Genomic DNA, 57,671 nt, shown 5'->3' with positions numbered 1-57,671 from the left:
AAATGTCAGGTTCCACGATGGAATGGTCGTCAAGGTCTTTAATCAGGTCTTTGAACAATAGCGGTCCTTATCAATGGTGTTGGGCGAAAATTCGTTTAAATTCGGCTATCTATAGTTTAAACCACAGCAAATTAAGCCAAAATTCGCTTTTTGTGTGGATATGGACGATCATCAGTCTATGTCAGACTTATATGGCTCGACCTCATCCACGCCCGCCAAGTTAAAAACCCGTCTCCAGCATATACGAATCTCGCCCAGAGAATCGTTACGTATTCGTTCCTTGGTCGATCACATGCAATATGCTGACCCGTTGGGACATGCACAGTCTCTGGGCATAGGCCCGGCTGTCTGGCCCTTGTTTGGCCTGGTATGGCCGTCCAGCATCCAGCTGGCGCGCAAACTGAAAAACCGCCCCATTCGTGCGGATGAAAGCATTCTGGAACTGGGCTGCGGATTGGGCCTGACCAGTCTGGTGATGCATAAACGTGGCGCGCAAATCCACGCCAGCGATTGCCATCCCATGGTGCCGCATTTCCTGAAGCTGAATCAGGCTTTGAATGGCTTGTCCGATCTGCCGTATGTCCATGCCCAGTGGGGGGAGCAATCTTGCCCTGATTTATTGGCTTCTTTGGGGCTGAAACCCGCCCGGCAGCGTTATGACCTGATCGTGGGCAGTGACCTGTTGTATGAAGGGAATACGCCCGCCCAATTAGCCCAACTGGTAGACCAGCGCGCGAAGAAACAGGCCGAAGTCTGGGTGGTAGACCCGGACCGGGGGCATCGCAACAAATTTACTCAGGAAATGTCGCGCTACGGTTTTGAGCTGGTACGACAGGTCTGCTTGCGCGATCGTCCCATTTTGATGCCCGAAGGCAAGGAGGTGTCTTACAAGGGGCGCTGCTTGCAGTATCAGCGCAGTTAGAAAAAACACATCACCCCAGGTGTTTTTACCTGAGGGGCTGGAGTCGGTAAGCGCTGGCAAAAGCCCCACACAAATCGGACACGGGACCGATTTGTGTGGGGCTTTTCTATATTCAAACAGGTTTGCTTGAGGCCGGCTGCTTTCTCAGGGATTCGGCGGCGCAAAAGGCGAGGGCGCTGATGGCCGTGGCGGTCGTTGCGGATAAGCCGAGGTCCCGAAGTTCGAGCCCATGCGATTGCTGCTTGTTGCCGGATTGACCAAACCCATTGCATTCGGGCCTTTCTGGATGATGGCTTCAGACCCTATTCCTGGCGCCCCGGGTGTTGGGCCTGCTTTGGGCTGCATTTGCTGGCTCAAGCAATCGTAGGACAGGGCCGCCTGTCCATCCACTACTACACTGACACAGCCGGGAGACACATCGGACGGGGGCCTTTTTGCGCCTTCAATCTGCGCGTTTTCCTGTGCCATGCTGCCTGCCTGAACCAAAAACAATAAGAAGAAAAGGAGAGGGCGCATAGGGTGGTGCCAATAAAAAGAAGTCACACCATAACGGCGTTCGGGTTCCACACACCCTAGCGCAAGCTTTCTCTTTTCTGGGTGAAGTTTTCATGACAAAGGCGGCGTATTTTGCCGCTGTCATGGGGGCAGGCACATCGCGCCGTTGGGGACGAGTCCGCTTGGTTGGCCCCCGCCGCCCAGAAAGAATTATGAAGTTTTTGTTACAAACGAAAGTTTTCGATTTCTGCTGCGTCTAGATGTCAACGAGTCGCGCGGCGTGTCGTCCCAGCAGGGGCACACCGAAACAGCGCTCATCAGATTGAGGATCGGAAGCATCGTGATGCCAGCAGAAATTTCAGGGCGCAACGTCCGTTTGTCCGGGTGGAGGGGCCACCCCTTTTGTGCTGCGCCAGTGATGGCGCTGGCTTTGTTGCTGCCTCATAGTGCCTTTGCGCAGGCTCAGGGCAAGGTCAACATCAATGAATACATTGTGCGTGGCAATACCGTGCTGGATGCCCGCAGCATTGAAAAAGCGGTCTACCCCTTTTTAGGCCCCGAACGCAGCCTTGAGGATATTGAAAAAGCGCGCGACGCCTTGCAGGAAGTCTATAACGCGCAGGGCTATCAGTCGGTTTACGTGGACTTGCCCGAGCAGGCGGTGGCCGATGGCGTGGTGTTTTTCCAGGTCACGGAAACCAAGGTAGGCCGTGTGCGCGTGGTCGGTGCTGAACACTATTCGCCGCTGGCCATTCGTGACGGCGTGCCGTCCTTGCAAGAAGGTCAGGTGCCGGATTTCAGCAAGGCGCAGGCGGAACTGGCGGAGCTCAATCGCGGCGCCAGTCGTCAGGTCATGCCGATGGTGAAAGAGGGGCGTGTGCCCGGCACCATGGACGTGGATCTGCGCGTTGACGACAAAAGCCCCTGGAGTGCCAGTGTGGGCTTGAACAATGATTACAGCGCCGACACCAGCAAGCTGCGCGGCATGGTCACTCTTGGCCACGACAATCTTTGGCAAAGCGGCCATACCTTCTCCCTGACCTACTTCACAGCTCCGCGTGATATGCAGGATGCCAAGGTCTGGTCGGCGGCCTACACCATGCCTTTGTCCCCGCGCTGGAGCCTGGCGTTCTCTGGCTACAAGTCTGACAGCGACGTCTCGACTGTTGGCGGTACCAATGTGCTGGGCAAGGGCCAGTCTTACGGCATTCATGCCACCTACACCTTTCCGCAGTCCGGCTCCTGGTATCACACCGCCTCGATTGGCATGGACTACAAGGATTTTGAAGAGCAAACCCGTTTTGGTGAGACCAGTGACCGCGTGCCGCTGACGTATCTGCCCTTCACGTTGGCCTACAACGGCTACCGCTATACCGAAGACTCGCAAACCAGTGTCGGCCTGACCTTGACGGGCGCCAGCCGCAGCCTGTTTGGCCTGAACAGCGAGTGGGAAGAGTTCGACTACAAGCGCTGGATGGCCAGCCCCAGTTTCATGGTGTTCAAGGGCGATCTGAACCACACCGAAACTTTTGCCAAAGACTGGCAGGCCTATGGCCGAGTGGGCTTTCAGATTGGTTCAGGTGCTCTGGTTTCCAACGAACAGTTTTCGGCCGGTGGCGCGACCAGCGTGCGCGGTTATCTGGCCGCTGAGCGCAGTGCAGACGATGGCTGGATGGCCAGCGTCGAACTGCGCACCCCCTCGCTGGCCCGCTGGATTGGCCCCTCGGTTAACGAGTGGCGCTTCTACGCCTTCAGCGACGTTGCGCGTTTGCGCTTGCGTGACCCCTTGCCTGAGCAGGAGTCCAGCTTTCATCTGGCCAGTGTGGGCATCGGTACGCGTCTGCAAATGTTTGACTGGCTGTCCCTGCATGCCGACTGGGCTTATCCCCTGACGCAAGGCGTCAACACCGAACGACACGATCCGCGTGTGCACTTCAGCCTGCGCGCCTCCTTCTGACCCCCTTAGCCAGAACAATCTGCCTGATTTTGTTCCCGGAGTAATTCGATCATGAAACGCCTTCTTCTTTTGATGCTTGCCATGATGGTGGGCTGGCTGCCCGCCGTGGCGCAGGCCTGGTGGCAGCCTGACTGGCAGTACCGCAAGCAAATCTCTGTTGATACTACGCCTGAAGGCGCGGCCATCAGCGAAAACGTAGGTCGCACCCCCTTGCTGGTGCGTCTGCATACTGGCAATTTTTCCTTTGATGGCACCAATGAAAATGGCTCGGACCTGCGCTTTGTGTCCGGTGATGATCAGACCGTGCTGAACCACCAGATCGAGAGCTTTGACCCCTTGATGGGCATGGCGCTGATCTGGGTGGATATTCCTGAGGTGATGGCCAGCCAGAAGCAGGATATCTGGATGTACTACGGCAACGAGAAAGCCCCGGTGGCTTCCAATGGCCAGATTACCTTCGATCCCAACTACACCCTGGTCTATCATTTTGATGGCGCTGCTGGTGCACCTTCGCGTGACAGTACGGCGTACACCAACCACGCTCAAACAGCCCCAGCGGGCGTGATTGACGGCGTGTCCGGACGTGCCGCCCAGTTTGTGGGTACAGCGCCCTTGATGCTGCCTGCCAGTCCTTCCCTGGCCGTGCCAGCAACCGGTGCTTTTTCGTTCAGCGCCTGGGTGCGTGCAGATCAGCCCCAAGGCCAGCAATTGGTCTATGCCCGTCGTGATGGTGCCAACAGCTTTCTGATCGGTCTGGACCAGGGCGTGCCCTTTGTTGAGATCAATGGCCAACGCAGTCCTGCCGGTGCCCCCTTGTCGCCCAGCACCTGGCAGCACCTGGCCGTGACAGCCGATGGCAGCCAAGTGATTCTGTACGTCCAGGGCCGTGCCACGGCTTCCCTGAATGCCAGCCTGCCACCACTGAACACGGTTGCCGCTTTGGGTGGTGATGTCCCCGGCACCTTGCTGGCCGCGCCTGCTCCTGTGGCGGCTGAAGTAGCTGACGGGGCCACGCCCGGTGTCGCTGCCTCTGCCGGTGCCGAGGCCACAGCGCCTGTCGCCGCTCCAGTCGCTAACTATGCTCCCTTTGTTGGCGCGATCGACGAGCTGCGCTTGTCCAAGATTGCTCGACCTGCTGCCCTGATCTACGCCGATGCCCTGGCACAAGGAGCCGAGTCTCGCCTGATTGCGTACGGTGCGGATGAAGAGCAGTCCGGCTTCGGTTTTGGTGCTCTGGGCTTTCTGTTGAAAGCTGTCCCGATGGACGCCTGGATTGTGATCGCTGTGCTGGTCTTCATGATGTTCCAGTCCTGGGTCATCATGTACCGCAAGAGCCGTCAGGTGGGCCGTGTGCAAGAAGCCAACCGTCAGTTCCGTGCTGCATTTGGTGAGTCCGGCGGCAAGCTGGATGCGGTACAGACCGACGCCAAGGCCGAACAGAACTTTGCCCATTCCTCTTTGTGGCGTCTGTACCGCATGGGGGTGAAAGAGCTGCACAACCGTCAGGCCCAGGGCATGAAGGCCTTGTCTCCCAACACCATCGAAGCCATCCGCGCTTCCATGGACGGTGTTCGCACACAAGAAAATCAGGCACTGGGTGCACGTCTGGGCATTTTGTCCAACGCGATTGCCGGTGGCCCTTACATCGGTCTGCTTGGCACGGTGCTGGGGATCATGGTGGTGTTCCTGGGAACCGCGATGGCGGGTGATGTGAACATCAATGCAATTGCTCCCGGTATGGCTGCTGCCTTGCTGGCGACTGCAATGGGTCTGTTCGTCGCGATTCCGGCCCTGTTTGGCTACAACCGCCTGATTGGCCGCAATAAAGACGTCAGCGCGGATATGCGTGTGTTTGTGGACGAGTTTGTGACTCGCCTGGCTGAAATTCATGGCCAGAACAGCGCGCCCGGCAAAACCAAACACGACAAGCATGAGGCGGCATTGGCTCAAGGCGCTGACCTTGATCTGGCCAATACCCAGGCTGCTGGCTCGGCATAAGGAACGGACATGGCAGCCCTACGAGACGACGATGATGACGGCGCAGCCGTTGACGGCATCAACATTACCCCGCTGGTTGATGTGCTGATGGTGGTGCTGGTCATGTTCATCCTGACCGCCACCGCACAAATTTCCGGCATTCAGGTGAATTTGCCCAAGGCCAGTTCCACCGTGTCCCTGGTTCAACCCAAAACCAAAGCCATCTCCGTGAACGAAGCGGGCCAGGTGTTTCTGGATGCCTATCCGGTGACCCTGCCCGAGCTGGAAGACCGCTTGCGTACCGAGAAAGCCCTGAACCCGGATTTCCCGGTCATTGTGCGCGGCGACAGCATTGTGCAGTACCAGAAAGTGGTGGAAGTGCTGGATGTGTTGCGGCGCTTGGAACTGTCCCAGGTCGGTCTGGTGACCGGCAAACCTCAGTAAGTTAATTGGTGTTCTAACGATGTTGCCAAACTCATCCAAACCGCAAGCCAACCAACGCGCACGCTGGCGTCGGCTGGCCATCAGGGGGCTGGTTGTGGTGCTGGTGGCGCTGCTGGGCTGGTGGGTCTGGAAATGGGCCAACGACATGGCAGGGATCAAGCGCCAGGTGCCCAAAGAGCCCATGTTGATTCCTTTGCCGCCACCGCCTCCTCCGCCGCCCGAACCCGAGCCGCCACCGGAGCCTGAAGAGCCCAAAGAAGAGGAAGTGGTCGAGCCGGAGCCTGAACCCGAGCCTACGCCGGTTGAAGAGCCCCAACCGCAGGATGAAGCGCCACCTACGCCATCGGACGATTTGTCAGACCCGATGCAGATGGACAGCGACGCCCAGGCCGGTACTGACAGTTTCAACATCAGTGCCGGACAGGGACGAGGCATGGGCGGCAGTGGCGGTGGCCGTGCAGGCAATGCCACCTATAGCCAGTACTTGGCCTATGCGCTGCAAAAAATCCTGCGTGAGGACAGCCGCACCCGCAACTTGGTCTACCGCGTTCAGGTGCAGTTGTGGTTGACCGAAGACGGGTCCATTACCCGTGTCGCCCTGGCGCAGTCCTCGGGCGATACCGAGATTGATGAGGCCTTGGTAGCTGCCTTGCGTGAAGTCGGGCGCTTGAGCGAGCGGCCACCGGCGTCGGTAAGCATGCCTATCCGAGCCCAGGTAACGGGTCGTAGGCCCAGTTGATTGTCTGCCTTTTTTGACCGAATGATTTGGAGTGCGCTTTTCATGAAAACCCATCCTAGTCGGCTGGCTTGCGCGGTGGCGCTGGCCTTGACCTGCACCGCTGGCCCTGTGCTGGCTCAGGCGCCATCCCAGAACGCCACCGTTAACCTGATTCGTCTGCTGGTGCAGCAAGGCGTCTTGCCCCAGGCTCAGGCCGATGCCCTGGTGGCTCAGGCCGAGGCGGAAGCGGCCCAGGCTCGTAAAGCCGATATTGGTGCAGCAGGTGCCGCCCAGGCCCGGCCAGGTGATGTGCGTGTCACGTACATCCCGGAGACGGTGCGTGAGCAGATCCGCGAAGAAGTGAAGAATGAAGTGATGTCGCAAGCCAAGGCCGAGAACTGGGCCCAGCCCAACACCTTCCCGGACTGGGTGTCGCGCATCACGGTTGAAGGCGATGTACGCGTGCGTAACGAGTCGCGCCTGATGGATGGCGCGAACAGTAACGAGTTGATCAACTTTGCGAAGTGGAACGACAACGGCCCCATTCCTACCGTGGTCGAAAACAAGCCCTATGGTTTGAAGATTCCTTATCTGAACAGTCGCCAGGACCGCCGCAACCTGTGGCGTATCCGTGCTCGTCTGGGTGTGAAAGCGACGCTGTCCGAGCGTTGGGAGGCCGGTATCCGCCTGGCCACGGGCAGCGATGACAATCCGGTGTCCACTTCCGATACGTTGGGCAACGGCATGGGCAAGAAGCACCTGTGGCTGGATCAGGCCTACTTGTCTTACCGTCCTGCCGATTGGGCCACCATTGTGGCGGGCCGTGCCTCCAGCCCCTTTGATTCCACGGATCTGCTGTGGTCGTCTGACTTGAATGTCGATGGGATTTCTGCTGCCTTCAAGCACGCGATGTCGGATCGTCCAGTGACCGTCTTTGGCAATCTGGGTGCCTATGCGCTGGAATACGCCAACACGCCATGGGATCGCAACAGCCTGTCCGAAGGCTCCAGCGAAAACAAATGGCTGCTGGGTGCGCAGATCGGTGCCGAATGGAAGATCAACCAGCGCAACAATCTGCGCGGCAGCGTAGCGTACTACCACTTTGACAATATCGCCGGCCAGCGCTCCAGCGCGTGTACTTTGTACTCGTCCAGCGATGTGTGTGACACAGACTGGTCGCGTCCGGCCTTCATGCAAAAGGGCAATACCGTCTTCCTCTTGCGTGACATCCGTCAGTGGTCGGCAGATCCCAAGAACTGGAACGAATGGCAATACGTGGGCCTGGCCTCCAAGTTCAACTTGCTGGACGTGAACATGCGCTGGGATACCGAAGTCATGAATGGCTTGAACCTGCGTTTGGCCGGTAATTACGTGCGTAACCTGGCTTACGACAGCAACAAGATGGCGGATCGTGCTGGTGGTCTGCACAACATCGCCTCCAACGGTACTTACGATGCCTCCGGTAACCCGACTGGTATCGAAAGCGGCGGCAATGCCTGGATGGTTCAAGCGACCTTGGGCAGCAGCCTGGGCTTGAAGGACAAGGGTGATTGGCTGGCTTTTGCGGGCTACAAGTACATCGAACCGGATGCCATGCCCGATGGCTATAACGATTCTTCCTTCCACTTGGGTGGCACCAATGCACGTGGCTACTTCCTGGGTGCAGGTTATGCCTTCGAGAAGAACGTAACCGGCCATCTGCGCTGGAGCAGCTCCAAGGAAGTCTATGGCGCACCGCTGTCTATCGACATCATCCAGCTTGAACTTAACGCCAGGTTCTAAGCCATGAAGATATTGAACTCATCCTGGAAGCCGTGTGTGCAGCCAAGTGGGCGCAAGCCTTTTCTCATGACGCTGGGCGCGCTGCTGCTGGCGGGCCTGGGCCAATGGGCTGGCCCAGCCATGGCACAAAAATCGGATATGGAGGAGCGGCTGCGCACGCAGTTGCGCTCCAGCACGCAGCAATTGCAGCAGTTGCAAAGCCAGCAAGCGCAGTTGACGGCCGCTAAGACGGCTGCAGAAACCGAACGTGATGCGGCCCGCAAGGAGGTCGAGCAACTGAAGGCCCGTTTGGACAAGGCCAGCAAGCAGGCGCAAAGCTTGCAAGACGAGCAGGAGGGCATCAAGACCTCTGCGCGTCAGCAAGTGGCGGCAGCGCAATCGCAATTAGGCCGTGCGCGTAACGAGTTTGAAACCTTGCAGGTGCAAGCTCGTGCCACTGAAACGCAGCGTGCCAGCCTGGCGTCCAGTCTGGCCCAGCGCGAAGAGGAACTGGGACTGTGCACGGCAAAAAACAAGGAATTGTATGCAGCCGGGAAAGAAATCCTGGCGGCGTATGAGCAGTTCAGCACGGGCGACTTGCTCAAGATCCGACAACCGCTGGCCGGCTCTGCACGCGTGAAGTTCGACGAGCACGCGCAGGCGCTGGGCGACAAGCTTTACGACGGCCTGTACACGCCCGGTGCCACGTCGTCGGAACAGCCGCCTGTCGCGCCCTGAGCCTTATTGATTGATACCCACAAGGAATATGTATGACTGACTCCCAAACCATCCAATCCGTCTCCTTGAAGCAATTGCAGGAGTTGTTGCAACAGATGGGCTATCGCGTGACCGAGTCCGAGCAGGCTGGGAATCGCCAGCTCTTGTCGGCTTCGCAAGGCATTGGTTTTGCGCTGCGCCTGGGTAATCCTGCGCATGAGGCGGACCAGGCACTGGATTACACCTTGAGCTGCGCTTTGCGCGTTCAAGGCGAGATGCCTGCCGGTATCGAATCGGCCTGGAATATTGGCAAGCGTTTTGCTCGCCTAGCGGTACAAGGCGAGTTTCTGGTGCTGGAAATGGACGTTATCGTGGCCGGTGGCGTTGCACCAAGCTACCTGCAAGCTACCGCTGAATTGTGGGACCGCTTGTTGCAGGAATTCCTGCTGTTTTTGCGTCAGCATGCGGCGGCCAATAATGAAGCCCAGAGTGCCGACAAGGGTGAAGCGGTTACTGTTCAGCCAGAAGTAGCCCAAGAGACTACTGCGCCTGTCGACGCTGAACAAACTGAAGCGGCACAAGCTTGAATCAGGTGAGCACGATGACACACCCCAAATTTCTGCTGCAAAGTGTGCTGGCTCTGAGCCTGTCGGCCCTGTTGGTGGGTTGTGGGAAAAATGGCGATGCTCAAGCCCAGCAGCCGCAAGCTGCCGGGCAACAAAGCAGCGCTCCGGCATCGACGGCAAAAAGCAGTGCTGCGACGCCGGCGGTCGCCACGCTGGGACAGGTGGTGGTCAGCCAGGACGAGCTACAGCAGTTCCTGCAGGTTTTGCCCGCAGCCCAGCGTGAAGCCATGCGTAATGATCGCGTGGTGCTGGAGCAGTGGCTGCGCAGCCGCTTGGCCGAGAAAGCCGTGGTAGAGCAGGCCAAGGCTCAGGAATGGGACAAGAAGGCCGAAATACGCAGTGCCATTGAAGAAGCGCAGAATCAGGTGATCCTGCGCAGCTATCTGCAATCCGTGTCTGAACCTGCAGCGGATTACCCGTCCGAGCAGGATCTGCAAACGGCTTATCAGGCCAATCAGGATCAGTTCCAGTTGCCGGCCATGTATCGCTTGAGCCAGATCTTTTTAAGCGTGCCGGACAAGGACGAACAGGCTTTGGCGCAAGCGAAGAAACGGGCCGATGCCTGGGTCAAGCAAATGCGCGAAGGCAAGGCGGATTTTGCGGCGCTGGCCAAAGAGCATTCGGACGAGAAAATCAGTGCCGAGCGGGGTGGCGACAATGGCTTTTTACCGATTAGCCAGTTGGTGCCAGCCATGCGTGCCACGGTTGCCAAGCTGGAACCGGGCCAGCTGAGTGATCCGATTGTGCAGGCCGATGGTGTGCATATTCTGCAGTTGACTGATCTGCGCCCGGCTAGCGTGCGTTCGCTGGAGGAAGTGAAGCCGGCGCTACGTGATGCCTTGCGTCGTCAGCGACAGCAGGAAGCAACGCAGGCCTATGTGGCTGGCATGCTGGATGCCGATACGGTAAGCGTGGATGGCAAGGTGTTGAGTCAGTTGTTGCAGCAGACCCCATAGTCTTGAACCCTGGGGGTGATGCTGGCTGTTTGTACCGGGAAAAATGTTGCAGGCAGCAGGCAGCAGGCAGCAGGCAGCAGGCAGCAGGCCCAGGGGCAGGGCGGGTGAAGGAGAATGGCATGCGATTGTGGCGGATCAGCAGTACGCATTGGGAAAAGCAGCATGAAGCCACGCCGTGGTTCAGTGCCAAAACTTCTTCTATCGCCATCTACCATGCCTCCCCTCTGGCGGCAGTGTGCGCGTATTTATTGCGCCACTGCCTGCCTCATCCAGACCTGATCCCCAGCCACCAGGCCCTGCACTCAGTCGGTGTCAGCCAGAATTTGATACGCCGTGCGCAGGTCTCGCGCCACTGGCATTTCAACCTGAAAGAAACGCGCGACCTGACCTTGCGCTGGCGCTTGCTGGCTGATCGGCCTGTGCTGTGTGTGCCTGCCTTGAACGGGGCGAATCAATATTTGATTGATACCCGCTCGCCGCTGATTTCCTTGATTCATCTGTACCGCCAGGATGCTCAGGCGCTGGAGCGCAGCCTGGAACAGATGCGTGAACACCTGCAGGGCGCTACGCCCTGGCTGGTGCTGCGCTAAGGTGGCTTGGCACGTAAAGCGGGCGGGAACTGTCACTATGTTGTCATTGGGGACTTCTACAATCGCCTCGCCTCACCCCTTTTCGTTTCACTGTCCGACGCCGCGGCTAGACCTATTAACGTGCGCATGACCATGACTCAGGTGGCGATCAGTGTGGCGGTGTTACTCGGCGCTTTCTTGTTATTTGCCTGTGCAAGTCTCGCAGTTGCCCGGTCTGATGCTGACACCCTGCTAAATTCTTCCGAACGTTTGTCTTTCGACATTGCGGCTCAGCCTTTGGCTCAGGCCCTGAAAGCGTATGGTCAACGTTCTGATCTCTCTGTGCTGCTGGACGGTGCCGATCCGCAGCGACCCATGCCAGCCGTGCGCGGCGAAATGACGCGCAAGCAAGCCTTGTCCTCCTTGCTGCATGGTTCGGGTTTGCAAGCCTATTACGTGGATAACCGCTCGATTGTGATCCGCTTGCCCGATAGCAGGCCGGGCAAAGTGGCCACCGGCCAGCGCCCCTTGAATCTGAATCACATCTCGGGCGTGCGTGATGGCGCCCATGATTACAGTGCCTATGTCACCCGAGTCCAGCAGACTGTGCGTAATGCCTTGTGCCGATCGCCCCAGACCCGTCCCGGCGTGTACCGGCTGGCCATGCAGCTGTGGCTGAACCCGCAGGGGCAGGTGGAACGCGTGCACCTGTTGGGCTCGACCGGGCAGGCCAGCCGCGATCAGGCGATCAGTCAGGTGCTGGACTCACTGGCAATGGGCGTGGCCCCGGATGCCAGTCTGCCGCAACCCTTGGTCCTGTTGCTGGCCCCCGTTTCGGGCCATGTGCGTGACGACTGCCCTGTGCAGGCCGGGAAGTAGATCATGTCCGAAGCTCTGCGTAGTCGTTTGCGCCAAAGTCTGATCGCCCGTTACACGCATTTGCGTCGGCGGCTGGAGCGCACGATAGGTTCGCGTGAAGATGCGGCGGATGCCTTGCAGGAAACCTGGATACGGATAGGGGGGGTAGGCAACGGAGTATCGGTGAACAATGACGAAGCCTACTTGCTGCGCATGGCCACCCATATCGCCATTGATTCCTACAAACAGCGCAACAGCTTGTTGACTGCCATGGATCTGGACGCCTTGAGCCATATTGCCGATGACACCTACGATACCCAGCGTTGTGCCTGGGCGCGCATCACGACGGCGCAATTGCTGGCTGTGCTGCAGGACATGCCGATTCGTCAGCGCACGATTTTGATGGCTTCGCGGGTGGATGGTCTGACCTATGCCCAGATCGCCAAACAGTACAATATTTCGGTTTCCCTGGTGAACAAGGAAATGATGCGCGCGCTGGACTATTTGCGACTGCGTTGCGCGGAACAATTCAATGATGCTGTGGGTGTCAGCGTCTCCGACAGCCTTACCGACGCTTAAGTTTTGCCCCATGAGTCCTTCTTCCTCCTTCCCGTCTGACGCCGTGCGTACCCAAGCCAATCAATGGTGGGTGCGGCTGCATTCGGGCAGTGCCCGGCAGTCCGATGCGCAGAGCTTTCAGCAATGGCTGGAGCAAAGTCCCGAACATCGTGTGGCCTGGCAGGAGCTGACGGTAACGATGGACACGGTAACGCCGGGTTTGCAGGCCGCCAGAGACTTGTTGCCGGAATGGAAAGCTCCCGCTGCCCCACCCGTATTTACGGCCCGGCGCGCCTTCATGGGGGGAGCTTTTGCAGCCTCGGCCCTGGCGGTGGTGGGAGTGGTACATCCGCCCTGGGGCTTGTGGCCATCGTTCACGGAACTGACAGCGGATTTTCGAACAGGGGTGGGCGAGCAGCGTGAGATTCAACTGGGGCAGGCCGTTGCCATTCAGATGAACACGCAAACTTGCATCAACCGTCGTGATACTGCCCAGGGGGCAGGCATTGAGCTTGTTGAAGGTGAAGTCGAAATCCGGGTGCTGGATGGAGCGGCCAGCCACCTCCACGTTCAGGCTGGGCCAGGGCGCATGCAAGCGCAACAGGCGCAGTTCAACGTGCGCTACACGGGGAAGAACGTAACGGTGACCTGCCTGCAAGGGCAGGTCCAGGTGCAGGCGAATCAAACCGTCACTTTGCAGGCGGGCCAGCAAACGGTTTACGACTATGAGCGCATCCACGCGGTGCAGCGCCCTAACCTGGACCAGGTCAGTTCCTGGCGACGTGGTTATCTGGCTTTTGAAGGTCAGCCTCTGGCCGATGTAGTGGAAGAATTGAACCGCTATCGGCCCGGAAAAATCGTGATTTACAGCGATAGTTTGAAGAGCCGCCCGGTGTACTTGAGCTTGTCCATCAGCGATATGGATTTGGCCCTGGATATGCTGCGCGCCATGTCCGGCATACGGGTGCAAGAGTTGGCGGGTGGTATTGCTCTGGTAAGGCAGGCGTAGTTACATAAAGTAACAAAATAGGCATGATTGATTTCTCGCCAGAACCAGTCTTGTAGATATGGATACGAAATCCCTCCAGTCTTAAGCCGGGAAACTCAAGCAATGTCGCCACGCCTACGCAGTTTGTCTTCCAAGTCATCTGATCCTAGAAACCCTGTCGACAGAGCTTCTCGCGACAAGACCCGAAATCGCCTGACGCCGGTGGCCCGAGCCATAGCGACCTTGCTGCTTACAGGGGGGGTAAGTGCGCAGGCTTATGCGCAAACCCAGCCCGTATCAGGCGCGTGGTTCGCGTCGCGGGGAGCGGTAGAGCGCAATGTCTCCGGCGCACAAGGTGGAATGGTTGATCCGGGCAATGGCCTTTTGAACTCGGCGGCACGCCAACATGCCGAAGCACGTCAGCAATTGGCCCGTTCGGTCGAGAACCTGGGTCGTACCGCCAGTGCGATTGCTGCTCAGCAAGCTGCACAAAAAGCCGCGCGCGAGGCTGCTGCCAAAGAAGCCGGTGTGCCAGACGGTTATGTGCAAGGCGGGGTGTGGGATCGTGATGCTGCAGGCAATCTGCACGTCTGGACCGGCGCAGAGCGTCCGGTGTACACACAAGACAATGGTCAGCACACCGTTGCCATCAAGCAGACCGAAAGCAAAGCCGTACTGAATTGGGAAAGCTTTAACGTGGGCCGCAACACCACGGTGCAGTTCCAGCAAAAAGCGTCCGATGCGGTGTTGAACCGTGTTGTGGGGGCAGAGACCGCCCCGAGCCAGATTCAAGGCGCCATCAAGGGTGATGGCACCGTGATGGTGGTGAACCAGAACGGGGTGGTGTTCAGTGGCACGTCTCAAGTGAACGTGCGCAATCTGGTGACAGCCGCCGCCAAGATCACGGACCAGCAATTCAAGGAAGGTTTGTATGGCAAGGATGCCAACACGGCGTCCTTCACTAATGCGCAAGGCAAGATCGAGATACACGCCGGTGCACGTATCGGCACACACGCATCCGAGACCGTGAACCAGGGCGGGGGCTATGTGCTCTTGCTGGGGCAGGAAGTGCACAATGCAGGCAGTATCTCGACCCCGGGCGGGCAGGCTGCCTTGGCCGCTGGCGAGAACTTCATCATCCGCAAGGGGATGGGGACAGAGGAAAACGTCAATTCCACCACCCGTGGCAACACGGTGGTAGCTCAGGCAGGGGCATCCGACAAGGCGGGCCTGGTTCGCAATACGGGCGTGATTCAAGCCGCAACGGGCGACATCACCTTGGCCGGGCGCACGATCAGCCAGGACGGCGTGCTGGTGGCCAGCACCTCGGTTCACAACCGAGGCACGATTCATCTGCAGAACAACAAGACGGATGCTCAATCCAGCGTGACCTTGGGCAAGGATAGCGTCACAGCCATTGTGCTGGACGAAAGCGCTGCTACCGCCCTGGATGTGCAACGCGAAGCTCTGATCAAGGAATCGGACAAGGAAGGCGACGGCCTGCGTCATCGCCGTGATCAGTCGCTGGTACAGATTGCCAGCGGTGGCGATGTGGTTTTCGACGCCGACAGCCTTACGCTGGCGACGGGTGGTCAGGTCTTTGTGGACGCGGCCAGGAACAGCGAGGTACGTCAGGACGCCGTGATTGATGTGTCCGGCCATGTGGGTGTTCGCGTGGCGATGGAAGCCAACAACCTGATGATCAACATTCAGGGTAATGAGCAACGCGATGCTCCGGTCAACCGCGAGGGCGACAATCTGCGCAGCAGCGATGTCTGGCTGGATCGCCGCAACCTGGTGTTTGTTCCTGCTGGCACCAATGGCTATGAAAAGGACCGTTGGTACACCGCGGGCGGGCTACTGGAAGTGGGTGGTTATCTGGGGGTCGCCAGCCACGGTATCGGCGAGTGGGCCGCCCAGGGCGGCACCGTGCAGTTCAGCGGTGCCAGCGTGGTGACGCGCCCCGGTTCCTTGGTCAACTTGTCGGGCGGCACGCTGGATGTACAAAGCGGTTATCTGCGTCAAAGCTGGCTGCGGGGTGTGGATGGCCGTCTATACACGGTCGATAGTGCACCGGGCGATTTGCTCTACACCGGCTTGTACAAGGGTTACGAGCAGACCAGTGCGCGCTGGGGTCAAACCCGCAGCTTCTATAACCCGATTCTGGCTCCTACCCAGCGTTACGAAGAAGGCTATACGGTAGGACGTGATGCGGGCCGCCTGGTTATTTCGACCAAGGCGGCGGACCTGCAAGGGCATATCGAATCCGAGGTTTACCAGGGCCCGCGCCAGATTCAGGCACCGGCTCCCAAGCTGGATGGCTATCAGCAGTCACAAACGGCTGTAGCGCGTCGGGCCGAGCTGATTCTGGGTGGCTGGACGCCGGTTTATGACAAGGACACGCAGAATCTGAGCTATAGCCCCAGTGCAGTGGTTGAGCAGATTGTGATTGGCAAGGCTCAGGCGCAAGAGGGGGGGGAGCAGTCCGACGCGACGTCCGGCCCTTCTCGCATCAGCCTGGATTCCGATTGGTTGACGCAAATGGGTCTGGGGGCTCTACGTGCCTATGCCAGCCAAAGTGTGGAAGTCAACGACGCGCTGGAGCTTGCTCTGGGTGGCGAGATCGCGCTGCATGCCAATCAGGTCGATGTGAAGGCTGACCTGACGGCGCGCGGTGGCCGTATTTTGCTGGGTGATATGGTGGATAAATGGACCAGCGCCAGTTTGGGCTGGCAATCCAGCAAGATTGCCGATGTGGCAGCCGGCGCTATTGCTGCCACACGAATTGACTCAGGTGTCACCCTGGATACCAGAGGCTTCTGGAGCAATCAGGAGATGGATAGCCGCGCGATGCGCTATCTGCCGTGGCGTAATGGTGGTGAAATCATTTTGCGCAGCAGCGGTGATGTGACTGTGGCCGAACACGCGCTGCTGGACGTCTCTTCGGCGGCGGCCTATATGGCCGATGGCTCGGTGCTAGGTGGCAAGGGTGGCAATATCACTCTGGCCGCTGATGCGTATATATCCGGCGTATCCGGCATAGGTGGACGACTGGTCTTCGAAGGTGAAATCCGTGGTCATGGTGTGGCTGGTGGTGGCACCTTGCGCTTGCAGACCGGGGAGACTGTCGTGTTGGGTGGCACGGTGCAGGGCAGTGATGGCGTCCTGCAGGCGGGTCAAAGCTCTCTGGCCGATTTGCTGACGACCGAGGCCTTTACCATTGCTGCTGGTGCGATTTTGCCGGTGGATTTCCACTACATGCGTACCCATGCCGCCGCTGGCGAGGTTATTGGCGGGGCGCCCAAGGTTGAGCAGGCCAATCAGTCCAGCTGGATTCATTTGACGACCCCCTGGACCTTGCCCAAGCCAAGCAACGAGAACTCCAGTTATTCGGTTTGGCTGTCCAATGGCCAGCAGTTGCGGGTAGACGGTTATAGCTGGAGCGTGGCGCCAACCTTGCCAGCGGGAACGGTGATCATGGAGATCATGAATCCCGCCGGCTTCCCGACCAACTATGTGGTGCCGGCAGATATCCTGCCTGATGGCATTGCCATTGCGCCATCCCCCGGTGTTTACAAGGCTGGCACGGTCGCTCATGCCGATTTGAGCTATAGCGCAGGCACCTTGCTGCGTGCCGGAACGCGCTTGACGCAGGATGTGGCCGTGGGGACCATGCTGCATCTGGACAGCAGCCTGTTCCAGAAAGGGTTTGCGAATTACGACGTGATAGGCGGTTACGGCGTGGCCGTGGCAGAAGGGGCCAATCTGGCGCTGAACATGCCCGTCATGCAGCTGGATCTGCCCGCTGCACGTCAACTGGCCAATGGTGGGGATCTGAGCCAGGTTGCCTCCCTGTGGTTGCCACCCGAGTTCAGCGAATCGCCCGAAAAAGGCTCGATCAGCCAGCGCGGCGGTGCCGATCTGAGCTTGACGGCAGGTTTTGAGTACAAGCAGCAAGATGTGGACCCCAGTGGCCCCACCCTGTCCGTGGGCAAGGCGGCGCATATTAGCGTAGATGATGGTCGCAACATTATCTTGCAAGGCAGCGGTCAGATTACGGTGGATGGCTCCTTGCGAGCCTCGGGTGGCAAGATCGGTATCTATGGCCTGAGTGCTGGTAGCGAGGACGTGCGCCACCTCAAAGGACACGACGGTTCAATCTGGTTGGGCAGCAATGCCGTGCTGGATGTGTCGGGCAAGGCCATGACGGCTGTCGATACCCAGGGTCAACGCTACGGCAAGGTGCTCAATGGTGGCCGTATCGAAATTGGTAGCAAGTACCAGCAGGCTGCGACGCAGGTCAAGGCTATCGACAGCTTTGTCATTGTGCGCGAAGGCGCGCGCCTGCTGGCATCCGGAGCCGCAGCGACTTTGGACATGCCTGGTCAGGGCGCGCAAACCATCGCTTCCAATGGCGGTGTCATTCATCTGGCCAGCTTCAACGGACTGTATCTGGATGGCGATATGCAGGCCTGGGCCGGTGGTGCCAATGCGGCAGGCGGAACCTTGTCGGCCGCCCTGGAGTCGCCGAACTATGAAATGTCAGGTGGGCCGAGTGATCGCGTGCTGGCACACCGTGAAATGACCTTGGTGCAAGAGCAGCAACTGGAGAATCTGCCGCTTGATCTGCAAGCTGGTCGTGCTGATGCGGGTTTGGTCTACGGCCATGCTCGTTTGGGTGTGGACCGCATTCAGGCGGGGGGCTTTGATAATCTGGCCCTGCTGTCCAACGGCATTTTGTCGATTGAAAACGGTGTGGATCTGCAGATGGGCCAAAGCCTGCATCTGGCCACCCCCAAGATTGCCTTGGCCCCTGGCTCTATGCCCGGTGCTACGGTCAAGCTGGCCGCGCCTCATGTCCGTTTGGCAGGGGCAACGCATCCCACCCGCGACAAGTATGTGACGCCGCTGATTCAGGCTCTGAACAGTAATGAAGGCCGATTGCCCGAGCTGCTGCCAGACTCCTATCTGCGTATCGACGCCAATGTGCTGGACATAGCCAACCAGATCGCCTTCGGTGCATTGGGCCGGTCCTTGCAAAGTGGCAAGGCCGAGGTATCGCGTGCCGGTTTTGATACGGTGGATCTGCGCGCGCAGCACGACCTTCGTTTCTTGAAGCATGCGGTCGGTGATCGTACACAGCTGCTGACCGAAGGGGATCTGGTGCTGGCGGCTGGCCGCATCTATCCGGGAACTGGCGTGACGGCGGAGGTGATTTCCGGCCGTTATATCCAGCGCGATCAGTGGAATAACCCGCTGACACAGTATGACCCGCAGCGCAGCTTGCGTATCGAGCGCATTGGCAGTGGCCCTGTCGCCCAGCCTTATTCTGCCTTGGGTGTCTTGCGCCTGATGTCGGGCAATATTGATCAGGGCGGTGTGTTGCTGGCTCCCTTGGGGCAGTTGGAGTTGGGTGTGGGTGTAGGTGGTGCCTCGCAAGCCCCAACCTCCATGGTGATGCGCCCTGGCAGCATTACCTCGGTCAGTGCCGCGGGTTTGATCATGCCCTACGGCGGGACGGTGGATGGGCTGACCTATAACTATGCAGGTAGCGATGCGCCTTATGTGGGCCTGGGCGGTCTGCTGGGTAATCTCAGCCTGAAAGCCACCAGCGTGGACGTGCAAGAAGGTGCCTTGCTGGATCTGTCGGGTGGTGGAGAACTGACAGGAGCAGGTTTCCTGCCTGGGCGGGGTGGTTCTACGGATGCCCGTCTGCACCCCCTGATTCAGAGCACCAATAACGGCTTCATGCTGCCCGAGCTTTCTGGCAACCCGGTCTATGCCGTCGTGCCAGGTGTACAGCAAGTGGTGGCGCCATTGGCGGCCGACAATGGTGCAGGCGATCCTATGGTGGGACGCCAGATTCATATCGGAGAGGGCGTGCCGGGCCTGGCCGCAGGTACGTATACCTTGCTGCCCTCTACCTACGCCTTGTTGCCTGGTGCTTACCGCGTTGAAATCAGTGGTTCGGGCAGTGCCAGTGCGGCTATGGGTGGCACCATTGCCATGCGTAATGGTTCCTACAATGTGGCCGCCCGTTTGGGGATCGCCAATACCCCTGTCATGGACGCCATGCCCTCGCGCGTGGTGCTGACCTCGGCAGACACCCTGCGCCAGTATTCCCAGTACAACGAAACGTCTTACTCGCAGTTTGGGCTGGACTGGGCCATGCGTGATAGCGTCCCGCGCCCTCAACTGGAGCGAGATGCCCGCCAACTGCAGCTGGAGGCGAACCGTTTGCAGGTGGCGTCCGGTGTTGCCAAGTTTGAACCGGCCCAGAATGGCCGTGGGGGCAATGTGGTGCTGACTGGTCAGCGCATTGAAGTGCTGGCTGATGGGGCAGCGCCGACCGCAGGCTTTGATGGTATGTCGGTAGAGTCCGGTGTGCTCAATCGCCTGGGGGCGGCAGGCATCAGTATCGGGGGTTCACCTACCTCCACGTTTGCCTTGCAAGGTTATGGTTCGACCCGCGATGCCTGGCGTGTCAGTCTGGGCAACACGCGCACAGATGAAATCTATATTCGCGGCGGCGCCGTGCTGGAAGCTGCGCAGGTATTTCTGGTGGTGGGTAATCGTGAAAAGGGCCTGACAGTTGAGCAGGGCGCCACGATCAACACCTTGGGCAAAGGCGCCGCGCCCTGGGACTCCAGCGAAGGCTATGTGTTGCAGCCCGGTCAGAAAGGGGTTCTGGCCTTGAGCAATGGCTGGCTGGATGTCACTGCACCCAGCAACGACGATAGTTGGGGCACGGTAGGGGCGGGCTTTCTGCATATAGGGACTTGTGCCGTCGGTAGCAGTTGTTCGGGTGAAACCCGCTTGTATTCTGAAGGCACGATTACTGCTGCCACCAATAAAACCTTTGAGCTGGATGAGTCGGTGCGCTATGGCACACGCAATCTGGTGCTGGCTATGGGTGGCATCAATGTGGGCGGAGCGCAGGCCCTGTCCGACGCGTCTGCTGCGGGTATCTTGCCCTCCGGTCTGACGCTGAATCAAAGTGTGCTGGAGCGCTTGCTGCGCGGCGATACCCAGATGGGGGCGCCAGCATTGGAGAACCTGGTGTTGACGGCGCGTGACTCCGTCAACTTCTATGGTGATGTCAATTTGAGCACGCTGGACCCGGTGACAGGCAAGTCGGCACTGGAGCGCCTGGTGTTAAGCGCAGCTGCCATTTATGGCTATGGTGACGCAAATAGTGAAGCACGTATCGAAACCGGAATTCTGGTCTGGAACGGAGCCACGACACCGGCGGGCAACATCGTGGAAGGCGGCGCGGGCACGGGGAATGGCCGTCTGGTATTTGATGCTCAGCAGATTGAGTTTGGTTACGGCCCGAAAAGCCAGCCCGATACCGTGGGTATGCACGACCGTCTGGCCTTGGGCTTTAGCAGCGTGAACCTGAATGCTTCCGAGCGCATCACAGCCAATCACAAGGGCAGCTTGTCCGTGTACCACAGTCGTGGTGCCTGGGATGCAGCCAGCAATGGCTGGACCTATCAGGGCGGCAATCTGAACATCAGCACCCCCTTGTTTACCGGACAGGCCGGTTCGGTCAACAACATCCGTGCAGGTGGCAACATTGCGGTGACTCGTCCGCAGGGGAGCAGCACGGTGCAGCCTGATCTGGCCACAGCGGTGCACGCCTTGGGAGCCGAGTTGAGCCTGGATGCTGCCAGGTCCCTGGTCTGGGACAGTGCGGCCTTGCTGCCTAGCGGCAAGCTGAAGCTGTCTGCTCAGGACGATGTGGTTCTGCAAGAGGGTGCGCAACTGGATCTGGCAGGGCGTCCGATCGGCTTCTTTGATGTGAACAAGTACAGCTGGGGTGGCGAGGTTGTGCTGGAGAGTCGCGGCGGCAATGTGATCCAAGCGGCGGAGTCCCTGATTGATGTATCGGCCCAGCACAATCGTGCAGGCAAACTGACGGCCCTGGCCTTGAACGGCTTGGTGGACTTGCGTGGCCGTATGTCGGGAGCTGGAACAGGGTATTACGATGCGGGCGGTACCTTGGTGCCTTTTGCCTCCGGCTTTATTGAGCTGCGTGGACAGCAGATTGCGGACTTTGCGGGACTTAACGCCCGTCTGAATGAAGGATCGGTGTGGGGTGGTCGCAGCTTCCAGCTGCGCCAGGGGGATCTGCTCATTGGCAACGAGCTTAAAGCGCGTGAAATCAATGTCTCCGTGGACAATGGCAGCCTGACGGTCAACGGCACCATTGATGCCAGCGGTGAGCAGGCGGGCAGCATTCGCCTGGCTGCCAAGCGAGGGGTGACCCTGACTGGCAGCGCCGTGCTGGATGCCAGTGCCAGTGTGCTGCGTCGGGACAGTTACGGCCAAGTGATTGAAGCACCTAACCGGGCCATCATTGAAATTGATTCGGGCCAGGGTCGTCTGGTTCTGGCCGATGGCATGCGCATGAATCTGAGTGTGGCTGGTTCCCATGCGAATTACGGCACTGTCGCTCTGAACGCACCGCGCCTGGGTGGCGCGACGGGCAACGATGTCGATATTGATGCACGCGGTGCACTCAACATTACCGGGGCGAGGTCGATTGCCGTCAATGCTTTCCAGCAATACGACGATGCGCAGCTTGGCCTCGATGAAACGGTAGATGGTCGCAGCTACCAGCGTATCGATCAGGACTACTTGCGTCAGAAGCATCTGGATAGTGAAACCTTCATCAACAAGGCTCTGGCGAATCAGGCCTTGATGCAAGGCAAGCTGGCCGGGCTGCGTGCTTATGGTGATCAATTCCACCTGCGCCCTGGTGTGGAGATTGTCAGCAATGCCGCCACGAATCCAGATGGTGATCTGCATGTAGATGGGGATATTGATCTGTCGGGCTACCGCTATGCCAGCGTAAATCCTCATGCTCAGAAAAGCTCGGTATATGGCTCGGGCGAGGCCGGGGCCCTGGTATTGCGCGCCGCTGGAGATCTGACGATTTTTGGCAGTTTGACGGATGGCTTCAATACCTCCGTGCTGGGTGTCACGGCTGATGATGGTGGCTGGGTTCTGCCCGCAGGTCGTATGCCTTTTGGCGGTGATCTCATCATCCCCCATGGCGGCATGGCCACGCTGGACGTGGGGACCCAGTTCGCGGCCGGTCGTACCGTTAACTATGACCTGCCCGTGGAGGGCATGAGCTTGCCACGCGGCACCGTAATCCCCAGCCTGATGAGTCTGGCGCAAGGCCTGTCCTTGCAGGCAGGAACGGTGCTGTCAGCGGCCGTGCTGGATGCGTCCGGGCAAGTGGTTTATGCCGCTGGCACGGTCTTGAAAGAGGCAGTGACACTACAAGCCAATATGCAGTTGGCCGCGGGCTTCCGTTTGCCGGAGGATGCGCAAATGGCGGCTACTCTGTGGCCCAAAGGCGTGCCCTTGCCGGTGCTTATGAAATTGAACCAGCAGGTCGCCTTGAAGAAAGGGGCGTTGGTGCCTTCCGAGACGGACGTGGTATTGCCGGGCGGGGCCGTGATGGTCGATCTTCGTCCTCGAGATGGGGATGACGCGCAAGGTCGCATGCTGGCTCTGGCCCCCATGTTGGCCGCTGGCTCGCAGTCCTGGGATTTGCGTCTGGTTGCCGGGGCGGATACCTCGGCAGCGGATAATCGCTTGACGTTGATTGATACCGAGCGTCGCTTGATGCTGGCGGATACGCACTTTGGCCTTGGCGTGAAATCAACCGAAATTCCAGGAACGGGTAAACCAGCGGTGTATGGCTGGGGAGAGGTCAGCCGCTTTGAAGAGCTGATTGAGTTGCTGGCGGGGGGCTATTGGTTGAGCTTTGTGCCTGTCTCTGGTGAGCAGGTGACACAGGCGCAGATCGAAGAGCTGCAAGCGTACGGCATTATCGGCACCGATATCACTGAACTGAATATTTTTGGCATGGGCGATATGGCCGCCGAGCTCTCGCCCGCTACACCGCCCGAGATGCAAGACGTGAAACAGCCCGCCCGTGAACAACTGTTCAGTGTCCTGCGTACGGGCGTGGGTGATCTGGATCTGGTGTCTGGTGGCGACATCGAGATGAACTCGCTGTATGGGGTCTACACCGCAGGCACGCCGTCGGCATCGATGGGGGCGGCCTATAACCAGGCGCGTGGCAAGTTGTTCGATGGCACGATCTTGCGCGCGGAAGGCAAGCGTTTCGAGTCGCTGGTCGACGGTGGTGCGGACAGCCTGTATCAGGCCTGGTATCCCGAAAAGGGCGGCAATGTGTTGCTGCGTGCTCAAGGCAGTGTGAAGGGGGATCTGGTCGGCAATAACGACGGCAAGAATGATCAGAGCTACACCTTCTACAACACGCGTCAGCAGATTGCTTCTACGGCAGTGGGTAACTGGTTGTGGCGCCAGGGAACGGGTAGTGCAGTGTCAGCCTCGGAAGGGACTCCCAGTGCCTGGTGGGTCAACTTCGGGACATATGTGGCGGGTACCGCAAATGGCGGGTATAGCGAGTACGACACCTGGTTGTTTGCCAACGATCCTTTCCTGGCCGGCTTTACCGGTGTGGGTACTTTGGGTGGTGGCAACTTGACCGTGGAGGCCGGGGCGGATGCCGGCATGTTGAACCAGCGCGGTATTCGCAGCAGCTGGAATCAGCAGACGCATACGCCGCGCAGCCAGGGCTTGCATCTGGTGGTGGGCAGCACAGGCCGAATCACCTCGGGGGGCGAACTGGTACAGACAGGTGGCGGGGACCTGGTCCTGCGCCTGGGTGGCACACTGAACCCGAACCCCGATGTGCGCTTGAACGAGCATGACCTGAACAGCACTTTGGTGAATTTGCGAGGAGCGATTGCTCTGGATGCCGGCGCGGTTGGTGGGGTAAAGCTGGGCTTTGGTGGAACAGATCAAATGGATACGCGTCCTGGCAATATTTATGCCAGCGGCGGAGGGACCGCAACAGGTGGTCCGATTCTGGTCTTGGGTGACTCCGCAGTACGCATGCAAACGCGGGGCGATCTGGTGCTGGGCAGTACGGTAGACCCAGGGCGTACCTTGTCCTTAAGCTCAACGCCTTTCTCCGTAGATGGCCAGCACTATGACGGCAATGGTTGGTCCTGGTTCTCCTTGTGGACACCGGCGACGGCGATTGATTTGTTGAGTGTGGGGGGCAACCTGACGCCCACCACGTCCTGGGATGAGCGCAATGCGTATGAGGATACGCGTTGGGGCGACCCAGGCCGCAACCAGTCCCATAACGCAGATGGTCATTTCTATCCTTCTATCCTGCGTGCGGCGGCCGCTAACGGCAATATTCAGTATGGAGCCAGTGCCAGCGATGCCACTGTACCCAGCAATTCAATATTGCGTTATGGCTTTGGTACGGTACTGGCCCCTTCGCCAATGGGCGAGCAGTTTGTCAACGCAACAGGGCGTGGTGAACTGCAGTTCCTGGCGGGGGGCTCCATTCAGGCGGCCGGCTACGTTTTCTCGGCCTCGGCGGCAGACGCAGCGGCCATGTCCAGCCCCTTCCGTCCTGCCTTTGTAGGCTTGCTATCGCAGACAGGGGGCGGCGAGTACGGCTATAACCCCCGCATAATTCATAACGTGGATGGCGAGGCCGTCAAGCTCAACGACTGGTTCACCGTCAGCAGCAAGGCGATCACTTCGCTGTACGGAGGCCGTCAAAATACAGGTTCCTTGTTTGTGTTTGGTACGCCGGTCAATATCGGTACTGCCGCAGCTCAACGTCAGCCCGCTCGTTACTACGCCGTCAACGGCGACATTGTTGGCTTGCGCGTCGGTCAGGAAGTGTTGTTGGGATACCCACCGGGCTCGCAGGGCTCACGTATGGAAGGCTCGGTTCCTGTGGCGATTCGGGCCGGGCGTGACATTACCGACTCGGGCACACGCCTGGGGCAGAAAGATGCCGTGGCAGGGGCCAAGAGTGCCACTGCGACGACACGCGGTAATTTGATTACCCATGCCTGGGCAGACGATATTTCCATTGTTGAAGCGGGTCGGGACGTGCGTAACAGCAGCTTCTACATCTTGGGGCCAGGTTTGCTGGACGTGTCGGCTGGGCGTCATGTGTATCTGGCTGACAAGGGCGAGATCAAGAGTCTGGGGCCCTTGAGCAGTGCCTTGTCCGATAGTCGTGGTGGCGGCGCCAGTATTTCGGTCTCGGCCGGAATGGGCGAAGGAGCGCATTGGAACGACTTTGCGGCGCGCTATCTGAACCCCGAGAATCAGGCTGATCTGGAGCTGCCGTTTGCAGATCAACAGGGCAAGGCGCTGTACATCTATAGCGGTGGCCTGACGCTGGGGCAATGGCTGCAACGCGAGTTTGGCTACACAGGCGATGAAGCCGGCGCACAAGCCTTCCTGCAGGAGAAGCAGGGAGAGCTGGACCAAGTACGCGATCAGGCCAGGGCTGAAGGCCGCAATGCCTCCAGTCGTCCCTTGGCGCGAGAGTACAAGCTGGAGAGCCAGCTGCACCTGGTCAATTGGTTGAGCACCCGCTTTGGCGACAAGAACGGCCTGGGCCTGCATTTTGATGCGGCCAGTATGGACGCCCGCAGCTTCTTCGAGGCCTTGCCGCCCGAGCAGCAACGCAGCTATCTGCGTAATGTGTACTACGCAGAGCTGAAGGCATCGGGCCGTGAGTACAACGATAGTGACAGCAAGCGCGCAGGCAGCTATTTGCGTGGTCGTGAAGCGATTGCCACCTTGTTCCCCGAACAGGATGCTCAAGGCAAGGCCTTGAGCTACACGGGTGATTTGACGATGTACAGCAGTGCGCTGTATTACGACGCGGATTACGTTAACAACACGACGGGCAAGAGTCGACCCACTCCCAAGCTGGATTACATCACCAAGGCCGAGTGGGAGGCCTTGGGCAGTCCGGGTTACAACGTGTCGTTCTACGACGTGCTGGATGCGGGTATTCACACCAACTTTGGTGGTGACATCAGCATCCTGACTCCCGGCGGGCGTGCCCTGGTGGGGATTGATGGTGGCTTTAACCCTGGTCCGGGATCGGGTGTGATCACGCAAGGGGAAGGGGACATCAACTTCTTCTCGCAAAGCGACATTCTGATGGGACAGAGCCGGGTCTTTACGACCTTTGGCGGCAATATTCTGGCCTGGTCGGCAGCAGGGGACATTAACGCGGGTCGGGGTAGCAAGACCACGGTGGTCTACACGCCGCAACGTCGTGTTTACGATCTGTTTGGCAATGTGGCCTTGTCACCATCAACGCCTAATACCGGTGCAGGTATCGCTACCTTGAACCCGGTTCCCGAGGTCCCGCCAGGTTATATCGATCTGATTGCGCCATTGGGAACGGTGGACGCGGGCGAGGCAGGGATTCGCGTGTCGGGCGACATCAATATCGCCGCCTTGCGTGTGGTCAATGCAGACAATATTCAGGTACAGGGCGAGTCCAAGGGAATTCCGGTGGTGGCGACCGTCAACACAGGCGCCTTGAGTAACGCCAGCGCGACAGCATCGTCGGCCGCATCGGCGGCGCAGGATACGGTCAACCGCGCTCGTGCACAGGCTCGTCAGAATCTGCCTTCGGTCATTACTGTGCAGATTCTGGGATTTGGGGATGCAGGGCAGTCAGGGGGCGGGGCCACATCATCAGGAGCAGGCCCAGCGACTTCCAGGATAGATGCCTCTGCGTATCGCCAAGACAGTACGGTGCAGGTCCTGGGACTGGGCGCCAATCCGCAATCCGCTCTGGATCGGTTGACGCCCGAGGAGCGGCGGCGGATGACACTGTAGCTTGAGCCTGGGAGATCTGATCATGCTGTCCACTTGCCTGCCCTTGCCTACACGCAAGCGTAATGAAGAGTGTGTGACGCCGCAGTATTCACTGTGCTTGTATCTGAAGGTGCACTACGAAGAGCTGCTGCGTCAATTGACCATCCGCCTGCGCTGCCGCGACCGCGCAGCGGATGCCTTGCACGACACCTGGCTGCGTCTGCATGGCAGCCGGGAGATCGGGCCGGTCGCCAACCCCCGCCTGTATTTACTGCGTATGGCCAGCAATCTGGCGATCGATGAATGGCGAGCCGAGTCCGGCAGAGGGACGCTGGTGCCCCTGGAGGAACTGGAAGAGCATCAGCAGATTTCCCCCATGCCGGGGCCAGAGTCCAGCCTGATCGGCCGATCTTTGCTGTCCGTCCTGATCTACGCCATCGAGCTGCTGCCCCGCCAACGTCGCGCCATCTTTCTGGCGGCCCGGCTGGAAGAACAGAGCCTGAGTGTGGTGGCCGAACGCTTCGGCGTCACCACCAGCAAGGCACGCAACGAGCTGCGCCGGGCAGAGGCGCATTGCGAACAGGCCTTGCTTGGAAACTGGACAGAACTGCGGCAGGGGCGCAATTCCTGTCTGAAACCACCACCGACCATGACGGCCGGGTTTGGCTGGATGGCGGAGCCGGTGGGGTTTTGAGGGCGACGGGGGGCTGGAACAGCAAGTATCGAGATTATCGATACTTCCGTTATATCGAGAATCTCGATATTGGCCCAGCAAAGAGGTGTTCGCTTGAGCCATGCGCATATGGGTAATCCAGTTGCTCTGGCTGTTTGATGCGCATCTGGCAAGTAGAAAAACAAAAAGCCCAGTCGTTTGACTGGGCTTTTTGCTTGAATTCCTGGTGGCCTGGGGCGGAATCGAACCACCGACACAAGGATTTTCAATCCTCTGCTCTACCGACTGAGCTACCAGGCCAACGTGTACTGCTCGGTAAAAATAGAACTATACCACGTTTTTTAATTTGTGCGCATAGTACAACAAAAAATTTATGCATCTTTTCGACTTCAAATTTGCCGTACCCCTAGGGGGAGGCCCTTTTCAGCGAAAAGAGGGCTGCATAAAGGAGTGCAATTGTAATCACAAAAGGGCAATTCAAGTAACATTTTTGGCAAAATTGCGGCTTGCGGCGTAAAATCACTTAAATTTCATGCGTTTTGCCTTTGCAAAATTGCCAGTCTTGGTCTTTTCAGGGCTATAGCCTGTACTGCTCATGTCTGTAGATGTTCTAACCTTCGGTCTGAATCATGTGTCCGCGCCCGTTGCCGTGCGCGAGCGCGTTGCGTTTCCGATCGATGTGTTAAAGCCTGCGCTTGATACCTTGCGTGCCACGTTCGGCACCGGTGTCCGTGAAGCAGCCATTCTGTCTACCTGTAATCGTACCGAGATCTACTGTGCGGCCGAGCCCCATGTGGCTGAGCGTCTGCCCGAATGGATGGCAGACTTCAACAGTCTGCGCTCTGCCGAGCTGACCCCCCATCTGTACCGCTACAACCAGAACGAGGCCGTGCGCCATGCGTTCCGTGTTGCCAGCGGTCTGGACTCCATGGTCTTGGGTGAGCCCCAGATTCTGGGTCAGATGAAAGATGCCGTGCGTGCCGCCAACGAGGCCGGCTCGCTGGGCACCTTGTTGCATCAATTGTTCCAGCGCACCTTCTCGGTGGCCAAGGAAGTCCGTACGCAAACCGCTATTGGCGCCCATTCGGTGTCCATGGCTGCCGCGGCTGTCCGTTTGGCCGAGCGTGTGTTTGGTGACCTGAGCCAGGCCAAAGTGCTGTTTATTGGTGCTGGGGAAATGATCGAGCTGTGTGCCACGCACTTTGCGGCAGTGAACCCCTGTAGCATCGTGGTCGCCAACCGTACTCAGGAACGGGCTGAAAGCCTGGCCTCGCGCTTCATGGCCAGCACCATGAAGCTGGCTGATGTGCCTGATCGTCTGGCAGATTTTGACGTGGTGGTGTCCTGTACGGCCAGTACCTTGCCCATTCTGGGTCTGGGTATGGTGGAACGAGCTGTGCGTTCGCGTCGTCACCGCCCTGTGGTCATGGTTGATCTGGCCGTGCCACGCGATATTGAAACCGAAGTAGGTCGCCTGGACGACGTGTACCTGTATACCGTCGATGATCTGGGCCGCTTTGTACAACGGGGTGCCGATGCCCGTCAGGCCGCTGTGGTGCAGGCTGAAGCCATTATTGACACCCAGGTGCAGCATTACATGCACTGGCTGAGTACCCGTGCGATTGTGCCGGCCATTCTGGATGTGCAGCAGTCGGTCGAAAAAGTACGTCAACACGAGCTGGAGCGCGCGCGCCGCATGTTGGCCCGTGGCGATGATCCAGCAGAAGTCATTGAAATGCTGGCGCATGGCCTGACTCAAAAGTACATGCACGGCCCGATGGCTGAATTGACGCGCAGTGAGGGTTCCGAGCGCGAGCAATTGTTGAATCTGCTGCCTCGTCTGTTGCCCTCGACCACCCGTCGACGTTAGCGTTTGGGCTGTTGTCTGTTCACCGACTCTCCTGCGGTGCAGCCCGATAGCTTTGAACTGCGCCCAGACCCTCTGATTTTCCCTTTAGGCTGTTCCCTATGAAAGACTCTATGCGCAGTCGGCTTGAGCAATTGGCTCGCCGTCTGCATGAAGTTGATGCCATGCTTGCCGAGCCTGAAATTGCCAGCAATATGGACGAGTTTCGCAAACTGTCGCGCGAGCGTTCCGAGCTGGACCCTGTTGTAGCAGCCTTCAAAAGCTATGAGGCTGCCGAAGGGGATCTGCAAGCGGCCCAGGACATGATGTCCGACCCTGAATTGAAGGAAATGGGCGAAGAAGAATACAAGTTGGGCAAGGAACGTATCGCTCAACTGGAGGATGAACTGCAAATCCTGCTCCTGCCGCGCGACCCGGACGACACCCGTAACGTGTTCATTGAAATCCGCGCCGGTGCCGGTGGGGACGAAAGCGCTTTGTTTGCCGGGGATTTGCTGCGCATGTACATGCGCTATGCTGAAAACTGCGGCTGGCGTACGGAGATCATGTCTGCCAGCGATTCGGAAGTGGGTGGTTACAAGGAAGTGATCGTTCGAATTGAAGGCCAGGATGTGTACGGGCGTCTGAAGTTCGAGTCCGGTGCGCACCGTGTGCAGCGTGTGCCTGAGACTGAAGCCCAGGGTCGCATCCATACCTCTACGTGTACCGTGGCCGTGTTGCCCGAAGCCGAAGGCCTGGCTGAAATCACCATCAATCCTGCTGATTTGCGTGTGGACACCTTCCGCGCCAGTGGTGCCGGGGGTCAGCACGTGAACAAGACGGACTCTGCCGTTCGTCTGACTCACTTGCCTACAGGTTTGGTGGTGGAGTGTCAGGACGACCGTTCCCAGCACCGTAACCGCGAAAAGGCCTTGCAGGTGCTGGCCGCTCGTCTGAAAGACAAGCAGCAGCGTGAGCAATCTGACAAAGAAGCCGCCGAGCGTAAAAGCCTGGTCGGTACGGGAGACCGCTCCGAGCGCATCCGTACCTACAACTTCCCGCAAGGCCGCATGACGGATCACCGTATCAATCTGACCTTGTACAAGCTGGGCTACATCATGGACGGCGATCTGGACGAGTTGATCAAGGCCTTGCTGTCCGAGCATCAGGCCGGTTTGCTGGCTGATCTGGCGCAGGCGTGAGCATGAACCTATCCGGTGAGCAGGCCGTGTCCTCAATGGCCACGCCTGCCGACTATCCCCGTACCTTGCGAGCCTTGCAGCCGTTAAGTCCCTTGCCGCGCCTGGAGCGCGACATGCTGTGGATGCAGGTGCTGGGCGTCGGTCGTTCCTGGCTGATTGCGCACGACACGGACGAGTTGCCGCTGGACAAGATCCAAGCCTATCAAGCTCTGGAAGCCCGCCGTGTGGCGGGCGAGCCCATGGCGTATATCGTCGGTGTGCGGGAATTCATGGGCCATGAGTTTCTGGTGTCGCCCTCGGTGCTGATTCCTCGCCCGGATACCGAAACCCTGGTTGAGCGTGCCTTGGAGCGTGTGCAGAACATCCAATCTCCCCGCATTCTGGATATGGGCTGTGGCAGCGGCGCCATTGCGGTTTCTCTGGCGCTGGCACGTCCTGATGCCCATGTGGTCGCCAGTGACATCAGCACACTGGTATTGGCGCAGGCGGGCTTAAATGCTCAGCGTTTGTGTGGGAAAGTCGAGTTTTGCCTGGGGAGTTGGTACGATGCCGTGGCAGGCCAGGAACCTTTTGACCTGATCGTGTCCAACCCTCCATACATTGCAGTGGATGATGAACATCTGGCGCAGGGCGATGTGCGGTTCGAGCCGCGTCAGGCACTGACAGATGGCTCTGACGGCTTGACGGATTTGCGTACAATAGTTCAGGGAGCCGGGCCGTATCTGCGTCCTGGTGCTAGTCTTCTCATGGAGCACGGCTGGGATCAGGCCGACCATGTGCAAAATATGCTGCGGCAGGCAGGGTTCAAACAGGTCATCAGTTATGAGGATCTGGCAGGAATCCGGCGGGTCACAGGTGGACAGTGTTAATTCTTTTCTTAAGAGAACATCATGAGTGAAGTTCAAGATTTCATCCGCGAAACCGTAACGGAAAACCCCGTTGTGCTGTTTATGAAGGGCACAGCGCAAGCTCCTCAGTGTGGTTTCTCCGCACGCACCGTGCAGATTCTGCGCGCTGTTGGCCTGAGCCAGGTGGTTGTGGTCAACGTGCTGGACGACGCCGAAGTGCGTCAGGGCATCAAGGACTTCTCCAACTGGCCCACCATCCCCCAGCTGTACATCAAGGGCGAATTCGTCGGCGGTTCGGACATCGTGTCTGAAATGTACGAAAACGGCGAACTGGAAACCATGCTGCGCGAGGCTGGGGCCCTGGAGTGAGCACCAAGCGACGCCTGGTCATAGGCATGACCGGGGCCACCGGGGCGGTCTACACCGTGCGCCTGCTGCAAGTGCTGCAGTCCTGTCCGGATGTGGAAACCCATTTGGTGATCTCGCCCTCCGGGGTGCTGAACATCAAATATGAGCTGGATATCGGCAGGCACGAGATTCAGGCTCTGGCCGATCAGGTGCACAGCTTCCGCGATGTGGGTGCAACCTTGGCCAGTGGCAGTTTTCCTACGGCGGGCATGGTGATTGTGCCGTGCTCGATGCGTACGCTGGCCGCCGTGGCGCATGGTTTGTCTGACAACCTGATTACCCGGGCTGCCGACGTTACCTTGAAAGAGCGTCGTCGTTTGGTGATGATGGTGCGCGAAACGCCATTCAATCTGGCGCATTTGCGTAATATGATGGCCGTGACGGAAATGGGCGGGATCATCTTCCCGCCTATGCCCGCTTTTTACCTGCGACCCAAAAGCATCGATGATATTGTCGATCACACGGTGATGCGGGTGCTGGAATTGTTCGATATTCAGGTGCCCGGTGAACGCTGGGATGGTTCGCAAAAACCGAGCTAAGGCCTGATAGTCGTTCAGCGGGCGCAAAAAAAGCCCCGATATAAACCTCCACAATCTGGATATCATCCCAGACACTAGCGGTTTATATCGGGGCTTTTTATTGTCTGTCGCTTGTGTATTGGCAGGCGACAAGCGCTACGCTAAGCCGCGTGCCAGGTTTATTGGCCAGAACGACGCTTGCTCATGAACACAATCTGCTGTTCACCAGAAGCGGCAGGCTGAGCAGGTGTGAAGGCATCCTGACGCACGCCCGGAGTAGCTTCGTCGTTATCTTCCTCAAAGCCTGCAGCCAGCAAACTCTCGGGCAGGTGATCGTCAAAATAATCCTGATCAAAGCCTTTATCGCCTTCCGGATCGGCCTGGCCTGTCACCTTCAAGTCTGCAAAGTTATGCAGCTTGGGGTCCATCAGGTGCGAAGGCACCACGCGTGTCAGAGCTCCAAACACGTTCCAGGAACGGTGCGGGAATTTCTTGTCCCATTCCGCAATCATGCGGTTGATTTCCTGGCGTTTCAGGTTTTCCTGCGAACCGCACAAGTTACAGGGGATGATGGGAAATTCCTTGAGCTTGGCGTAGGCGATCAGGTCCTTCTCGGGCACATAGGCCAGAGGGCGGATCACGATGTGCTCGCCATTGTCCGACATCAGCTTGGGCGGCATGCCCTTCATACGGCCACCGTAAAACAGGTTCAGGAAGAAGGTAGCCAGAATGTCATCACGATGATGGCCCAGGGCGATCTTGGTGGCACCCAGTTCCTTGGCGACACGGTATAAGATGCCGCGACGCAAACGCGAGCACAGCGAGCACATGGTCTTGCCTTCGGCAATCACGCGCGTCACCACCGAGTACGTGTCCTGAGTTTCGATGTGATAGGGCACGCCCAGCTTTTCCAGATACTCGGGCAGGATGTGGTCAGGGAAACCGGGCTGTTTCTGGTCCAGGTTCACGGCCACGATGTCGAACTTGATCGGAGCGCGCTTTTGCAAGGTCATCAGCACGTCCAGCAGGCCGTAGGAATCCTTGCCGCCAGACAGGCAGACCATGATCTTGTCGCCTTCCTCGATCATGTTGAAGTCACCGATGGCGCGGCCCACCTCACGCATGATGCGTTTGCTCAGCTTGTTGTCATTGACGCGCTGCTTGCGTTCAGCCTTGCTGGCAAACACGGGAGTCTCGGTTTCGGAAGGAGGGAGGGTGCTGGTGTCTTGGGACATAAGGAAAAGCGGAAAGAAGTGTCGTCGTAGCCCCGGCCAGAGGCGGGGCAGGGGGCTTTAGCGGCTGCGTTCAATCTCGATGCCGACGGCATCACAGTCGGCAAAGGCCTCGGGTTTGCTGGCGCGGATTTTAACGCGTTCCACGGTCGGGAAATCATTCTGGATGCGCTCAGCCAAGCGCTCTACCAGTGTTTCCAGCAGATTCGTGTGTTCCGTGGTGCTGACGTCGATCAGTGCCTCGCGCAGCTGACGGTAGTCCAACACGGTCCCGATGTCCTCGTCCTGAACGTCCTGCGTAATGGTGGTGTCGAATTCGGCATCAATATGCAGGGGCTGGCGGTGAATCAGTTCGTGGTCCAGCATGCCGATAGAGGCTTGCACCACCAGATTGTTGATGAATATACGGCGTGTAGTCATGGCAAAAACAAAGTAGCAGGCCCGCCATGGTTGGCGGGCCTGGAAAGAAGATCAGGACAGGCGGCTCAGGACGCATTCGTCCAGAGCAGGGCGTGCCAGTTGTAGCGTGAAGCAGTGTAGTTCATCGCGGCGGAAGGCGTGAACTTGTACGGTCTGGCCGGGCTCATAGGCTGCCAGCAGGCGCTCCAGGCTGGCGGTGTCACTGACACGCAAGCCGTCAATAGCGACCAGGGCATCACCGGCAGACAGCCCGGCTTGATGCGCTGCACCATCAGTAAATACCGTGGCCAGTTGGCATTGGCCTGCGCTTTGGCGCAAGCGGGCGTTCAGACTGGGCAGCTTGGAGGAGGCTTGCCATGCCAGCTTCAGGCCTTGTTCGGCCAGCCAGGGCTTCAGGGGCAGGTCCTCGCAGCCTTCCACATAGCGGGCAATGAAGTCTGTGGCGTCATAGCCAGTTGCCTCCAGAATCAGCGCTGGCATGGCGTCCTCTGGGATGCCGCGAGGCTTGCCTTGATAGAAGTCGCGCCCATAGCGTTCCCACATCAAGAGCATCACATCGTCCAACCCCTTGGCCTGCTGGGTATGGCTGCGAATGCACAGGTCCAGACCCAGTGCGATCAGGGCGCCCTTGCTGTAGTAGCTAACCAGTGCATTGGGCGAGTTCTCGTCCTGCTTGTAATAGCGCGTCCAGGCGTCAAAAGAGCTTTGTGCGGCGGACTGCTTGAAGCGCCCGGGGCCACGCTCAACGGCATTGATGTTCTTGGCCAGCAGCTTCAGGTAGTCGGCTTCGCTCAGCACGCCCGAGCGCAGCAGCATCAAATCGTCGTAGTACGAGGTGAAGCCTTCAAACACCCATAGCAAGCGGGTGTGGTTTTCACGGCTCAGGTCATAGGGTGCGAAGACGGCGGGCTTGATGCGTTTGACGTTCCAGGTATGGAAGTACTCATGGCTGACCAGGCCCAAAAAGGTCTGGTAGCCCGCGCTTTTCACCGATTTGTCCTGGCCCTGGGTAGGCAGGTCTCGACGCGAAGCCATCAGGGCGGTCGAGGCGCGATGCTCCAGTCCGCCGTAACCATCATCGGTCACCATGGTCATGAACACGTAGCGCGAGCTGCAATCCAGGAAGGGCGCGCGACGGGTTTCAGGTTCGAAAAAGGCGATTTGCTCGGCACAGATTTTCTCTACGTCACGGGCAATGCGGGGCAGGTCCAGGTTCGGGATGACGCCAGTAAAGACCAGTTCGTGTTCAGCGCCGTGGGCAAAGAAGCTGATGACCTGGGGAGTGCCCATTTCAATGGGGTGGTCGATCAGCTCGTCGTAATTGCTGGCGCGGTACAGGCCAAAACCATAGCGCTCTGCCGCGCCTGGAATGCCGGTGGCCTCGGGCAGGCTGGTGTAAACCTGCCAGTCTTCCATGTCCTCGTTGGACACCAGTTCCAGCAGGCAAGGCTGTTCAGTCTGGCCCTCAACGGCCAGCAGGGCGCTGGTGCCATTAAAGAAAGCATGGGTCTGATCAATATGCGCGCCTCGTACGGACAGGTCCCAGGCATAGACCTGGTACTGAATGCTCAAGGGTCCCTCGCAGGGTTCGCACTGCCAGCGATGGTTGTCCAGCTTGCGGATGGAAACCGGCTTTTCGCCGGAGAAGGCGGCTATGCTTTCGATCTGACGCGAGAAGTCGCGGATCAGGTAGCTGCCAGGGATCCAGGCCGGAAGGCTCAAGATCTGGCCATCTGTTTGGGGGGAAGTGATCTGTATCTGGACAGTCAGGCGGTGGCCGGCGAGATCTGTCGGCTCGGCACGGTAAAGTACGGGTGTAGGTTCCATTCCCCTATTCTATTTAATTTTTCTGGGAGTCAGCATGAACGAACCCTTAGTCAAAGCAGAGGTGCATGGTCGTGTTGCTTTATTGACATTAAATCGGCCCAAGGCTTTGAATGCGCTCAATAACGAGCTGATCGCCGAGTTGTATGCCCTGTTAAAGAAATACGATGCCGACAACGAAATCGGTTGTATCGTGCTGACCGGTAACGAAAAAGCCTTTGCCGCCGGTGCCGATATCGGCGCCATGAAAGACTGGAATTACCACGATGTCAGCTCCCAGGACTATCTGGGTGGCCAGTGGGAAGAACTGCGCCGTTTCCGCAAGCCCATCATTGCCGCCGTCGCTGGCTACGCCCTGGGTGGTGGCTGCGAACTGGCCATGTTGTGTGACTTCATCATTGCCGCTGACTCCGCGCGTTTTGGTCAGCCAGAAATCAAGCTGGGCGTGATTCCCGGTTTTGGTGGTACGCAGCGTCTGCCCCGTGCCGTGGGCAAGGCCAAGGCCATGGATCTGATTCTGACTTCGCGCATGATGAATGCCGAAGAGGCCGAGCGCTCCGGTCTGGTGTCGCGCGTGGTGCCTGCCGACAAGCTGATTGAAGAGGCGCTGGAAGCCGCAACGGTTATTTCCAGCATGTCCTTGCCGTCGGTCCTGATGGCCAAAGAGTGTGTGAACCGTGCTTTTGAATCGTCACTGGAAGAAGGGTTACTGTTCGAGCGTCGTAACTTCCATGGCTTGTTTGCCACTGACGATCAGAAGGAAGGCATGCGTGCCTTTGTCGAGAAGCGCAAGCCCGAGTTCAAGCACCGCTAAGTTTCTCAATCGCTGATAAAACAAGGGGTGTGTTGTAAAATTGCTGCACTGCAATGTTACAAAATAAGCTTACCCCTTGATGCCATTGAGATTGCGTAAATCAGCCTTGCATTAAGTATCAAACAAGCAAGGCTGAATTTGCTTACAACAAAAAAAAGACGCTATACTTTATGGGTTTGACGACACCGGCTTTTGAAAGGGGCCGATAATATTGCGCGGATGGATTGGCCAAGGCCTTTGCAGTACATCCACCCACACAACGTTATCTGATTGTTTCCTACTATGAATCAGCCGATTTATCAGCAGACAGGCACCACAGCCACGGTGCAGGCAGCAGGGGACAAGCCACCATTTCCGGAACCCGTAGTACTTACGCCCGAGCAACGTAGCCGCATGGCTCGCCGGGCAGGGCAAGGAATTGTGCGCGCACTTGTTGCCCAGGCTTTTATGGGTCTGGTGGCAATTGGCCTGTCGGCATGGATTTCCGGCGCATATGCAGCAGCCTCAGCACTGATTGGTGCGGCTGCTTATTTTGTGCCTAACGCATTGTTCGCATTGCGTCTTTTGCTGGGTTTGATGGGCGGCGGCAACGCCGGGGCGCTTTCCTTCTTCTGGGGGGAGGCATTCAAACTCGGTTTTGCGGTATTGACACTGGCAACGGCTGCCATGGCAAACACGGGCTGGTTAGTTTGGCCTGCCTTGCTCTTTGGCCTGCTGTGTGTCTTGAAGGGATATGTGCTGCTGCTGTTTTTCCGCAAGCTGCCATAACGAATTTTTGTTTCACGGGCTCGTCCCATAACGTATACATCACAGGGTAAATACAGATGGCTGCTGCTAGTGATATTTCGCCTCAGTCAGGGTACATCCAGCATCACTTGGTTCACTTGAACAACTTGGGTGAAAAACAGGATGTTCTGGCCAACTTCGGTGTCATTAACTACGACTCCATGTTCTGGTCCCTGCTGATGGGTCTGGTTGTGGTTTTCTTTCTGTGGCGCGCCGCTTCGGCCGCAACAGCCGGCGTACCAGGCCGCTTGCAGTCTTTTGTAGAAATGCTGGTCGATTGGGTTGAAGACCAGGCCAAATCCATCGTTCCTAACGCTGAGTCCCGGAAGTTCGTCTCGCCCCTGGCGCTGACAGTGTTCCTGTGGATCGTCATGATGAACGTGCTGGACTTGCTGCCCGTTGATGGTCTGGGCTGGATCTTCATCCAGACCGGTCTGGCCGCCGAACATGGCGACCCTCTGTACTACCACCGTATTTTGCCAACCGCTGACTTGAACGTGCCTATGGGCATGTCCATGGGCGTGCTGCTGCTGATGTTCTACTACGGCATCAAGATCAAGCACCCCGGCGGCTTCGTCAAAGAGCTGTTTACTGCACCGTTCACTGCCACAGGCCTGATGGCTGTTGTGCTGGCACCTTTCAACTTCTTGCTGAACTGCATCGAATACGCGGCCAAGTCCGTGTCCTTGGGCATGCGGTTGTTCGGCAATATGTTTGCCGGTGAACTGGTTTTCATGTTGATCGCTCTGCTGGGTGGCGCATGGACAGGGTTTAATGGCGCCAGCCTGGGACTGGGTATCGGTCACATTCTGGCCGGTTCTGTGTGGGCAATCTTCCACATTCTGATTGTGTTGCTCCAGGCGTTCATCTTCATGATGCTCACCCTTGTCTATATTGGACAAGCACACGAAGGCCATTAATCCGATTCCGACTGGACAATGGTGTCTGGTTGGGGGGAGCAGGCCTGGCCTGCTAACGCTTTGATTTTTTTGAATTACACCTGATTTTTAACCAAGGAGTTGTCATGACCAACGTAGCTCTCGTTGCTCTTGCTTGCGGTATCATCATCGGTCTGGGCGCTTTTGGCGCTTGCATTGGTATCGCCCTGATGGGTGGTAAATATCTGGAAGCATCGGCTCGTCAGCCTGAACTGATGAACGCTCTGCAAACCAAGATGTTCCTGTTGGCCGGTCTGATCGATGCTGCTTTCCTGATCGGTGTCGGTATCGCCATGTTGTTTGCATTCGCCAACCCATTCGTTGGGTAATAAGGCGAGTCCGTTGCCGCTTTTGGCAGACGGGCAGGCAGTCGTCGTTAGCGGTGTGTTGCTCGGTTTGATCATGCACCGCTTGTCGACTTGAACATACATGTGTCAGGACGCATACCGCTTCCTACACACGTGGTATTGAAGGGATACGACCGTGAATTTAAACGCGACTCTCTTTTTTCAGATGATCGTGTTTTTCGTTTTGGCCTGGTTTACGATGAAATTCGTATGGCCGCCACTGACGAAAGCAATCGATGATCGTCGTCAGAAAATCGCTGATGGTTTGGCTGCTGCCGATAAAGGCAAGGCCGATCTGGCACAGGCCCAAGCGCGTATCAGCCTGATGGACGCTTCGGCCAAGTCCGAAAACCATCAACGCATTGTCGACGCTGAAAAACAAGCGACTGCTCTTTTGGAGCAAGCTCGTCGTGAAGCCGAAGCCGAAAAAGCCCGCATTATTGCGCAGGCCCAGCAAGACGCTAACCAGGAAGTGCAACGCGTACGTGAAGGTCTGCGTAGCGAAGTGGCTGCCTTGGCTGTCAAGGGTGCCGAGCAAATCTTGCGACGCGAAGTTGACGCGAATGCGCACGCCCAGCTGCTCGAGCAGCTCAAGGCAGAACTTTAACATCAAGGCAGGCCATGGCTGAACTATCGACTATTGCCAGACCTTACGCCGAAGCCCTGTTCGCCGCCGTACGCGACGACAGCCAGGGCCTCGAATCGTGGTCGGCCCTGTTGTCCGAAATGGCTCAGGTGGCCGGTCTCCACGATGTGCGCGAGGCACTGAACGATCCGCGCCTGAATAACGGGCAGCGACTCGAACTCTTTACGGGCCTGGTTAAGTCACAGGTCACCGAAAAGGCTCGCAACTTTCTTCAATTGTTGGTGGATAACCAGCGCATCTTGCTGTTGCCACAAATTGCAGAACAGTTTGATCTATTGAAACACCAACTCGAAGGCACGGCGCAGGCACAGATTATCAGTGCTTTCCCGATGGCTGAGGCTCAGGTTGCTGAGCTGACCGCTGGGCTGGAGAAAAAGTTTGGCCTGAAGCTAAAACCGACTGTGACCGTCGACGCTGACCTTATCGGCGGTATTCGGGTGATTGTTGGTGACCAGGTGCTCGACACTTCCGTGCAGGCCCGGCTGGCCAGCATGCGCGATACGCTGACCGCATAGCGCGAGTCAGTAAACAGGATTTCAGGAGTCTGAACATGCAACTTAATCCGTCCGAGATCAGCGAACTGCTCAAGAGCCGCATCGAAGGCCTGGGTGCGTCGACTGACGTTCGTACACAAGGCACGGTCGTATCCGTGACCGACGGTATTACGCGCATCCACGGTTTGTCCGATGTGATGCAGGGCGAAATGCTCGAATTTCCGAACAACACGTTCGGTTTGGCCCTTAACCTCGAGCGCGACTCTGTCGGCGCCGTGATTCTGGGTGAATACACCGGTGTTTCCGAAGGCGACGCAGTTAAAACAACTGGCCGTATTCTGGAAGTACCCGTTGGCCCCGAACTGCTGGGTCGTGTGGTTGATACTCTGGGTATGCCTATCGACGGCAAGGGCCCGATCAACGCCAAGATGACTGACGTCATCGAGAAAGTGGCTCCTGGCGTTATCGCCCGTGAGTCCGTCTCCCAGCCCATGCAGACCGGTACGAAAGCCGTGGACTCCATGGTGCCAATCGGCCGTGGTCAGCGCGAACTGATCATTGGTGACCGTCAGACCGGTAAAACTGCCGTGGCTGTGGACACCATCATTGCTCAAAAGGGCAATGGCGTTAAATGTATCTACGTTGCCGTGGGCCAAAAAGCTTCCACGATCAACAACGTGGTGCGCAAGCTCGAAGAGCACGGTGCTCTGGAGTACACGATTGTTGTGGCCGCCTCGGCTTCCGAGTCCGCCGCCATGCAATACCTGGCTCCTTACTCCGGTTGCACCATGGGTGAATACTTCCGTGATCGTGGCGAAGACGCCCTGATCATTTATGACGACTTGACCAAGCAAGCTTGGGCCTACCGTCAAGTATCCCTGTTGCTGCGTCGCCCACCAGGCCGTGAAGCCTACCCCGGTGACGTGTTCTACCTGCACTCCCGTCTGCTCGAGCGCGCTGCTCGTGTGAACGCCGAGTACGTAGAAAAATTCACTAACGGTGAAGTGAAAGGCAAGACCGGTTCGTTGACCGCACTGCCTATCATTGAAACGCAAGCCGGTGACGTTTCCGCTTTCGTTCCAACCAACGTGATTTCGATTACTGACGGTCAGATCTTCCTGGAGTCCGACCTGTTCAACGCTGGTGTTCGTCCCGCTATTAACGCCGGTATTTCGGTGTCCCGCGTGGGTGGCGCTGCTCAAACCAAGGTCATCAAGAAGCTGTCCGGCGGTATTCGTACCGACTTGGCTCAGTACCGTGAATTGGCTGCGTTTGCTCAGTTCGCTTCTGACCTGGATGACGCAACCCGTCGCCAGCTGGAACGTGGTAAGCGGGTGGTCGAACTGCTCAAGCAACCCCAGTACCAGCCTCTGGCTGTGTGGGAACTGGCCGTGAGCCTGTACGCTGTGAACAACGGTTACTTCGACGATCTGGAAGTCGCTCAGGTTCTGCCTTTCGAGAAAGGCCTGAAAGACCACCTGCGCAGCAAGTTCGCTGCCCTGGTTGAGCGTATCGAAAGCAAGAAGGAACTGGTTAAAGAAGACGAGGCTGAGTTGGTTACAGCCATCCAGGACTTCAAAAAGCACGGCGCTTTCTAATCATTGTTGGCAGGCGCCGGAAACCCCGGCGTCATGATTAGCGGGAGTCGACAGCCTAGTCTGGCTCCCGATAATGCCCTTACAGGAAAGTGTGATGGCCGGAATCAAGGAAATTCGTACTAAGATCAAGAGCGTGCAAAACACGTCCAAGATCACCAAAGCCATGGAGATGGTGGCGGCATCCAAGATGCGCAAGGCGCAAGAGCGGATGCGTGCTGGCCGTCCCTATGCAGACAAGGTGCGCGAGATTGCTTCGCATCTGATGCAGGCGCACCCCGACTACACTCACCCCTACATGGTTGAGCCTGCCGAAGTCAAATCGGTAGGCATCGTGGTTGTCAGCACGGACAAAGGTCTGTGTGGCGGCCTGAACACCAATATTCTGCGTCTGGTACTTGCGCGTGTTCGCGAGTTTGAGGACAAGGGTATTAAGGTTCAGACGACGGCTCTGGGTGGTAAAGCTGCTGGAACATTGGCGCGTGTTGGTGCCAATCTGGTTTCTCAGGAAGTGGGTTTGGGCGACGCGCCTAACCTGGAACGTCTGATTGGCGCCATCAAGGTGCAGATCGACGACTTCGTGGAAGGCCGCATTGATGCTGTTTATCTGGCGACCAGCCGCTTTGTCAATACGATGAAGCAGGACCCAACATTTATTCGCTTGCTGCCTCTGCCTTCCGGTCTGAAAGATCCTTTCCAGGCTGGTGATCAGGTAGTCGCGCAAGAAAGCGTCAACTCTTCCGAATACGGTTGGGATTACATCTACGAACCCGATGCCAAGTCGGTTATTGATGACTTGTTGCTGCGTTACGTAGAGGGTCTGGTGTATCAGGCCGTTGCCGAGAACATGGCCTCCGAGCAGTCTGCTCGTATGGTGGCGATGAAAGCCGCTTCGGACAACGCCAAGACCGTTATTGCCGATCTTCAGCTGGTCTATAACAAGACCCGCCAGGCAGCGATTACGAAAGAAATCTCTGAAATCGTGGGGGGTGCCGCCGCTGTGTAATCACGGCAAGGCACACCATCAAAGTTATATTGCAAGGACTCAACATGAGCAACGGTACCATCGTTCAGTGCATCGGCGCCGTGGTGGATATTCAGTTCCCCCGCGACAGCATCCCTAAAGTCTACGAAGCATTGACGCTCGTTGACGAAAGTTCGGCTTTCGCAGAAAAAGGCCTGACTTTTGAAGTACAGCAACAATTGGGTGACGGTGTAGTTCGCACCATCGCCATGGGTTCCAGCGACGGCCTGCGCCGCGGTATGGAAGTGGCCGGTTCGGGCGCTCCCATCTCCGTACCTGTGGGTGTTGGCACCCTGGGTCGCATTATGGACGTTCTGGGTCGCCCCATTGACGAAGTCGGTCCTATCCAGTCCGACGAGCGTCGCGCCATTCACCAGCCTGCGCCTACTTTCGACGAACTGTCGCCTTCCGTAGAGCTGCTGGAAACCGGCATTAAAGTGATTGACCTGGTTTGCCCGTTCGCCAAGGGTGGTAAGGTTGGTCTGTTCGGTGGTGCCGGTGTGGGCAAGACCGTGAACATGCTGGAGCTGATCAACAACATCGCCAAGGCACACAGCGGTCTGTCCGTGTTTGCCGGTGTGGGTGAGCGTACCCGTGAAGGTAACGACTTCTACCACGAAATGGCCGATGCTGGCGTTATCCAGATGGATAACCTGAGCGAGTCCAAAGTGGCCATGGTGTTCGGTCAGATGAACGAACCTCCAGGCAACCGTCTGCGTGTGGCACTGTCCGGTCTGACCATGGCCGAGAAGTTCCGTGACGAAGGCCGTGACATCCTGTTCTTTGTGGACAACATCTACCGCTACACGCTAGCCGGTACCGAAGTGTCCGCTTTGCTGGGTCGTATGCCTTCCGCAGTGGGTTACCAGCCTACGCTGGCCGAGGAAATGGGTAAGCTGCAAGAGCGCATTACCTCCACCAAGACCGGTTCGATTACGTCCATCCAGGCCGTTTACGTTCCAGCCGATGACTTGACTGACCCATCGCCTGCTACGACCTTCTTGCACTTGGACTCCACCGTTGTGTTGTCGCGTGACATTGCTGCTCTGGGTATTTACCCCGCTGTGGACCCTCTGGACTCCACCAGCCGTCAGCTGGATCCACAAATTGTGGGCGAAGAGCACTACGCAGTGGCTCGCGGTGTTCAGCAAACGCTGCAGCGCTACAAGGAATTGCGTGACATTATCGCGATTCTGGGTATGGACGAGCTGTCTCCAGAAGACAAGCAGGCTGTTGCCCGCGCTCGTAAGATCCAGCGCTTCCTGTCTCAGCCTTTCCACGTGGCAGAAGTGTTTACCGGCTCGCCTGGTAAGTACGTTCCACTGGCTGAAACCCTGCGCGGCTTCAAGATGATCGTCGACGGCGAGTGTGATGCACTGCCAGAACAGGCGTTCTACATGGTCGGTTCGATCGACGAGGCTTTCGAAAAAGCCAAGACTATTCAGTAATAAGGATTACTCATGGCTAAGCTTCATGTTGACGTGGTTAGTGCTGAAGAATCGATCTTTGCTGGTGAAGCAAAGTTCGTGGCACTGCCCGGCGAGGCTGGGGAGCTGGGTATTTTGCCCGGTCACACTCCACTGATCTCGCGGATTCGTCCCGGCACGCTGAAGATCGTTATGGACGATGGCAGCGAAGAGCATATCTTTGTCGCTGGCGGCATACTCGAGGTTCAGCCTGGGAAAGTCACTGTATTGTCGGATACCGCGATTCGCGCACAAGACCTGGATGAAGCAAAGGCGCTGGAAGCCCGCAAGCATGCGGAAGAAGCCCTGCGTAACACCAAGGACAAGGCCGATATCGCTGTTGTGGAAGCCGAGCTGGCCATGCTGGCCGCTCAAGCTGCCGCAGCACGTCGCTTGAGCAACGCGCGCAAGCACTAATCTCAAGTCGGTAGCATCCGTGAAAAAGCCACCCTTAGGGGTGGCTTTTTTGCGTTGAGATTGTCCAAACGGCAATGAAATACCATACTGCTTCCAACGCCAACGCCAACGCCAACGCCACAACGATTGACAGCATGGCACAGCTCAGCACACGGTAAAGGGCTGAAGGGGTAAGTCGATACATCGTTATCGGCTAAGGCCAGTAGCACACGGTAGTGTCGTCTTCTGTTACTTCGACGCTATTGGGTACTGATTCTTGGCGCGATGGAACAAACCTCAGCGTGAGCCTTTCAGCGATAGCAGGCTTTTTTCTATGCCCAGGTGCCAGTCCCGTTCTATGTTTGCCGAGCCGAATAAAGCATCCAGTTTGGTCTGCGACAGTCCCGACTGCGCCGGCCTTCTGGCTGGCGTGGAGTATTGGCTGGCGGGGATAGCTGTCAGGCTTGGTATTTGGGCTAACAGCCCTAGTCTAAGTGCCCGGGCAAAAATCTCTTGAGCAAAGCCATACCAGCTAACATCAGGCTGTCCGGCAAAATGGTAAATCCCACAAGGTGCTACTGGCTCATTTGCTTTCTGCTGTGATTCAACCAGCTTCTCGGCTAGTGCCAACAAAACCTGAGCAATATGTGGCGCATAGCTTGGGCCACCGATTTGATCTCTCACAATGCTTAATTCAGAGCGTTCTTGACCAAGACGCAGCATGGTTTTCAGGAAGTTGTTCCCGAACTGGCTGAACACCCGGCTGGTGCGCAGAATGACGGCCGAGGGCAGGGCGGCAAGAGCTGCCTGCTCTCCTGCCAGCTTGCTTTGCCCATAGACGCTAAGGGGATGGGTAGGGGCGTCCTCAAGGTAAGGCTGCTCGGCTGAGCCATCAAAGACATAGTCTGTAGAGACATGTACCAGCCCTATGCCACGTTCGGCGCAGGCAGCGGCCAGTAGGCCTGGGGCTTTACCGTTAATCAGATGCGCTGTCTCTGGTTCGGACTCGGCTTTATCGACTGCTGTGTATGCCGCTGCATTGATGACTATATCGGCTCGATAGTGATCCAAGGCATGGGCAATCGAGGTGTCATGCGTAATATCAAGCTCCTGGTGACTGAGCGGAATCAGTTGCAGCGCTTGCGTTGAGGCGGTCAGTGGGGACTGGGAAGCTAAGTGATCAAGGTCAGTTGTGTGCTTGTCGCGTGTAGCAGGTTTGAGGCGTTTGTGGCAGCTAGCGAGTGCCTGGCCTAATTGTCCGTACCCTCCGGCTATCAAGATGCGTGTCATGGCAGCAGGAACTGCTCCAGTCCCGGGTGTGACCTGTCTTTGGCGGAGATTACAGGGTTTTGAATTGGCCAGTTGATGGCCAAGCGTGGACAATCCCAAGCGAGTCCACCTTCATCGTCCGGCTGATAGTAGTCCGTGCATTTATAGCTGATGTCGGCCTCGTTGCTTAGAACACAAAAACCATGCGCGTATCCCGGAGCGACCCAAAGCTGTCTGTGATTGTCCTGGCTAAGCTCCAGCCCTACATACTGACCGAAGGTGCTGGAGCGAGGGTCTATGTCTACGACAACATCAAAGATGGCTCCCCGCGTGACACTGATCAGCTTGCCTTGAGGTCTGGTTTTCTGAAAGTGCAGGCCTCGCAGCACAGAGCCTTTGGAGTAGGACTGATTGTCTTGGACAAAGGCGCTTTCTATCCCGGCTACCGCTTGATAGCGTGCCGCGTTAAAGCTTTCTTTAAAAAAGCCCCGCTCATCGTTGAATACGCGAGGCTCAATAATCAGAACGCCAGGTAAGTGGGTGGTGTGCGTGCGCATATTACAGTTGCAGCAAGCGGGCCAAATATTGTCCGTAGCCTGTTTTTTCCAAGGCCAGGGCCTGTGTTTCCAGGGCTTGTCGGGATAGCCAACCTTGGTTAAATGCGATTTCTTCCAGGCAGGCAACTTTCAAACCCTGACGATGTTCAATGGTGCGAATAAAAGAGCCCGCTTCCATCAGGCTCTCGTGAGTGCCGGAGTCCAGCCAGGCAAAGCCTCGCCCGAGGATGGACACATGCAGATCATCCAAGTGCAGGTAGGCATTGTTGATGTCGGTAATTTCCAGTTCACCACGAGCAGAAGGGGTGACTTGGCGGGCGATATCCACAACTCGATTATCGTAAAAATATAGCCCTGTCACTGCAAGGTTCGATTTGGGTTTAGCTGGCTTTTCTTCAATGGATACTGGTTTGCCCGCGGCATCCATTTCGACTACGCCAAAGCTTTCGGGATTATTGACGGGGTAGCCAAAAATCGTGGCGCCATGAGGGCGGGTACGAGCCGAGCGCAGCATCTGGCTAAAACCATAGCCGTAGAAAATATTATCACCCAGAATCAGACAGACAGAATCCGAGCCGATAAAGTCAGCACCAATCAGAAAAGCTTGGGCCAGGCCGTCAGGCGAAGCTTGCCCAGCGTAGGATAGCTTAATACCAAACCGTGAGCCGTCCCCCAGTAAATTGCGGAAATTGGGCAGATCTTCCGGGGTACAGATGATCAGAATCTCCCTGATATCCGCGAGCATCAATACGGATAAGGGATAGTAGATCATGGGTTTGTCGTAGACAGGTAGCAAGTGCTTGGACACACCCATGGTAATGGGGTGCAGGCGCGTACCCGAGCCACCTGCTAATACAATTCCTTTCAAGCTTGTTTTCCCAGGCGATCCAGGCGATAGGCGCCGCTTAAAATGCGCTCCCACCAGGAGGTGTTTTCAAGGTACCAAAGTACAGTCTTGCGCAGACCAGTATCAAAACTTTCTTGAGGGTGCCAGCCAAGTTCCGCCCTTATTTTACTGGCATCAATCGCGTAGCGCTGGTCATGGCCTGGGCGATCTTCTACCAGGGTTATCAGGTCCGAGTAGCGAGCCAGTCCGGCTGGTTTGTCAGGGCGTAGCTCCTCAAGAATAGAGCAGATGGCCTGGACAACCTCTAAGTTTTTCATCTCTTGTTTGCCGCCAATATTGTAGGTGTCGCCTATTTTTCCTTGGGTTGCGACGGCAGCGAGAGCACGGACGTGGTCATCAACATAGAGCCAGTCGCGTATCTGATCCCCTGTTCCGTAAACGGGCAGGGGCTGGCCTTTTAGAGCGCTGAGCACCATATGCGGGACGAGTTTTTCCGGAAACTGGTATGGACCGTAGTTGTTCGAGCAATTGCTGATGACGATGGGTAGACCATAACTGCGGTACCAAGCTCGTACCAGATGATCAGAGCTGGCCTTGCTCGCTGAATATGGGGAGCTGGGGTTGTAGGGAGTCGACTCGATAAAGAGTGCATCGGTTCTACCTAAGTCACCGTAGACCTCATCGGTAGACACATGATGGAAGCGAAAGGCTTGCTTGCGTTGTGGCTCCAGCCCTTCCCAATATTGGCGACATTGCTCAAGCAATGTGTATGTGCCAACGATATTAGTCTGGATGAACGAGGCGGGGCCATCGATGGAGCGGTCAACGTGTGACTCTGCTGCAAGGTGTATGATGGTGTCCGGCTGGAATTCTTGCAGTTGTGCGGTGAGTTGTGCGGCATTGCAAATATTGGTCCGGCTAAACGAGTAGCGCGGATGCAGCTGCACTTGAGTCAGGGACTCCAGATTTCCGGCGTAGCTCAACACATCAACATTCAGGATGTGATGCTCGCTGGTTCGGAGTAGATGACGGATAAGAGCGGAGCCAATAAAACCGGCTCCGCCAGTCACAAGGATACGCATAGTTGTGTTGTGAGTCTGGATGTGTGCTGTAGCTAGGCTGCATTAGCCGTATGGGAACGTTCTGATTCGTATAGCGCTTATTATAATTTGTTGTACTGCCTTTGTTGATTTGCTCTGATGAACTGGGCTGTGCGCGGTTAAAGTCATTTTTACATTATCACGGATCGAGGACGTATGGGCCCCGCTTCACTTTCGCATCGATTTTTCTCGTCTCATATGGCTCTTCCTACCCTATTAAACGGTCCTGGCAGCCGTCTGACGTCGGTACTGATTTTTTTATTCTATGCCACTTTATTGTCGACTAAGGATGTTTACTCTTATGTGATCGGTGCCTTAGTCATTTTTTCATTATGGAAGGCACCTGGTTCACGGTTTCTAAAGCTGGATAAAAAAGAGAAATATATTCTTTTTTGGATGCTGGTTTTTGCGGTTATTAGTATCACTGTAACTGCTTGGCATGGTGCTTATGTACGCAGTTTTGAGGTCCCAGTTAAGTTTGCTTTTGGCGTATTGTTAATTCTGAGTCTGATGCGGTTTCCCCCTAAATCGACAGCTCTGTGGCTCGGACTTTTTACAGGGTCTGTTACAGGTCTGGCTGTTGCTACCTGGAAGATGTGGCAAGTTGGTGACTTCAAAGCTTTTGGGTTTACTGGGGCTATTCAGTTTGGGAACCTGGCATTAAGTATGGCTGTCTTGTTAATAGTAGCGTTGTGCTGGCTGATAACTAATCCGACTGCTGGCCGTCGTCTCTGGGGCGCTATTATTGTGTTGGGAGCTGCTTGCGGCCTGCTCGGCTCCTACTATTCGGGTACACGAGGTGGATGGGTTGCTATTCCGTTTTTCATAGCACTGTTTTTGTTGGCTTATATGCGTCGTAGCAATTTTTTTGCATGCGGGGTGGTCTTGATGGCCCTAGTAGCTGGCATGGGGATACTCGCTTATAAGTCACCTTTAATCGGTGAGCGGATTGCGCTGATCCATCAAGAGATGGCTGAATACGAGGCTAATGGGACAAGTAGCGCCAGTTCTTTAGGTGCCCGATTTGCAATTTGGGAGGCCTCATGGGCGTTGCTCAAAGAGCACCCTGTTCTTGGCTTAGGAGAGGTACAGTACCGGCGCGAGTTGCAGCAAAAGAGTGAAGAGGGCCTAGTAGGAGCTGTTCCTGCTAGCTTGGCAAATACACATAACACCTTTTTAGAATTTTGGATGTTATATGGTGTACTAGCTTTGACGGCATTGTTGGCGATGCTGCTAAGTGCGGCGTGGTACTTTCTGTCTTATATTCGACATGAGGACTCCACATTGCGCAGCTATGCGTTGGGGGGGGTATGTTTGATAGGCGGGTATGCTATTTATGGGCAAACCCAAATCATGTTGTCCCGCAATAATACGCTATTGTTTTTTTTATGCACTTTAGCTGTGTTGTTAGGGTTGATGTACCAGCGTAGGCTAACTATACAGCCAGGATAGTCTATATGCCTCTTTGCGTTCTGGGGGGAAGCTTAAGGCACCCTACTTTCTTCAGTATTTGATGCAATAGATTTTTGGTCAAGATGGCTTATTCTATTTTTATTATTTAATTATTAATGCCTATCAGTATTTTTAAAAAACTGTTAACTAATTCTTTTTGGAGTGTTTTGGCCTCTACTTCAAATCGAGGGGTGGCATTGATTCTGTCAATTCTAGCTGCCCGACTATTAACTGAGTCTGATTTTAGTAGTTTCTCTATTATTCAAAATACGTTAACAACACTTTATACCTTGGCCTCTTTAGGTGTCAGTGTTGCAGGCGCAAAGTTTATCTCGGAAAGCTTAAATATATCGTTTTATAATATAATAAAAATACAAAATATTCTCTTAAAAGTAACTTATATTTCAGCTTCTGGTTTTATTGTTTTTCTACTAATTTTAAAAAATGAGATTGCCCAATATATCTTCCATTCACTTGACTCTGGTGTCTATGTTTACTTTTTATCAGCCCTGCTTTTTATTAATGTTTTAATAGGTACGCAGACAGGTATATTATCTGGGTTGAAGGAATTTAAGAGCCAGGCAAAAGTTCAGTTTTTTATTGGGTTTTTGAATTTATTATTGCAAGCTATTTCTATATATTTTTTTGGTTTTTTTGAGCTTTTGTTTGCTTGGGTATTCGGCAATTCGTTGGTTCTGCTTGCTAATCATTATGTTATTAGGTCCTCTATTAGTAAGCATAAATTGATAAAATCCCTTTATCCTCCTGCGCCACCTCCAATAGACAAGAAATTAATAATTAGATTTATGCTTGCTACGGCGGGTACTTCTATTATTGTTATTCCCGCTCACACCATAGTATTGGCTTGGTTAAATAATGGTATCAACCATATTGAGATTGGCTGGTTCCAAACAGGGGTCTTGTGGATGCAGTTGGTGGCTTTTGTTCCAACATCAATTGCTAATGTTTTCATAACATCTTTATCTCCACTGTTAGCTGAAAAAAAATTTGTAGAAGTTAAGGAAACTGCTTTTAAAAGTATTAAGGCTGTTGTTGGGCTATCTCTATTGATTTCTTTTTTGGCTGCTTTTTTATCTCCCTTTATTATTAGTGTTTATGGTAGTAAATTTAATGGATTTTCTTCCATTTTTTACATCTCTCTAGCTTGTGGTTTTGTGCTATCTATTAATACAATCTTAGGGTCAGTGATGCTTAGCGCGGGACTTGCTAGTAAGGCGCTGATTACTAATTTTGTTTGGTCTTTGTTTTACATATCTTTATCTTTTATTTTTCTTCAAGAAGGTTTTGGTGTTTTTTATGTTTTTTTATCTTGTCTGATTGCTTATCTGATTCATTTTTTGTTAATCATTTTTTATATTTATAGTCATTTTTCAAAGATAAAAATCATATGATTCCTAAAATTATCCATTTTTGCTGGTTTGGGCGTGGTAAAAAAAATAAACTTATTGAGTCCTGTATATCGTCTTGGGAAAGATATCTGCCAGACTATGAAATAATAGAATGGAATGAAGATAATTTCGATGTTTCTTCCAATGACTATGTTTTTGAGGCCTATAAAAAAAGAAAATGGGCTTTTGTATCTGACTTTGTTCGCTTATATGCCATAAAAGAGTATGGTGGTATTTACCTGGATACTGATGTGGAGGTTTTTCGGAGCTTCGATAAGTTTCTTGGTCATAAAGCATTTACTGGTTTTGAGAACTATAAAGGAGCACTAGCGCCTATCACTGCTGTAATGGCGGCAGAAAAAGGGCATCCCTGGGTAAGTAGATTGATTGCAGAATACGATACAGCTAGCTTTCGAGCAGCGGATGGGACGGATGATTTAACGACGAATACCATAAAAATTACGAAAATATTAATGAATGAATATAGTGTGTCGTTAGATGATCAATACCAGATTTTGAAAGATGACCTGCATTTGTACCCGAGCAATATTTTTTGTAATTATAAAATAGGTACGTCCTACTCTATGCACCACTTCAATGGAAGTTGGATTCCTTGGCAATATAAATTACGGGCAAAATTAAAAGCAATTTTTAAAAATAAAAAATATTAACATGATTTGTGAAAATAGTAATCCTGACTTACGCAAGGTTAATATTTCTGTTCCTTTTTTTAATTCCTGCCTTAACTCTCAAAAATACTTAGAGCGTGTTCACGATCTTCTGAGCGGCAGAGCCAGGAATGCCAGATGGATGGGCTGCAAGCTGGTGATGATCTTGCACTCGCAGTTCTGCTGGGTCGATACATGGGGGCCTAATCCTGCGTCTTACAAGTGTAAGGGTGGCATGAGCGCGTAGGTGACTGAGCGCTGTGAACAGCTTCCTACCATTGCCCCGACCCCATAGACCTTGCCGCTGGGCGCGTGGCGAAAGCGGAATACTGGCTATTTTCAAGCAGCGTTAAGGAGTAAATAAGTTCTTCACCATCGAGCGGCACCTGAATGATTCTAAACTGCAGGTGTCAGCTACCGTTTGGTTGTGGGCAAACGTGTAGAATCAGCCCAAACCTTTTGTGGCCTTTGATGCCGTGCAGGCGATGTCGTGCCAGGGGGATAAGAGATCAGGGCAGAGCGAGCAACGACATTTAAATGGATGTGTTCCGACACTATGTGGTTACAATTTAGCATCCACTTTCGCAGGCGTTACTACTTTTTCAACGCCATCAGTCTATGATTGGCAGAGCGGCTTGTTGAGCCATTGTTCTCGCCTAAACAGAAGGTAAACGATACCTGACTCGGACGCTTCCCTATTTTTGAACTATGGCTTTTACTACTCTTCTGTCTCGTCAGGGCTATCGTATGGCATCTGTGTCGCCATTTCTTTTCCTTGCCAATCTTCTGTCGACGAAAAGTGGTCATTCATATGTATTAGACGTGCTGGCTCTGTATTCTTTCTGGCAGCTTCAGGACTCACGTGTTGGCCTCAAGCTGTCAGAGGCATGGATCTTGAACTGGCGGATGGGCTTGCTTGCTTTTCTCGGCTGCTTGGTACGGCTATTCGGTTGACGCCTATGACGTTCCGGTTAAGCTGAGTGGCGTGCGGTTTCGTGCATAGTCAGGGGCATTCGTCGTTTAAGCTATCAAGCTGGGCAGCGACTGGCAATGATAGAAATTAGCTTTCATTTGCAACTATTTCATCTTTAGTCAGGTGCAGTCCAAGTTGAGGATGATATCACTCTGCTACTGTTTCCAGTTTCCTTAACTATGTTTTGGTCGTTTTTTTTAGCTCTTATTAAGTAGGAACTGCTTCTGCATGACTAATATACCGACTCGACGATTTAAAAAACTGCATGAGCAGATTTTGCTATCCCGTATTTTGTTTTTCCTGATTGGATGGTTGTTTGCTGTTATTTTACCTGCAGTGCTTTATTGGAATATAGATGTATTATTCAGGCCAAATGCTGGTCAGTATGTGGGTTTGTTGACGAGTACAATAGCCTTCTGGAGCGCGAATTTCAGTTTGAAGCACTGGCTTATGCCTTTCCCGGGGGGGGCGGTCTGTCGGCTTGGTTATAACTCAGGTTTTTACTATTTATCTGGCTGTGTTTTTTATTACGCTATTTCTCAGAGTAGAAGCTTCGCGGGCTTTGTTGTTAATGTCAGCCGCCTTGGCCATGTTATTTTTCTTGTTTGAACTGCGCGTGGCCCAACTATACTATCGTAGTAAATTGGCGGTGCTGCCTAAGGGTTTTTCCTTAAACCTGTTGGATCTTTCCCAGGTGGATGTTAGACCGCTGGACGTCTTGGATTTGGGAGGCGTTCGTTATGATGGTATTGTGGCAGATTTCGGGGTTCTGAATTCTGAAGATGAGCGGTTTCTAACTTCTTGTGCCTTGCAAGGGCTACCGGTATATAATGCCAAGCAGATTTATGAATCCATTACAGGCCGTGTAAAAATTGACCGTATGTCAGAAAATCCTATCGGGGCTCTATTGCCATCCCCTGCATTTGAAAGGGTCAAGCAGTGCATTGATACTGTACTGGTTTTGCTGGCAGTTCCATTTTGCCTTCTGATTGGGTTTGTTACGGCTTTGTTGATAAGATTGGAAAGCCCGGGGCCGGTTATTTATTCACAAATACGTATAGGTAAAGGAAATCGTCCTTTTCGAATTTATAAATTCCGCAGTATGCGTTTTGATATCGAGGCTCCACAGCAGTTTGCCGGGGAAAATGATCCCCGCATCACGCGGGTTGGTCGCATTATTCGCAAATTACGTATTGATGAATTACCTCAGTTTTTTAATGTCTTGAAAGGGGACATGAGCTTGATTGGACCGCGTCCAGAGCAACCCGTTTTTGTAGAAGAATTTGATCGGAAAATTCCATTCTACAGCTATAGGCATGTGGTTAAGCCTGGCATTACTGGTTGGGCTCAGGTTCGGCATGGTTATGCTGCTGATACCAATACCACTCAAGTCAAAATTGAGTATGACTTCTTCTACATTAAGCATTGTTCCTTCCGTATGGATTTCTACATTGTCTTGCTGACGCTACGTACGATGCTGACGGGGTTCGGGGCACGGTAATAATGCAAGCTGGATAGTACCTGCTTAGCGCAGGCACTCCTGGTACAGCTTTTCTGTTCTATCTACCATAGCATCGACGGTAAAGCGCGCGAGAAAGTCCTGCCTTGCCGCTGTCCCTAAACGTCGCCGAGTATCTTGTTGTTCGATCAGGACGGCCAAGTGTTCGGCTAGGACTTGGGGGTTCTGGCGAGGCACCAAGTAGCCATTATGTTCATGTTGTACACACTCGGCTACACCGCCCACATCAGTGGCTACAATTGGTAAACCCGCGCTCATGGCTTCCAATATGCTTAACGGAAGCCCTTCCCAGTTAGTGCTCAGTACAAATACATCAGCTTCGATCAGGTGCTGGTTTACCTTATCCGACGCGCCGTGAAAATAAACTTTATCCACCAAATTTAAGCGCTGATATAGTTCCTGAACCTGCCCTAGAGTTTCGCCAGTGCCCAGCAGATCCAATCGCCAATTCAGAGAGGAGATCAGGCTCAGGGCCTGCAGTAGAGTGACGTGGTCTTTTTGTTGGGAAAAGCGAGCCACCATAAGCAGTCGGACAGGCGCTCCTGCTTCTTTCGAGGCCGGGCGCACTGGCAGGTGTGGGTTCTGGTCCACCACTCCATTGTGGATAACTTGCAGTTTATTGCGAGGGAAGTGATAGCGTAAAGCCAAGTCTCTATCGTACTGTGAGACCGTAATGATTTTCTTGGCTAAAAAAGCGAGACTATACTCTATGCCTAGGTATAGGTTGCGTTTCTTCTTGGACACCCCTTCCGTAAATGCCCATCCGTGAGCGGTAAACACGCAGGGGACGCCTGAGAGTAGTCCAGCCACACGACCGATTACTCCCGCTTTGGAGGAGTGCAAGTGAAGTAGATCAGGTTTGGCTCGTTTGAGTATTTGCCTTAGTTGGAGTATACAGCGGTAGTCAGAATTAATTTGAATAGGGTGTACCAGTTCAGCCAGAGTTTGTATGGAGATGCCTCGTTGTCGGGCCCGATCGAAGAGTTCTCCTTTCTTGCCTCCTGCCAAAACCAGAATATCATGTCCGCGCCGTTGCATCTGTTCAGCAAGATCAAGCACATGTATGCCGGCGCCACCGATTTCGTCTCCGCGCGTGATTAGGTATAGTAATTTCATAATATTTAAAACAGCAGTTTGTAAGGCAAAAACGGGCTAATAGAAGAGTGCTCTTCATTTACAAAGCTGCGATACAAAAAGAGTAGCGAAATAACAGAGGCCGTGGCAATGAGCCATTTGCTACTTTTTGTGAGAGTTTCTTTTTCACTCGTATGCAGGTTAAGAAAAGCCAAGGGGATAAGGAAGGAAATTAAATCTAGGAATCGTAAGCCTGCATAGCTAATGAATACTAGACTATAAGCTAAAAATAACATTGCAAGACTGAGAAGTGCAAAGCGTATCTTGAGTTCTTGACTAATTGAGGACGTTAGACCGGCTAGTATAAGGAGAATACAGGATAAGACTTTTGGTGCACCAGAAAAAATGCTAGGCGCAGAAAAAGTAAGGTACAGGTTCAGCTTTTCAGAGAAGTATTGGTGTTTAAAATAAAATAACAATAAAAAAAATAGTGGAACTAAAATGACACTAAGAAAATACCACTTGATAGCAATTTTGCGGCTGAGTAAATATAAATAAAATACGCTTAGAGCATGTGAGTAATGAGATAGAACGGCTAAAGCTCCAAGACCTGTAAAATTAACGTATTTATATCTTGCTAGCTTATGTGCTGCATGAAGTATAAATACGCTACCCATGCCTAGTCGGAGTGCATTCATGGAATAGGAGAAGTAAAAGACTGGTAGAAAATATATTACAAAAACGAACGCTTCGTCTTTAGATGCATAAATAAAATAAGCAAAAAAAACTACGCTAATGCTTAGCGTTACTAGACGTACAGTAAGTATGGGGCTTTGAGTTAGATCTGCAAAGCCGTAGAATAAAAATCCAAATACAGGTTCCCAATTTAGCTTTCCAACTTGGTTGATGTACTCTTCTATAATATCTTCATAGGAATGGGTGTCAGTTCCGACTAATCCACGCAAGGTGGAAGCGGCTGCTAGAACAATGAATAGTAAAATAAAAAAAAATTTACCTGTGTATCGAGATTTTTTTAGTGTTAGAAAGCACAGGAAATTGAAAATCCATAAAATAATATAAAGCATATTATTTTTTGTTTGGCTTAAGAATGGCCTTGCCTATTTGTACGAAAATTGCAAATAATCTATTTGGGTTTTTCTTTAGAAAAAATTCGCGTAAGGAATAGGCTGCGCTTTCAGCATAGCCTAGAAGTTGACCTTTGGATGCGGCATCGTGTATTCGATAAAGCACTAGCTTTTCGGGCATATTATCCCACCTTACAATGTTACGGCCAAGACGTAACCATAGATCATAGTCTTCCGTGTTAAAACCCGCGTTATAGCCTCTTGCCTCTATAAATAATTGTTTCTTGGCTAATATGGTATTGTGTGCAAAAGGATTCTTAAAAGGCAAGTAGCGAGCAATGTTGCTGCCTTTTGGATAGCATTGCTCTCCCAGTTCTTTACCCTTAGAATCTATCAGAGTTAAATCGCATCCCACCATATCCAATTCAAACTCCAGTAGATGATTTAGCTGTTTGGCAAGTCTCTCGGGTAAAGCAATGTCATCGCTATCCATGCGCGCGATATAGTCAAAGCGGGCATGGTCTAAACCTAAATTTAAGGCATAGCTTAGCTGACCTATCTTAGACTGGATAATGTGTATACGTTTATCATGAGAAAATTGATTTTTTATATAGCCGGCAACTTGAGCGTGTTGAGCGCCATTAGCAATTATGATGAGTTCTAGATTGCGTTCGGTCTGGTCCAAAATACTTTGGATACTTGCGTTTAGATAGGCATCGACGGCATGCACGCCCATAATGACAGAAATCATTTTTCACCCATAAATCGTTTTATTCATGGAAATACCATTTATTTTGTATTTTAAGGAAAAGGTAAAATAATTCAGAGCATAACTCAGGGGCTGTAGCGTCAACTATGGCTGCTTTTGTCATTCAAGCCCAACTGTTCGAAACCTTGGGAACAATCTTGAATAGAAAAAATACGTTTTTTCGATATGCACGTCTGATAAGGCTTGTTTTTTAGCCGCACTATAGACGTAAAATTC

The 57,671-nt window shown here is 55.0% G+C and carries 47 protein-coding genes and 1 tRNA gene (1 of these 48 running past the window's edge); 35 read left to right on the top strand and 13 right to left on the bottom strand.

Going from position 1 to position 57,671, the window contains the following annotated elements:
• Positions 1-58, bottom strand: the start of a protein-coding gene (locus tag WFM49_RS12020) for a class I SAM-dependent methyltransferase (RefSeq protein WP_336973425.1). It extends 707 nt beyond the left edge of the window; the window shows 58 of its 765 coding nt (coding positions 1-58); its start codon is at positions 56-58; the stop codon falls past the left edge of the window.
• Between the two features lie 234 nt (positions 59-292).
• Here WFM49_RS12020 and WFM49_RS12015 point away from each other — a divergent pair, with 234 nt between their 5' ends.
• Positions 293-922, top strand: a complete 630-nt coding sequence (locus tag WFM49_RS12015; RefSeq protein WP_021447206.1) for a class I SAM-dependent methyltransferase — start codon at positions 293-295, stop codon at positions 920-922.
• Positions 923-1,066: 144 nt separating this feature from the next.
• Here the strand turns inward: WFM49_RS12015 and WFM49_RS12010 are convergent, their stop codons facing one another.
• On the bottom strand, positions 1,067-1,390 hold the full coding sequence (locus WFM49_RS12010; protein ID WP_128831723.1) for a hypothetical protein: 324 nt from the start codon (positions 1,388-1,390) through the stop codon (positions 1,067-1,069).
• Positions 1,391-1,835: 445 nt separating this feature from the next.
• Between WFM49_RS12010 and WFM49_RS12005 the strand changes: the two genes are divergently transcribed.
• From WFM49_RS12005 to WFM49_RS11940, 14 genes are all read left to right on the top strand, one after another.
• On the top strand, positions 1,836-3,374 hold the full coding sequence (locus WFM49_RS12005) for a ShlB/FhaC/HecB family hemolysin secretion/activation protein (protein WP_021447205.1): 1,539 nt from the start codon (positions 1,836-1,838) through the stop codon (positions 3,372-3,374).
• A gap of 51 nt (positions 3,375-3,425) precedes the next feature.
• Positions 3,426-5,372 (top strand): DUF2341 domain-containing protein, encoded by a 1,947-nt coding sequence (locus tag WFM49_RS12000; protein ID WP_336973423.1) that lies wholly within the window; start codon positions 3,426-3,428, stop codon positions 5,370-5,372.
• 9 nt (positions 5,373-5,381) lie between these two features.
• Positions 5,382-5,795: an ExbD/TolR family protein gene (locus tag WFM49_RS11995; RefSeq protein ID WP_009461843.1), complete on the top strand. Its 414-nt coding sequence runs from the start codon at positions 5,382-5,384 to the stop codon at positions 5,793-5,795.
• A gap of 19 nt (positions 5,796-5,814) precedes the next feature.
• Entirely contained in the window at positions 5,815-6,534 is a 720-nt protein-coding gene (locus tag WFM49_RS11990; protein WP_021447204.1) for a TonB family protein, read from the top strand.
• A 42-nt stretch (positions 6,535-6,576) separates the two neighbouring features.
• Positions 6,577-8,295, top strand: a complete 1,719-nt coding sequence (locus tag WFM49_RS11985) for a putative porin (RefSeq protein ID WP_115634480.1) — start codon at positions 6,577-6,579, stop codon at positions 8,293-8,295.
• 66 nt (positions 8,296-8,361) lie between these two features.
• Positions 8,362-9,012 carry a hypothetical protein gene (locus tag WFM49_RS11980; RefSeq protein WP_021447203.1) on the top strand — a complete coding sequence of 217 codons (651 nt, stop codon included), beginning with the start codon at positions 8,362-8,364 and terminating at the stop codon, positions 9,010-9,012.
• 32 nt (positions 9,013-9,044) lie between these two features.
• Positions 9,045-9,578: a YbjN domain-containing protein gene (locus WFM49_RS11975; protein ID WP_021447202.1), complete on the top strand. Its 534-nt coding sequence runs from the start codon at positions 9,045-9,047 to the stop codon at positions 9,576-9,578.
• Between the two features lie 14 nt (positions 9,579-9,592).
• Positions 9,593-10,573, top strand: a complete 981-nt coding sequence (locus WFM49_RS11970; protein WP_336973420.1) for a peptidylprolyl isomerase — start codon at positions 9,593-9,595, stop codon at positions 10,571-10,573.
• Between the two features lie 119 nt (positions 10,574-10,692).
• Positions 10,693-11,163, top strand: coding sequence for a hypothetical protein (locus WFM49_RS11965; protein ID WP_250756209.1), 471 nt, complete (start codon positions 10,693-10,695; stop codon positions 11,161-11,163).
• 249 nt (positions 11,164-11,412) lie between these two features.
• Positions 11,413-12,021, top strand: a complete 609-nt coding sequence (locus tag WFM49_RS11960) for an STN domain-containing protein (RefSeq protein ID WP_269509040.1) — start codon at positions 11,413-11,415, stop codon at positions 12,019-12,021.
• A gap of 3 nt (positions 12,022-12,024) precedes the next feature.
• A complete protein-coding gene (locus tag WFM49_RS11955; RefSeq protein WP_009461859.1) occupies positions 12,025-12,579 on the top strand; it encodes an RNA polymerase sigma factor in 555 nt (184 codons plus the stop codon).
• 10 nt (positions 12,580-12,589) lie between these two features.
• Complete coding sequence (locus WFM49_RS11950) at positions 12,590-13,567, top strand: FecR family protein (protein WP_336973416.1); 978 nt, start codon at positions 12,590-12,592, stop codon at positions 13,565-13,567.
• Between the two features lie 222 nt (positions 13,568-13,789).
• Positions 13,790-27,277, top strand: coding sequence for a filamentous haemagglutinin family protein (locus WFM49_RS11945; protein WP_336973414.1), 13,488 nt, complete (start codon positions 13,790-13,792; stop codon positions 27,275-27,277).
• Between the two features lie 22 nt (positions 27,278-27,299).
• The gene (locus WFM49_RS11940) at positions 27,300-27,950 is read left to right on the top strand and encodes an RNA polymerase sigma factor (RefSeq protein WP_128831698.1); all 651 of its coding nucleotides are present in this window, start codon (positions 27,300-27,302) and stop codon (positions 27,948-27,950) included.
• A gap of 203 nt (positions 27,951-28,153) precedes the next feature.
• Here the strand turns inward: WFM49_RS11940 and WFM49_RS11935 are convergent.
• A tRNA-Phe gene (locus WFM49_RS11935) sits at positions 28,154-28,229 on the bottom strand.
• Between the two features lie 295 nt (positions 28,230-28,524).
• Here WFM49_RS11935 and hemA point away from each other — a divergent pair.
• From hemA to WFM49_RS11910, 5 genes are all read left to right on the top strand, one after another.
• Positions 28,525-29,799, top strand: a complete 1,275-nt coding sequence (gene hemA / locus WFM49_RS11930) for a glutamyl-tRNA reductase (RefSeq protein ID WP_021447198.1) — start codon at positions 28,525-28,527, stop codon at positions 29,797-29,799.
• Positions 29,800-29,897: 98 nt separating this feature from the next.
• On the top strand, positions 29,898-30,977 hold the full coding sequence (gene prfA / locus WFM49_RS11925) for a peptide chain release factor 1 (RefSeq protein ID WP_009464100.1): 1,080 nt from the start codon (positions 29,898-29,900) through the stop codon (positions 30,975-30,977).
• Positions 30,978-30,979: 2 nt separating this feature from the next.
• The gene (gene prmC, locus WFM49_RS11920; protein ID WP_009464102.1) at positions 30,980-31,846 is read left to right on the top strand and encodes a peptide chain release factor N(5)-glutamine methyltransferase; all 867 of its coding nucleotides are present in this window, start codon (positions 30,980-30,982) and stop codon (positions 31,844-31,846) included.
• 21 nt (positions 31,847-31,867) lie between these two features.
• Positions 31,868-32,194, top strand: a complete 327-nt coding sequence (grxD, locus tag WFM49_RS11915) for a Grx4 family monothiol glutaredoxin (RefSeq protein WP_003804985.1) — start codon at positions 31,868-31,870, stop codon at positions 32,192-32,194.
• The gene (locus WFM49_RS11910; RefSeq protein WP_336973410.1) at positions 32,191-32,772 is read left to right on the top strand and encodes a UbiX family flavin prenyltransferase; all 582 of its coding nucleotides are present in this window, start codon (positions 32,191-32,193) and stop codon (positions 32,770-32,772) included. The genes grxD and WFM49_RS11910 overlap by 4 nt, the downstream gene beginning before the upstream one ends.
• 158 nt (positions 32,773-32,930) lie before the next feature.
• Here the strand turns inward: WFM49_RS11910 and ttcA are convergent, their stop codons facing one another.
• From ttcA to WFM49_RS11895, 3 genes are read right to left on the bottom strand one after another with little or no spacing between them, the layout of a single operon-like run.
• Entirely contained in the window at positions 32,931-33,986 is a 1,056-nt protein-coding gene (gene ttcA / locus WFM49_RS11905; protein WP_226349145.1) for a tRNA 2-thiocytidine(32) synthetase TtcA, read from the bottom strand.
• Between the two features lie 57 nt (positions 33,987-34,043).
• On the bottom strand, positions 34,044-34,403 hold the full coding sequence (gene folB, locus WFM49_RS11900; RefSeq protein ID WP_336973406.1) for a dihydroneopterin aldolase: 360 nt from the start codon (positions 34,401-34,403) through the stop codon (positions 34,044-34,046).
• 51 nt (positions 34,404-34,454) lie between these two features.
• Entirely contained in the window at positions 34,455-36,230 is a 1,776-nt protein-coding gene (locus WFM49_RS11895; protein ID WP_336973404.1) for a M61 family metallopeptidase, read from the bottom strand.
• Between the two features lie 34 nt (positions 36,231-36,264).
• On the opposite strand from WFM49_RS11895, the gene WFM49_RS11890 reads away from it, so the two are divergent.
• The 10 genes from WFM49_RS11890 to WFM49_RS11845 all read left to right on the top strand — a co-directional run bounded on the left by WFM49_RS11890 (position 36,265) and on the right by WFM49_RS11845 (position 44,754).
• Entirely contained in the window at positions 36,265-37,041 is a 777-nt protein-coding gene (locus tag WFM49_RS11890; RefSeq protein WP_060185379.1) for an enoyl-CoA hydratase, read from the top strand.
• A 282-nt stretch (positions 37,042-37,323) separates the two neighbouring features.
• On the top strand, positions 37,324-37,809 hold the full coding sequence (locus WFM49_RS11885) for an ATP synthase subunit I (RefSeq protein WP_021447195.1): 486 nt from the start codon (positions 37,324-37,326) through the stop codon (positions 37,807-37,809).
• 56 nt (positions 37,810-37,865) lie between these two features.
• Positions 37,866-38,747: a F0F1 ATP synthase subunit A gene (atpB, locus tag WFM49_RS11880; RefSeq protein WP_009464115.1), complete on the top strand. Its 882-nt coding sequence runs from the start codon at positions 37,866-37,868 to the stop codon at positions 38,745-38,747.
• Positions 38,748-38,851: 104 nt separating this feature from the next.
• The gene (gene atpE, locus WFM49_RS11875; RefSeq protein ID WP_009464117.1) at positions 38,852-39,094 is read left to right on the top strand and encodes a F0F1 ATP synthase subunit C; all 243 of its coding nucleotides are present in this window, start codon (positions 38,852-38,854) and stop codon (positions 39,092-39,094) included.
• Between the two features lie 154 nt (positions 39,095-39,248).
• Positions 39,249-39,719: a F0F1 ATP synthase subunit B gene (locus tag WFM49_RS11870; RefSeq protein ID WP_009464119.1), complete on the top strand. Its 471-nt coding sequence runs from the start codon at positions 39,249-39,251 to the stop codon at positions 39,717-39,719.
• A gap of 14 nt (positions 39,720-39,733) precedes the next feature.
• A complete protein-coding gene (locus WFM49_RS11865) occupies positions 39,734-40,273 on the top strand; it encodes a F0F1 ATP synthase subunit delta (RefSeq protein WP_003805005.1) in 540 nt (179 codons plus the stop codon).
• A gap of 35 nt (positions 40,274-40,308) precedes the next feature.
• The gene (gene atpA, locus WFM49_RS11860; protein WP_003805007.1) at positions 40,309-41,850 is read left to right on the top strand and encodes a F0F1 ATP synthase subunit alpha; all 1,542 of its coding nucleotides are present in this window, start codon (positions 40,309-40,311) and stop codon (positions 41,848-41,850) included.
• A gap of 94 nt (positions 41,851-41,944) precedes the next feature.
• Positions 41,945-42,853, top strand: coding sequence for a F0F1 ATP synthase subunit gamma (gene atpG, locus WFM49_RS11855; RefSeq protein WP_003805009.1), 909 nt, complete (start codon positions 41,945-41,947; stop codon positions 42,851-42,853).
• Between the two features lie 44 nt (positions 42,854-42,897).
• Positions 42,898-44,319 carry a F0F1 ATP synthase subunit beta gene (atpD, locus tag WFM49_RS11850; RefSeq protein WP_003805012.1) on the top strand — a complete coding sequence of 474 codons (1,422 nt, stop codon included), beginning with the start codon at positions 42,898-42,900 and terminating at the stop codon, positions 44,317-44,319.
• 12 nt (positions 44,320-44,331) lie between these two features.
• Positions 44,332-44,754, top strand: coding sequence for a F0F1 ATP synthase subunit epsilon (locus WFM49_RS11845; RefSeq protein ID WP_009464130.1), 423 nt, complete (start codon positions 44,332-44,334; stop codon positions 44,752-44,754).
• Between the two features lie 276 nt (positions 44,755-45,030).
• On the opposite strand, the gene rfbD is transcribed toward WFM49_RS11845, so the two are convergent.
• The 4 genes from rfbD to rfbB are packed head-to-tail and all read right to left on the bottom strand — an operon-like array spanning position 45,031 to position 48,488.
• Positions 45,031-46,023: a dTDP-4-dehydrorhamnose reductase gene (gene rfbD, locus WFM49_RS11840; protein WP_336973400.1), complete on the bottom strand. Its 993-nt coding sequence runs from the start codon at positions 46,021-46,023 to the stop codon at positions 45,031-45,033.
• Positions 46,020-46,559, bottom strand: a complete 540-nt coding sequence (rfbC, locus tag WFM49_RS11835; RefSeq protein WP_336973398.1) for a dTDP-4-dehydrorhamnose 3,5-epimerase — start codon at positions 46,557-46,559, stop codon at positions 46,020-46,022. Before rfbC ends, rfbD begins: the two co-directional genes overlap by 4 nt.
• 1 nt (position 46,560) lies before the next feature.
• A complete protein-coding gene (rfbA, locus tag WFM49_RS11830; protein WP_336973396.1) occupies positions 46,561-47,427 on the bottom strand; it encodes a glucose-1-phosphate thymidylyltransferase RfbA in 867 nt (288 codons plus the stop codon).
• Positions 47,424-48,488 (bottom strand): dTDP-glucose 4,6-dehydratase, encoded by a 1,065-nt coding sequence (gene rfbB / locus WFM49_RS11825; protein WP_336973394.1) that lies wholly within the window; start codon positions 48,486-48,488, stop codon positions 47,424-47,426. Before rfbB ends, rfbA begins: the two co-directional genes overlap by 4 nt.
• Positions 48,489-48,704: 216 nt before the next feature.
• On the opposite strand from rfbB, the gene WFM49_RS11820 reads away from it, so the two are divergent.
• The 5 genes from WFM49_RS11820 (at position 48,705) to WFM49_RS11800 (ending at position 54,509) form a co-directional block, all read left to right on the top strand.
• Positions 48,705-49,958 carry an O-antigen ligase family protein gene (locus WFM49_RS11820; RefSeq protein WP_336973392.1) on the top strand — a complete coding sequence of 418 codons (1,254 nt, stop codon included), beginning with the start codon at positions 48,705-48,707 and terminating at the stop codon, positions 49,956-49,958.
• A 116-nt stretch (positions 49,959-50,074) separates the two neighbouring features.
• On the top strand, positions 50,075-51,370 hold the full coding sequence (locus WFM49_RS11815; RefSeq protein WP_336973390.1) for an oligosaccharide flippase family protein: 1,296 nt from the start codon (positions 50,075-50,077) through the stop codon (positions 51,368-51,370).
• Entirely contained in the window at positions 51,367-52,038 is a 672-nt protein-coding gene (locus WFM49_RS11810) for a glycosyltransferase family 32 protein (RefSeq protein WP_336973387.1), read from the top strand. The genes WFM49_RS11815 and WFM49_RS11810 overlap by 4 nt, the downstream gene beginning before the upstream one ends.
• A gap of 1,198 nt (positions 52,039-53,236) precedes the next feature.
• A complete protein-coding gene (locus WFM49_RS11805; protein ID WP_336973384.1) occupies positions 53,237-53,617 on the top strand; it encodes a hypothetical protein in 381 nt (126 codons plus the stop codon).
• Positions 53,598-54,509 (top strand): exopolysaccharide biosynthesis polyprenyl glycosylphosphotransferase, encoded by a 912-nt coding sequence (locus tag WFM49_RS11800; protein WP_336973382.1) that lies wholly within the window; start codon positions 53,598-53,600, stop codon positions 54,507-54,509. Before WFM49_RS11805 ends, WFM49_RS11800 begins: the two co-directional genes overlap by 20 nt.
• A 24-nt stretch (positions 54,510-54,533) precedes the next feature.
• On the opposite strand, the gene WFM49_RS11795 is transcribed toward WFM49_RS11800, so the two are convergent.
• Genes WFM49_RS11795 through WFM49_RS11785 form a run of 3 tightly spaced genes read right to left on the bottom strand, consistent with a single transcriptional unit; the run spans position 54,534 to position 57,437 of the window.
• The gene (locus tag WFM49_RS11795) at positions 54,534-55,643 is read right to left on the bottom strand and encodes a glycosyltransferase family 4 protein (RefSeq protein ID WP_275424293.1); all 1,110 of its coding nucleotides are present in this window, start codon (positions 55,641-55,643) and stop codon (positions 54,534-54,536) included.
• A 5-nt stretch (positions 55,644-55,648) separates the two neighbouring features.
• The gene (locus tag WFM49_RS11790; RefSeq protein WP_336973378.1) at positions 55,649-56,686 is read right to left on the bottom strand and encodes an EpsG family protein; all 1,038 of its coding nucleotides are present in this window, start codon (positions 56,684-56,686) and stop codon (positions 55,649-55,651) included.
• 1 nt (position 56,687) lies between these two features.
• Positions 56,688-57,437 (bottom strand): glycosyltransferase, encoded by a 750-nt coding sequence (locus WFM49_RS11785; protein ID WP_336973375.1) that lies wholly within the window; start codon positions 57,435-57,437, stop codon positions 56,688-56,690.
• Positions 57,438-57,671 lie beyond the last annotated feature (234 nt).

Origin of the sequence: Alcaligenes sp. PF14 (assembly GCF_037150615.1) — a bacterium.
GTDB classification, from domain to species: domain Bacteria; phylum Pseudomonadota; class Gammaproteobacteria; order Burkholderiales; family Burkholderiaceae_B; genus Alcaligenes; species Alcaligenes phenolicus.
Note: the sequence above shows the minus strand (reverse complement) of the source record. Positions and strands in the feature narration are given on the sequence as shown.

Coding starts and splice junctions, on each gene's coding strand:
- WFM49_RS12015 (WP_021447206.1), top strand. CDS start 293: ATGCAATATGCTGACCCGTTGGGACATGCACAGTCTCTGGGCATAGGC.
- WFM49_RS12010 (WP_128831723.1), bottom strand. CDS start 1,390: ATGGCACAGGAAAACGCGCAGATTGAAGGCGCAAAAAGGCCCCCGTCC.
- WFM49_RS12005 (WP_021447205.1), top strand. CDS start 1,836: ATGGCGCTGGCTTTGTTGCTGCCTCATAGTGCCTTTGCGCAGGCTCAG.
- WFM49_RS12000 (WP_336973423.1), top strand. CDS start 3,426: ATGAAACGCCTTCTTCTTTTGATGCTTGCCATGATGGTGGGCTGGCTG.
- WFM49_RS11995 (WP_009461843.1), top strand. CDS start 5,382: ATGGCAGCCCTACGAGACGACGATGATGACGGCGCAGCCGTTGACGGC.
- WFM49_RS11990 (WP_021447204.1), top strand. CDS start 5,815: ATGTTGCCAAACTCATCCAAACCGCAAGCCAACCAACGCGCACGCTGG.
- WFM49_RS11985 (WP_115634480.1), top strand. CDS start 6,577: ATGAAAACCCATCCTAGTCGGCTGGCTTGCGCGGTGGCGCTGGCCTTG.
- WFM49_RS11980 (WP_021447203.1), top strand. CDS start 8,362: ATGACGCTGGGCGCGCTGCTGCTGGCGGGCCTGGGCCAATGGGCTGGC.
- WFM49_RS11975 (WP_021447202.1), top strand. CDS start 9,045: ATGACTGACTCCCAAACCATCCAATCCGTCTCCTTGAAGCAATTGCAG.
- WFM49_RS11970 (WP_336973420.1), top strand. CDS start 9,593: ATGACACACCCCAAATTTCTGCTGCAAAGTGTGCTGGCTCTGAGCCTG.
- WFM49_RS11965 (WP_250756209.1), top strand. CDS start 10,693: ATGCGATTGTGGCGGATCAGCAGTACGCATTGGGAAAAGCAGCATGAA.
- WFM49_RS11955 (WP_009461859.1), top strand. CDS start 12,025: ATGTCCGAAGCTCTGCGTAGTCGTTTGCGCCAAAGTCTGATCGCCCGT.
- WFM49_RS11950 (WP_336973416.1), top strand. CDS start 12,590: ATGAGTCCTTCTTCCTCCTTCCCGTCTGACGCCGTGCGTACCCAAGCC.
- WFM49_RS11940 (WP_128831698.1), top strand. CDS start 27,300: ATGCTGTCCACTTGCCTGCCCTTGCCTACACGCAAGCGTAATGAAGAG.
- hemA (WP_021447198.1), top strand. CDS start 28,525: ATGTCTGTAGATGTTCTAACCTTCGGTCTGAATCATGTGTCCGCGCCC.
- prfA (WP_009464100.1), top strand. CDS start 29,898: ATGAAAGACTCTATGCGCAGTCGGCTTGAGCAATTGGCTCGCCGTCTG.
- prmC (WP_009464102.1), top strand. CDS start 30,980: ATGAACCTATCCGGTGAGCAGGCCGTGTCCTCAATGGCCACGCCTGCC.
- grxD (WP_003804985.1), top strand. CDS start 31,868: ATGAGTGAAGTTCAAGATTTCATCCGCGAAACCGTAACGGAAAACCCC.
- ttcA (WP_226349145.1), bottom strand. CDS start 33,986: ATGTCCCAAGACACCAGCACCCTCCCTCCTTCCGAAACCGAGACTCCC.
- folB (WP_336973406.1), bottom strand. CDS start 34,403: ATGACTACACGCCGTATATTCATCAACAATCTGGTGGTGCAAGCCTCT.
- WFM49_RS11895 (WP_336973404.1), bottom strand. CDS start 36,230: ATGGAACCTACACCCGTACTTTACCGTGCCGAGCCGACAGATCTCGCC.
- WFM49_RS11890 (WP_060185379.1), top strand. CDS start 36,265: ATGAACGAACCCTTAGTCAAAGCAGAGGTGCATGGTCGTGTTGCTTTA.
- WFM49_RS11885 (WP_021447195.1), top strand. CDS start 37,324: ATGAATCAGCCGATTTATCAGCAGACAGGCACCACAGCCACGGTGCAG.
- atpB (WP_009464115.1), top strand. CDS start 37,866: ATGGCTGCTGCTAGTGATATTTCGCCTCAGTCAGGGTACATCCAGCAT.
- atpE (WP_009464117.1), top strand. CDS start 38,852: ATGACCAACGTAGCTCTCGTTGCTCTTGCTTGCGGTATCATCATCGGT.
- WFM49_RS11865 (WP_003805005.1), top strand. CDS start 39,734: ATGGCTGAACTATCGACTATTGCCAGACCTTACGCCGAAGCCCTGTTC.
- atpA (WP_003805007.1), top strand. CDS start 40,309: ATGCAACTTAATCCGTCCGAGATCAGCGAACTGCTCAAGAGCCGCATC.
- atpG (WP_003805009.1), top strand. CDS start 41,945: ATGGCCGGAATCAAGGAAATTCGTACTAAGATCAAGAGCGTGCAAAAC.
- atpD (WP_003805012.1), top strand. CDS start 42,898: ATGAGCAACGGTACCATCGTTCAGTGCATCGGCGCCGTGGTGGATATT.
- WFM49_RS11845 (WP_009464130.1), top strand. CDS start 44,332: ATGGCTAAGCTTCATGTTGACGTGGTTAGTGCTGAAGAATCGATCTTT.
- rfbD (WP_336973400.1), bottom strand. CDS start 46,023: ATGACACGCATCTTGATAGCCGGAGGGTACGGACAATTAGGCCAGGCA.
- rfbC (WP_336973398.1), bottom strand. CDS start 46,559: ATGCGCACGCACACCACCCACTTACCTGGCGTTCTGATTATTGAGCCT.
- rfbB (WP_336973394.1), bottom strand. CDS start 48,488: ATGCGTATCCTTGTGACTGGCGGAGCCGGTTTTATTGGCTCCGCTCTT.
- WFM49_RS11820 (WP_336973392.1), top strand. CDS start 48,705: ATGGCTCTTCCTACCCTATTAAACGGTCCTGGCAGCCGTCTGACGTCG.
- WFM49_RS11815 (WP_336973390.1), top strand. CDS start 50,075: ATGCCTATCAGTATTTTTAAAAAACTGTTAACTAATTCTTTTTGGAGT.
- WFM49_RS11810 (WP_336973387.1), top strand. CDS start 51,367: ATGATTCCTAAAATTATCCATTTTTGCTGGTTTGGGCGTGGTAAAAAA.
- WFM49_RS11805 (WP_336973384.1), top strand. CDS start 53,237: ATGACTAATATACCGACTCGACGATTTAAAAAACTGCATGAGCAGATT.
- WFM49_RS11800 (WP_336973382.1), top strand. CDS start 53,598: ATGTTATTTTTCTTGTTTGAACTGCGCGTGGCCCAACTATACTATCGT.
- WFM49_RS11795 (WP_275424293.1), bottom strand. CDS start 55,643: ATGAAATTACTATACCTAATCACGCGCGGAGACGAAATCGGTGGCGCC.
- WFM49_RS11790 (WP_336973378.1), bottom strand. CDS start 56,686: ATGCTTTATATTATTTTATGGATTTTCAATTTCCTGTGCTTTCTAACA.
- WFM49_RS11785 (WP_336973375.1), bottom strand. CDS start 57,437: ATGATTTCTGTCATTATGGGCGTGCATGCCGTCGATGCCTATCTAAAC.